The sequence below is a fragment of the Pseudoxanthomonas sp. UTMC 1351 genome, assembly GCF_040948865.1.
Taxonomy (GTDB): domain Bacteria; phylum Pseudomonadota; class Gammaproteobacteria; order Xanthomonadales; family Xanthomonadaceae; genus Pseudoxanthomonas_A.
In genome coordinates this window covers 1-57,671 of record NZ_JAVGJT010000025.1, presented here as the reverse complement: position 1 = coordinate 57,671, position 57,671 = coordinate 1, and the positions used below count along the sequence as shown (strand labels likewise).

General features: G+C 62.6%; 44 protein-coding genes, 1 tRNA gene and 1 pseudogene (1 of these 46 running past the window's edge). 20 read left to right on the top strand and 26 right to left on the bottom strand.

Annotated elements, in window-relative coordinates; all coding sequences use genetic code 11:
* A protein-coding gene (locus AB6O04_RS16625) for a S46 family peptidase (protein ID WP_368565297.1) crosses the window boundary here: on the top strand, nt 1–1,087 show its 3' portion. It extends 1,058 nt beyond the left edge of the window; the window shows 1,087 of its 2,145 coding nt (coding positions 1,059–2,145); the start codon falls outside the window, past its left edge; the stop codon is at nt 1,085–1,087.
* A 378-nt stretch (nt 1,088–1,465) separates the two neighbouring features.
* On the opposite strand, the gene mnmG is transcribed toward AB6O04_RS16625, so the two are convergent.
* Both mnmG and AB6O04_RS16615 read right to left on the bottom strand, forming a co-directional pair.
* A complete protein-coding gene (gene mnmG / locus AB6O04_RS16620) occupies nt 1,466–3,355 on the bottom strand; it encodes a tRNA uridine-5-carboxymethylaminomethyl(34) synthesis enzyme MnmG (protein ID WP_368565296.1) in 1,890 nt (629 codons plus the stop codon).
* Between the two features lie 679 nt (nt 3,356–4,034).
* Complete coding sequence (locus tag AB6O04_RS16615; RefSeq protein ID WP_368565295.1) at nt 4,035–4,637, bottom strand: hypothetical protein; 603 nt, start codon at nt 4,635–4,637, stop codon at nt 4,035–4,037.
* Between the two features lie 173 nt (nt 4,638–4,810).
* On the opposite strand from AB6O04_RS16615, the gene AB6O04_RS16610 reads away from it, so the two are divergent.
* The 3 genes from AB6O04_RS16610 to AB6O04_RS16600 are packed head-to-tail and all read left to right on the top strand — an operon-like array spanning nt 4,811 to nt 6,876.
* On the top strand, nt 4,811–5,770 hold the full coding sequence (locus AB6O04_RS16610; protein ID WP_368565294.1) for a pyridoxal-phosphate dependent enzyme: 960 nt from the start codon (nt 4,811–4,813) through the stop codon (nt 5,768–5,770).
* Complete coding sequence (locus AB6O04_RS16605; RefSeq protein WP_368565292.1) at nt 5,767–6,387, top strand: YdcF family protein; 621 nt, start codon at nt 5,767–5,769, stop codon at nt 6,385–6,387. Before AB6O04_RS16610 ends, AB6O04_RS16605 begins: the two co-directional genes overlap by 4 nt.
* Before the next feature lie 60 nt (nt 6,388–6,447).
* On the top strand, nt 6,448–6,876 hold the full coding sequence (locus AB6O04_RS16600) for a ketosteroid isomerase-related protein (RefSeq protein ID WP_368565291.1): 429 nt from the start codon (nt 6,448–6,450) through the stop codon (nt 6,874–6,876).
* Nucleotides 6,877–6,981: 105 nt separating this feature from the next.
* On the opposite strand, the gene bioC is transcribed toward AB6O04_RS16600, so the two are convergent.
* From bioC to bioB, 4 genes are all read right to left on the bottom strand, one after another.
* Nucleotides 6,982–7,884, bottom strand: coding sequence for a malonyl-ACP O-methyltransferase BioC (gene bioC, locus AB6O04_RS16595; protein ID WP_368565289.1), 903 nt, complete (start codon nt 7,882–7,884; stop codon nt 6,982–6,984).
* Nucleotides 7,885–8,050: 166 nt separating this feature from the next.
* Nucleotides 8,051–8,824, bottom strand: a complete 774-nt coding sequence (gene bioH, locus AB6O04_RS16590) for a pimeloyl-ACP methyl ester esterase BioH (RefSeq protein ID WP_368565288.1) — start codon at nt 8,822–8,824, stop codon at nt 8,051–8,053.
* Between the two features lie 57 nt (nt 8,825–8,881).
* A complete protein-coding gene (gene bioF, locus AB6O04_RS16585) occupies nt 8,882–10,087 on the bottom strand; it encodes an 8-amino-7-oxononanoate synthase (RefSeq protein ID WP_368565287.1) in 1,206 nt (401 codons plus the stop codon).
* Between the two features lie 200 nt (nt 10,088–10,287).
* Complete coding sequence (gene bioB, locus AB6O04_RS16580; RefSeq protein ID WP_368565285.1) at nt 10,288–11,376, bottom strand: biotin synthase BioB; 1,089 nt, start codon at nt 11,374–11,376, stop codon at nt 10,288–10,290.
* A gap of 109 nt (nt 11,377–11,485) precedes the next feature.
* On the opposite strand from bioB, the gene AB6O04_RS16575 reads away from it, so the two are divergent.
* Nucleotides 11,486–12,142: a double zinc ribbon domain-containing protein gene (locus AB6O04_RS16575; protein ID WP_368565324.1), complete on the top strand. Its 657-nt coding sequence runs from the start codon at nt 11,486–11,488 to the stop codon at nt 12,140–12,142.
* Nucleotides 12,143–12,175: 33 nt separating this feature from the next.
* On the top strand, nt 12,176–12,697 hold the full coding sequence (locus AB6O04_RS16570; protein WP_368565284.1) for a hypothetical protein: 522 nt from the start codon (nt 12,176–12,178) through the stop codon (nt 12,695–12,697).
* Nucleotides 12,698–12,876: 179 nt separating this feature from the next.
* Here AB6O04_RS16570 and ubiA read toward each other — a convergent pair whose 3' ends face one another.
* Together ubiA and AB6O04_RS16560 are read right to left on the bottom strand one after the other, a co-directional pair.
* Entirely contained in the window at nt 12,877–13,776 is a 900-nt protein-coding gene (gene ubiA, locus AB6O04_RS16565; RefSeq protein WP_368565283.1) for a 4-hydroxybenzoate octaprenyltransferase, read from the bottom strand.
* Nucleotides 13,777–14,104: 328 nt separating this feature from the next.
* The gene (locus AB6O04_RS16560) at nt 14,105–14,731 is read right to left on the bottom strand and encodes a class I SAM-dependent methyltransferase (protein ID WP_368565281.1); all 627 of its coding nucleotides are present in this window, start codon (nt 14,729–14,731) and stop codon (nt 14,105–14,107) included.
* A gap of 77 nt (nt 14,732–14,808) precedes the next feature.
* Between AB6O04_RS16560 and AB6O04_RS16555 the strand changes: the two genes are divergently transcribed.
* A tRNA-Arg gene (locus AB6O04_RS16555) sits at nt 14,809–14,885 on the top strand.
* A 529-nt stretch (nt 14,886–15,414) separates the two neighbouring features.
* Here the strand turns inward: AB6O04_RS16555 and AB6O04_RS16550 are convergent.
* On the bottom strand, nt 15,415–16,350 hold the full coding sequence (locus AB6O04_RS16550) for an alpha/beta fold hydrolase (RefSeq protein WP_368565279.1): 936 nt from the start codon (nt 16,348–16,350) through the stop codon (nt 15,415–15,417).
* A gap of 127 nt (nt 16,351–16,477) precedes the next feature.
* On the opposite strand from AB6O04_RS16550, the gene AB6O04_RS16545 reads away from it, so the two are divergent.
* Entirely contained in the window at nt 16,478–17,074 is a 597-nt protein-coding gene (locus AB6O04_RS16545) for an ABATE domain-containing protein (RefSeq protein ID WP_368565278.1), read from the top strand.
* A gap of 226 nt (nt 17,075–17,300) precedes the next feature.
* On the opposite strand, the gene AB6O04_RS16540 is transcribed toward AB6O04_RS16545, so the two are convergent.
* From AB6O04_RS16540 to arsH, 3 genes are all read right to left on the bottom strand, one after another.
* Nucleotides 17,301–19,277, bottom strand: a complete 1,977-nt coding sequence (locus AB6O04_RS16540; protein ID WP_368565277.1) for a PhoX family phosphatase — start codon at nt 19,275–19,277, stop codon at nt 17,301–17,303.
* 424 nt (nt 19,278–19,701) lie between these two features.
* Complete coding sequence (gene arsC / locus AB6O04_RS16535) at nt 19,702–20,121, bottom strand: arsenate reductase (glutaredoxin) (RefSeq protein ID WP_368565275.1); 420 nt, start codon at nt 20,119–20,121, stop codon at nt 19,702–19,704.
* Nucleotides 20,122–20,128: 7 nt separating this feature from the next.
* Nucleotides 20,129–20,926 carry an arsenical resistance protein ArsH gene (gene arsH, locus AB6O04_RS16530; protein ID WP_368565272.1) on the bottom strand — a complete coding sequence of 266 codons (798 nt, stop codon included), beginning with the start codon at nt 20,924–20,926 and terminating at the stop codon, nt 20,129–20,131.
* Nucleotides 20,927–20,967: 41 nt separating this feature from the next.
* Between arsH and AB6O04_RS16525 the strand changes: the two genes are divergently transcribed.
* The 5 genes from AB6O04_RS16525 to arsJ are packed head-to-tail and all read left to right on the top strand — an operon-like array spanning nt 20,968 to nt 25,197.
* Entirely contained in the window at nt 20,968–21,315 is a 348-nt protein-coding gene (locus tag AB6O04_RS16525; protein ID WP_368565323.1) for an ArsR/SmtB family transcription factor, read from the top strand.
* A gap of 44 nt (nt 21,316–21,359) precedes the next feature.
* Complete coding sequence (gene arsB, locus AB6O04_RS16520) at nt 21,360–22,385, top strand: ACR3 family arsenite efflux transporter (protein ID WP_368565321.1); 1,026 nt, start codon at nt 21,360–21,362, stop codon at nt 22,383–22,385.
* 27 nt (nt 22,386–22,412) lie between these two features.
* Nucleotides 22,413–22,907, top strand: a complete 495-nt coding sequence (locus tag AB6O04_RS16515; RefSeq protein ID WP_368565271.1) for an arsenate reductase ArsC — start codon at nt 22,413–22,415, stop codon at nt 22,905–22,907.
* Nucleotides 22,908–22,955: 48 nt separating this feature from the next.
* A complete protein-coding gene (locus AB6O04_RS16510; RefSeq protein ID WP_368565269.1) occupies nt 22,956–23,963 on the top strand; it encodes an ArsJ-associated glyceraldehyde-3-phosphate dehydrogenase in 1,008 nt (335 codons plus the stop codon).
* A gap of 4 nt (nt 23,964–23,967) precedes the next feature.
* Nucleotides 23,968–25,197, top strand: a complete 1,230-nt coding sequence (gene arsJ, locus AB6O04_RS16505; RefSeq protein ID WP_368565268.1) for an organoarsenical effux MFS transporter ArsJ — start codon at nt 23,968–23,970, stop codon at nt 25,195–25,197.
* Nucleotides 25,198–25,354: 157 nt separating this feature from the next.
* On the opposite strand, the gene AB6O04_RS16500 is transcribed toward arsJ, so the two are convergent.
* Complete coding sequence (locus AB6O04_RS16500) at nt 25,355–26,371, bottom strand: NAD(P)-dependent oxidoreductase (RefSeq protein WP_368565267.1); 1,017 nt, start codon at nt 26,369–26,371, stop codon at nt 25,355–25,357.
* Nucleotides 26,295–27,059: an SDR family oxidoreductase gene (locus AB6O04_RS16495; protein WP_368565266.1), complete on the bottom strand. Its 765-nt coding sequence runs from the start codon at nt 27,057–27,059 to the stop codon at nt 26,295–26,297. The genes AB6O04_RS16500 and AB6O04_RS16495 overlap by 77 nt, the downstream gene beginning before the upstream one ends.
* A 227-nt stretch (nt 27,060–27,286) precedes the next feature.
* On the opposite strand from AB6O04_RS16495, the gene AB6O04_RS16490 reads away from it, so the two are divergent.
* The gene (locus AB6O04_RS16490; RefSeq protein WP_368565265.1) at nt 27,287–27,661 is read left to right on the top strand and encodes a winged helix-turn-helix transcriptional regulator; all 375 of its coding nucleotides are present in this window, start codon (nt 27,287–27,289) and stop codon (nt 27,659–27,661) included.
* 68 nt (nt 27,662–27,729) lie between these two features.
* Here AB6O04_RS16490 and AB6O04_RS16485 read toward each other — a convergent pair whose 3' ends face one another.
* The 5 genes from AB6O04_RS16485 to AB6O04_RS16465 form a co-directional block, all read right to left on the bottom strand.
* A complete protein-coding gene (locus AB6O04_RS16485) occupies nt 27,730–28,122 on the bottom strand; it encodes a GFA family protein (protein ID WP_368565264.1) in 393 nt (130 codons plus the stop codon).
* Between the two features lie 202 nt (nt 28,123–28,324).
* Nucleotides 28,325–29,164: an aldose 1-epimerase gene (locus AB6O04_RS16480; RefSeq protein WP_368565263.1), complete on the bottom strand. Its 840-nt coding sequence runs from the start codon at nt 29,162–29,164 to the stop codon at nt 28,325–28,327.
* Nucleotides 29,154–30,185, bottom strand: a complete 1,032-nt coding sequence (locus AB6O04_RS16475) for a glycoside hydrolase family 43 protein (protein ID WP_368565261.1) — start codon at nt 30,183–30,185, stop codon at nt 29,154–29,156. Before AB6O04_RS16475 ends, AB6O04_RS16480 begins: the two co-directional genes overlap by 11 nt.
* 36 nt (nt 30,186–30,221) lie before the next feature.
* On the bottom strand, nt 30,222–31,706 hold the full coding sequence (locus tag AB6O04_RS16470; protein WP_368565259.1) for an MFS transporter: 1,485 nt from the start codon (nt 31,704–31,706) through the stop codon (nt 30,222–30,224).
* Between the two features lie 217 nt (nt 31,707–31,923).
* Nucleotides 31,924–34,935: a TonB-dependent receptor gene (locus AB6O04_RS16465; protein ID WP_368565257.1), complete on the bottom strand. Its 3,012-nt coding sequence runs from the start codon at nt 34,933–34,935 to the stop codon at nt 31,924–31,926.
* Between the two features lie 492 nt (nt 34,936–35,427).
* Between AB6O04_RS16465 and AB6O04_RS16460 the strand changes: the two genes are divergently transcribed.
* The 5 genes from AB6O04_RS16460 (at nt 35,428) to AB6O04_RS16440 (ending at nt 43,684) form a co-directional block, all read left to right on the top strand.
* Entirely contained in the window at nt 35,428–36,726 is a 1,299-nt protein-coding gene (locus tag AB6O04_RS16460; RefSeq protein WP_368565256.1) for an MFS transporter, read from the top strand.
* A 55-nt stretch (nt 36,727–36,781) separates the two neighbouring features.
* Nucleotides 36,782–37,798: an endo-1,4-beta-xylanase gene (locus tag AB6O04_RS16455; RefSeq protein ID WP_368565255.1), complete on the top strand. Its 1,017-nt coding sequence runs from the start codon at nt 36,782–36,784 to the stop codon at nt 37,796–37,798.
* 160 nt (nt 37,799–37,958) lie between these two features.
* On the top strand, nt 37,959–39,383 hold the full coding sequence (uxaC, locus tag AB6O04_RS16450) for a glucuronate isomerase (protein WP_368565254.1): 1,425 nt from the start codon (nt 37,959–37,961) through the stop codon (nt 39,381–39,383).
* Nucleotides 39,384–39,524: 141 nt separating this feature from the next.
* Entirely contained in the window at nt 39,525–42,248 is a 2,724-nt protein-coding gene (gene galB / locus AB6O04_RS16445; protein ID WP_368565253.1) for a beta-galactosidase GalB, read from the top strand.
* Between the two features lie 338 nt (nt 42,249–42,586).
* Entirely contained in the window at nt 42,587–43,684 is a 1,098-nt protein-coding gene (locus tag AB6O04_RS16440) for an endo-1,4-beta-xylanase (protein ID WP_368565319.1), read from the top strand.
* A 473-nt stretch (nt 43,685–44,157) separates the two neighbouring features.
* Here AB6O04_RS16440 and AB6O04_RS16435 read toward each other — a convergent pair whose 3' ends face one another.
* From AB6O04_RS16435 to AB6O04_RS16410, 6 genes are all read right to left on the bottom strand, one after another.
* Nucleotides 44,158–45,651, bottom strand: a complete 1,494-nt coding sequence (locus AB6O04_RS16435) for a mannitol dehydrogenase family protein (RefSeq protein WP_368565252.1) — start codon at nt 45,649–45,651, stop codon at nt 44,158–44,160.
* A 206-nt stretch (nt 45,652–45,857) separates the two neighbouring features.
* Nucleotides 45,858–48,578, bottom strand: a complete 2,721-nt coding sequence (locus AB6O04_RS16430) for a glycoside hydrolase family 3 C-terminal domain-containing protein (protein WP_368565251.1) — start codon at nt 48,576–48,578, stop codon at nt 45,858–45,860.
* A gap of 125 nt (nt 48,579–48,703) precedes the next feature.
* Nucleotides 48,704–50,359 carry a glycoside hydrolase family 43 protein gene (locus tag AB6O04_RS16425; protein WP_368565250.1) on the bottom strand — a complete coding sequence of 552 codons (1,656 nt, stop codon included), beginning with the start codon at nt 50,357–50,359 and terminating at the stop codon, nt 48,704–48,706.
* 173 nt (nt 50,360–50,532) lie between these two features.
* Nucleotides 50,533–51,792: a D-mannonate dehydratase ManD gene (gene manD, locus AB6O04_RS16420; protein ID WP_368565248.1), complete on the bottom strand. Its 1,260-nt coding sequence runs from the start codon at nt 51,790–51,792 to the stop codon at nt 50,533–50,535.
* Nucleotides 51,793–51,814: 22 nt separating this feature from the next.
* Nucleotides 51,815–53,800, bottom strand: a complete 1,986-nt coding sequence (locus AB6O04_RS16415) for a sialate O-acetylesterase (protein WP_368565247.1) — start codon at nt 53,798–53,800, stop codon at nt 51,815–51,817.
* Entirely contained in the window at nt 53,800–55,956 is a 2,157-nt protein-coding gene (locus tag AB6O04_RS16410) for an alpha-glucuronidase family glycosyl hydrolase (protein WP_368565246.1), read from the bottom strand. Before AB6O04_RS16410 ends, AB6O04_RS16415 begins: the two co-directional genes overlap by 1 nt.
* A gap of 166 nt (nt 55,957–56,122) precedes the next feature.
* Here AB6O04_RS16410 and AB6O04_RS16405 point away from each other — a divergent pair, with 166 nt between their 5' ends.
* A complete protein-coding gene (locus AB6O04_RS16405; RefSeq protein ID WP_368565244.1) occupies nt 56,123–57,184 on the top strand; it encodes a LacI family DNA-binding transcriptional regulator in 1,062 nt (353 codons plus the stop codon).
* A 307-nt stretch (nt 57,185–57,491) separates the two neighbouring features.
* Here AB6O04_RS16405 and AB6O04_RS16400 read toward each other — a convergent pair.
* Nucleotides 57,492–57,671, bottom strand: a pseudogene (locus tag AB6O04_RS16400) (xylose isomerase); the annotation flags it as partial.

Here is a 57,671-nt window from a genome sequence, read left to right as displayed (position 1 = left end):
CATGTTGGCCGCCACTGCGAGTAGCGAACGCCGGGACATCAACGCACTGCAAGCGTCACTCGCGGAAGCTTCGGCAGTGCGCGAACGAGAACTGTTGCTGGGCCTGTTCGGCAGCCAGACCCAGCTGATGCGTTCGGCCTTGACCTTGGAGCGGTTGCGCGTCGAGTCGGCCAAGCCTGATGCGCAGCGCGAAAGCAACTACCAGGCGCGCGATCACGCGATGCTGGAAGGCATGCTGAAACAGGTGCAGCGCCGCTACTCGCCGGAAGTCGAAAAGGCACTGCTCACCGCGCTGTTGACGCGCTACCAGCAGTTGCCGGAAGCGCAACGCATACCGGAATTCGATACGGCTTTCGGGCGCACTCCAGCCGAACTAGCGAAAGTGCTGGACTCGCTTTACGCCAAAACATCATTGGGTGAAGAGAGCCAGCGCCTTTCCCGGTTCCAGGCCGCACGCATAGGCAAGGCATTTGCCGCCGATCCATTGACCGACCTGGCCGCCAAGTTGATCCCGGCACAACTACGCATCGAGCACGAACGCAAGACACGCGAGGGCGAACAGCTGCGTTTGCGCCCGGCCTACATGCGCGCGCTGTTCGCCTGGCGCAAGCAACAGGGCCGCGCCCTGTATCCGGATGCCAACGGCACCTTGCGCATCAGCTACGGCAAAGTGGATGGCTTCTCGCCACGTGACGGCGTGGTCTACACACCGGTCACCACGGTCGCGGGCATCGTTGAGAAGAACACCGGCCAGATCCCCTTCGACGCACCCAAGCCGTTGCTGGATGCGATCGCCCAAGGCGATTTCACCGGCACCGCAGATCCGGCGCTGAAGACGCAAACGGTGAACTTCCTGACCAACCTGGACACCACCGGCGGCAACTCCGGATCACCGGTGCTCAACGCGCGCGCGGAGCTGATCGGCCTCAACTTCGACAGCAACTGGGAATCGGTGAGCGCCAGCTGGATGTTCGACCCGCGCTATAAACGCGCGGTGCACGTGGACACCCGCTACATCCGCTGGCTGATGGACAAGGTCTACCCGGCGCCGCATTTGTTGAAGGAGATGGGCGTGGGCGCGAAATAGGCATCGAGGTTTTTCCGTTTCTTGTAGGAGCGGCCTCCCGCCGCGAGCTCTTCTGTCAGATCGCGGGAGAAGCGAAGAGCTCGCGCCGGGACGGCGCTCCTACAAGAGCAAAGACCACTGCAGCCATTCTCGCCTTTGTAGGAGCGGCCTCCCGCCGCGAGCTCTTTCTGTCAGATCGCGGGAGAAACGAAGAGCTCGCGCCGAGACGGCGCTCCTACAAGAGCAAGAGCCACTGCAGCCATTCCCGCCTTTGTAGGAGCGGCGTCCCGCCGCGAGCTCTTCGCGTCAGATCGCGGGAGAAGCTTGGAGCTCGCGCCAGGACGGCGCTCCTACCAATCGGGCGCCGCTCCAGCATGTGGGTTTGCGTGCACGGAAGGCTTACGCCACCTTGCTACGCCGCGCTCTGGTCAGATGCACCAGCAGCAGCGAGATGGCGGCGGGTGTCATGCCGGGGATGCGCTGGGCTTGACCGACGGTTTGCGGCCGCACGCGTTCCAGTTTTTGCTGCACTTCCGCGGACAGGCCGCGCACGCCGGTGTAGTCGAAGTCCTGCGGGATCGTAGTGCTTTCGTGGCGCTGCTGGCGTTCGATTTCATCGCGCTGACGATCCAGGTAACCGGAGTACTTGACACTGATCTCGACTTGCTCGGCGACCTTGGCATCCTCGACACCGGGACCCAACGTGGGTACCTGCATCAATTTCTTGTAGTCCAGCTCCGGCCGCTTGATCAGGTCCAGCACGTTGGTTTCGCGGCTGACCGCGACACCAAGCGTCGCTTCCACTTCACGCCCCAGCGCGTTGCCGGGCGTCGCCCACAGCCCGCGCAGCCGTTCGCTCTCGCGTGCGATCGCCTCGCGCTTGCGTTCGAACTTGCTCCAGCGGTCATCAGCCACCAGACCCAAGTGGCGTCCTATTTCGGTCAGGCGCAGATCGGCATTGTCCTCGCGCAGCTGCAACCGATATTCGGCGCGACTGGTGAACATGCGGTAAGGCTCGTTGGTGCCGTGAGTGATCAGGTCATCAATCAGCACGCCGATATAGGCTTCATCGCGACGCGGCGACCATGCTTCCTTCTGTTGCGTATAGCGCGCGGCATTGAGGCCCGCGATAAGACCTTGTGCGGCGGCTTCCTCGTAACCGGTAGTGCCGTTGATCTGGCCGGCGAAGAACAGACCCGCCACAGCCTTGGTTTCCAGCGAAGACTTCAATCCGCGTGGATCGAAGAAGTCGTATTCGATGGCGTAGCCGGGGCGGGTGATATGCGCGTTCTCGAAACCGCGGATGCTGCGCACCAGTTCCAGCTGCACGTCGAACGGCAGCGAGGTGGAAATGCCGTTGGGATAGATTTCTACCACGTCCAACCCTTCGGGCTCGACGAAAATCTGATGGCTGGCTTTCTCCGCGAAGCGCACCACCTTGTCTTCGATGGAAGGGCAGTAACGCGGGCCAATGCCTTCGATCTGGCCGGTGTACAGCGGCGAACGATGCAACGCGCTGCGAATGACCTCGTGGGTGCGCTCGCTGGTGTGGGTGATCCAGCACGACACTTGGCGCGGATGGTCTGCCGCATCACCGATGAAGGACATCACCGGCGGCGGATTATCGCCCGGCTGCTCTTCCATCACCGAGTAGTCCAGCGAACGCCCGTCAATGCGCGGCGGCGTGCCCGTCTTCAAACGATCAACCGCGAACAGGCCCTCGCGCAGCTTCTGCGCCAACGCCGTGGCCGGCGGGTCGCCGGCGCGGCCCGCGGCGTACTGGGTTTCACCAACGTGGATCTTGCCAGCCAGGAACGTACCGGCAGTCAGCACGATGGCCGGCGCATCGAAGCGCAAACCAGTCTGGGTAACCACGCCGCGTGCCGTGTTGTTCTCGATGATCAGGTCATCCACCGCAGCCTGGAAGATCGTCAGGTTTTCTTCCGATTCCACCGCCCGGCGGATGGCGCTGCGATACAGCGCGCGATCGGCCTGGCAACGCGTGGCCCGCACTGCCGGCCCCTTCGAGGCGTTGAGTGTGCGCCACTGGATGCCGGCGCGATCAGCCGCCCACGCCATGACGCCGCCTAGCGCATCGATTTCCTTTACCAGATGACCTTTGCCAATGCCGCCGATCGCGGGGTTGCAGCTCATCGCTCCGACGGTTTCCACGTTATGCGTCAGCAGCAGCGTCCGTGCACCGGCGCGGGCGGAAGCCAACGCAGCCTCGGTGCCGGCATGGCCGCCGCCGATGATGATCACGTCGTGGTGATGGAAGCGGTCTTTCATGATGTTCATAAGGACAGTGAGGACCGGCCTGACGGGCTCGGGTTTCGTTCAAGAGATGTTGCGGGACATGCTGCCGGATCGGAAAACCGATAGGGCAAAGTTGGCACACTTTCTGCGTAATCTTCCGCGCACCCAACGTGGCAAGCGACACCAGGGGCGCCAGGCTGGAATTGGAACAGGGGCCAGCCATTGCGCACGTCGGGGATGCCGGGGCCGGTAGTCGGGGGACTGCCGGCCCTTTTTTATGCGCGTCAGGATAACTCAGAACCAAGAAAAGCCCGGCATGCCGGGCTTAGGGCGCGTCATCCATTGGGTAGCCGTTCGCGTTGAGTCAGTACGGCCGCCGGGCGGTGTTGCGTGGCGCAGCGCTTGACTGGCCGTCAAAGCCTGCCCCTGCGAAGGCAGGGGTCAAGCCGCGCGACGCCGGTTGGCGGCCGTACCGGCTCAACCCGGAGGGCCGAGCCGCCGCGGACGACTACCCAATGGATGACACGCCCTTGTATGGCGCCGACGTCCGGCAGGGCCGGAACAGGGGGGATCCAGATTTCCCCACCGGACGTCGACATGGAACCTTTATATTGCCTGTTACGTCAGAAAGCGACGCAACCGGTCAATCTAGTTCGCTAGCTTGCGACGATGTCCCACGCAACGCAAGCGGGACATTGTGGGCGACACCGGATCAAGGTTCCTGGGTTCTTGCGCGCGGCGCACTTCGCACTGCCGGACGGGATGGGCGTTCCATCGACCGCGGGCGGCTGACCTCGGTGCGCGGCTCCTGCCGGGGCGTGATCCGAGGCGGGTTGTTGTCGCCGCGGATCCGGGAGGAACTCGGCGCCGGCCTCGCTGGTTGCTGGTACTGAGGCTGTGACCGAGGCGGAATCAGCACCTGCCCGGTTTCCCGATATGCACCGTTGGTCGGATCGCGCCAGGGCGGCGGACGATTTCCGGGGCGGGAAGTCGGTGGCGGCTTGGGCGGACGGGGGTTGTGGCCGTAGTTCGGGGGGCGGGGATAGTAGTGCGGGCGGTAATACGGGTAATAAGAGCCGTAGTGGCCGTAGTACGGATAGCCGCCGTAATAGCCACCGCTGCCGTAGCCGCGGTAAATGCTTACCCCGCCTGAATACGGATAGCCGCCATAGCCGTAGGGGCCGTAGTACTCGGTGGTGGGACGGCCATGGTAGTAACCGCCGGGTGCGGCACCGCGACCCACGTGGTCGTAAGTGACGCAACCGCTCAGCGTGGCGGTGGCGAAAAGCGCGGCGATGACGAGACGTTTGTTCATGGCGGGAACCCCCGTAGAGCTGCCCCCTGTAGGGCTATTACCGCAGCATCGGGTCCGGGCATTGAATCCGTGCTTAACCCTGCCGATAGCCCGGCATTGCGCTCAGCTGCGCGCAGGTTAGCAGCACGGACAAGGCCGGGCGTCGCAAGCGAGGGATGCGTTAATCTTCCGCAATGCCGACCCCGCTGCCTACCTTCGACGACGTACTCGCCGCCGCCGCCCGTATCGCCCCATACGCCCACGTCACTCCCGTTCTGCGCTCCCGCACGCTGGATGAATTCGCCGGCTGCTCCTTGCTGTTCAAGGCCGAACCGCTGCAACGCGCCGGCGCGTTCAAATTCCGGGGCGCCTGCAATGCGGTGTGGGCCCTGGATGAGGCGGAAGCCAGGAAAGGCGTCGTCACCCACTCTTCCGGCAATCACGGCGCCGCGCTGGCGCTGGCCGCGAAAACTCGCGGCATTCCCTGCCATGTAGTGGTGCCGGAAGGCGCCGTGGCCGCCAAGCGGGACTCGATTGCCCGCTACGGTGCCACCCTGCACGCCTGCGCGCCGACCATCGCCGCACGCGAAGCTACATGCGCCCAAGTGCAGCGCGACACCGGCGCCACCCTGATCCATCCCTATACCGACCGGCAGGTGATCGCCGGCCAGGGTACCGCGGCACTGGAACTGCTGAATGCCGAAGCCGGCATCGACGCCTTGCTGACGCCGGTCGGCGGTGGCGGACTGGTGTCGGGTACAGCGATTGCGGCCGCGGCGATGGCACCGGGCTGCCGCGTCTATGCCGGCGAGCCGGAAGGCGCGGCTGACACCGCTCGCTCCCTCGCCGCGGGCGAGCACCTGATCGATTTTGTTCCCGACACTTTCTGCGATGGCCTGCGCGGCACCTTGGGCGAGCCGAACTTCCGTCTTCTGCAGCAACATGGCGTGGAAGTCTTCACCGTCAGCGACGCCGACACGCTTGAGGCCATGCGGCTGTTGTGGCGGTGTCTGAAGTTGCTGGTCGAACCTTCATCGGCGATCGCCTTCGCCGCGTTGCTGCAGCAACGTCAGCGCTTCGCCGGCCAGCGCGTCGGCATTGTCCTGTCCGGCGGCAACGTGGATATCGATGCACTGCCTTGGAGCGTGGCATGAGTGCACGCACCAGCCGCCGCAAACGCAAGCGTGGCTTTCTGGGCTGGATAGGACGGATATTGCTGCTGGTGCTGATATGGCTGATCGGCGTCGCCGCCTACATTATCTGGACAGGACAACGTGACGATGCAGGGCCGGCTGACGCGATCATCGTGCTGGGGGCGGCGGCCTACGACGCCAAACCCTCGCCTGTGTTCGAAGAGCGGATTCGCCACGGCATCGATCTGTTCCATCGCGGACTAGCGCCGAAGCTGATCTTCACCGGCGGCTATGGCGGCGCCGGCGCGCGCTTCTCCGAATCGCAGGTCGCGCGGCGTTATGCGTTGCGCCAAGGCGTCCCGGAAAACGCGATCCTGATCGAATCGATATCGCGCAATACCCACGAGAACCTGCGCCAGGCGTCGACGCTGATGCAGAACCACAACTTGCACAGCGCCATCATCGTCAGCGATCCACTGCACATGGCGCGGGCACTGCGCCTCAGCGGTGAACTGGGCATCCGGGCCGTGGGATCGCCCACGCCGACCACGCGTTTCCGCAGTTTCGCCACGCGCTGGCGCTTCCTGCTGGCGGAGGTTTACTTCTTCCACCGTGACAGGCTGTCGCGGGCGATGTGACATCCGATGTCATGAGCGCGCGTATTATGTGGCGTCGTTTCCACTGCCCGCGAGAACGCCATGAAGATCGACGGCAACCGTAAACAGGACCGCGCCACCGAACTGGTGCTGACCTACTACGCCGCTTTCAATCGCGGCGACTGGAACAGCATGCTGGCACTGTTGGCCGACGATGTCGTCCACGATTTGAACCAGGGCGCACGCGAAACCGGAAAGGATGCATTTGCCGCGTTCCTGGCGCGCATGAACGGCAGCTACCGCGAACAGTTGCGGGACGTCGTGGTGCTGGCCTCGCTGGATGGCCAGCGCGCCGCCGCCGAATATGTGGTCCACGGCGAATACGTGCGTACCGACGAGGGCCTACCGGCCGCCAAAGGGCAACGCTATGTGCTGCCGGGCGGCGCTTTTTTCGATATTCGCGATGACCGTATCGCCCGGGTCACCAACTACTACAACCTGCAGGATTGGATTGCGCAGGTGAGTGTGTAGTGGTGTTTCCTTGTGGGAGTCGTGCCGGCATGCTGGCACGGGTAAGTCGCGACCGGAAAAATCAACGTCGCGACTTACGTCGCTCCCACAAGGAAGCACACCGAGTTATTCGCGCCGGCGAATCGGAATCGACGATACCGGCACGGCGGCAATTTCCTCACCCTGTCCGCGGATCGGTGCGCCTGCTGGCGGCGCCCACGAATGCGCGTAGATCACTTCCCAGGTGCTGGGCAGTTTGCCGTCTTGTAGACGGAAGTTTTCGTAGACGGCGGACGCGGCGGCGAAGCGATGTCGCCCGGTCAACGTATGCCTGCGCGTGCGCAGCGCATTGGTTGCGCCCATGGCGCGCAACTCGCGCATCAACGCCGGCAAGTCGTTGTAGGTCAGGGTGAAGCGGTCGCGATCCAGCACCGGGTCGCGGAATCCCGCCATCATCAAGGCGTCGCCGAATTGCGCAATGGAAGCGAACGGGCTGACGTGAGGCACGGCATCGGCCTGCGAAAAAGCATCGCGGAGTTCCTGCAAGGTTTCTGGCCCGAACGTGGAGCACAACAGCAAGCCCCCGGGCTTGAGCACGCGACGAAATCCGGCGAACACGGCCGGCAGGTCTTCCACCCATTGCAAGCATAAGTTGGTGAACAGCACGTCGGCGCTGCCTTCGGCCATGGGCAGCGCGCGCGCGTCGGCGCAGACGCGCGCGAACGACTTCCACCAACCCGCTTGTTTCTTGGCCTGGCGCAGCATTGGCAGCGCCAGGTCGAGCGCTATTACCTGCGCACCCGGCCAGCGCTTTCGCATCGCGGCGGCGGCATGAGCCGGGCCGCTGCCGACATCCAACACCACCTTCGGTTCTTGCCGCTCGCCTTTGTTCTGCCGGATCTCCCAGTATTCCAGCGACTCCAGCAATCGCTTCTCCACCTCATGCTGCAACGCAGCCGCGGCGTCGTAGCTGCCGGCCGAGCGGGAGAAAGCACGCCGGATGTGGCGGTGGTCGAAGGTTTCGTTCATGGAGATAATTTGTTGACTGTTGTAGGACCGATGTCAGTCACGACGATCGGTATTAAAGCTCTTAGACACGGATTAACGCAGATAAACACGGATAGAAACATTCAATGCTTTATCCGCGTTTTCCGCATTAATCCGTGTCCAAAAGCTTTGGGATCCCGGTCGCGACTCACGTCGCTCCCACAAGTGACGCATCCATAAACCCACGAATCTCCAGCGCCACTTGATCCGCCTGGCCCAGGAATGGCGCGTGCCCACCGCCGGCAATATCCACGTAGCGGCTTTGTGACGCGTGTGTCGCCGCTTCGCGCATGCCGTCCGGCGGCACCAGGCGATCGCGTCGGCCTGAGATCCACAGATTCGGCACCGACAATGCCGATAGGTCCGCGCGCAGGTCGCTGTCTTCCAGCAGTTCCAATCCTTGCTGCAACGCCAACGGTGCAGGTTCGCCGCGGGCGTACAGAGTTTCCTTCAACGTACGGAGCTCGGCGCGCGCGTGTTCCGAGCCGATCGTATCCAGCGCCAGGAAACGCTCCAAAGTACCGCGGTAGTCCTGCTGCAATTCATTGCCGAACTGCAGGAACACCGAAGGCTCTACTGCATGCGGCCAATCCGCACCACGCACGAAGCGCGGCGTTGCCGCGATCATCACCAGTCCACGCACTTGGGAAGAACGCGCGGCCGCATGTAGAGCGACCAAGCCACCTAGCGACCAACCCAGCCACACCGCGGGCGGCGTCTGCGCCAGGATTTCCTGAGCGCATGCGTCCAATGTCAGTGGCGTGAGACTTTCGCGGCTGTGACCGTGGCCGGGCAGGTCGACCAGATGCAGTTGAAAGCTATCGGACAATCGCTCGACCAGCGGCGCAAATACGCCACCGTGCAATGCCCAGCCATGAATCAACACGAGCGGCGCGCCGCTGCCTACGACTTCAATATGCATGCCGGTATTGTCGCCGATATGCGGCGGTACCGGCGTCGACGATGCGGATGCCGATGGTTACGCCACCGCTGCCGCGCCGTGCACCCGCTGCACCGCTTCCCAGGAGCGCGCCATTGTTTCGACCATGCCATCGACGTCCTGCGGCGAGTGCAGCGCTGAAAGCGTCACTCGCAGCCGCGCCTTGCCTTCGGGCACCGTGGGTGGCCGAATTGCGGGTATCAGATAGCCAGCGCTTTCCAACGCGGCGGACAATGCCATCGCCGTGCTGTCGGCGCCACATAGCACCGGCTGGATAGGCGATTCCGATGCCATCAGCTGCAGGCCCTTGCGCTGGGCGGCGGTACGGAAACGATCGATCAAGCCCTGCAGTTTCTCTCGGCGCCAATGATCGCGGCGCGCGTACTTGACCGCCACGCGTGTTGCAGCGGCCTGGGCCGCGGGCAACGCGGTGGTGAAGATGTAGGGTCGCGCCGTTTCCGCCAGGTGCTGGATCAATGCATCGTCGCCCACCACCACCGCGCCGTAACCGCCCAGTGCCTTGCCCAGCGTGACCAGTTGCAACGGGACATCGGTGACGCCCATGCGCGCTTCGGCCACACTGCCGCGTCCGTCCGGTCCACGCAGACCAACACCGTGCGCGTCATCCACATAGAACAGCGCCTGCTGCATGCGCGCCACCAGGCTCAGTGCCCGTAACGGCGCCACATCGCCATCCATGCTGAAGACGCCGTCGGTTACCAGCATGGCCGCGCCCTCGGGCGCCTGCTTGAGCTGGCGCAACGCGCCTTCCGGATCCAGATGCGGATAGCGGCGCAGCTTGCAGCCCGCCAAGCGCGTGGCATCCAGCAGGCTGGCGTGGTTGAGCCGGTCCTGCACGCAAACGTCGCCGTCTTCCAGCAGCGCCTGCTGCACGGCCAAGTTGGCCATGTAGCCGCTACCGAACAGCAAACCTCGCGGGTACCCCAGCCATTCGGCGACCTCGCGCTCCAGCGCTTCATGCGCGGCGTGGTGCCCGGTGATCAGGTGGGAAGCGCCCGCGCCGACGCCTTCGCGTGCGGCGGTGTCCTGCAGGGCGCTGACCACTTCGAACTGCTGCGCCAAGCCAAGATAGTCGTTGCTGGCGAACTCGATCAGCCAGCGTCCCGCCACTTCCACCCGCACTCCATCGCGGCGCGTGATGACGCGGCGCACGCGTTGGCGCCCCTGGGCGATGCGCTGCTGGCGCTGGGCCTGGACACGTTCAAGCAGATCGAGGCGGGTCATGATGAATAAGCATCTAGCAAAGTAGGAAGGGTCGGCGCGCACGGTGACGGTAGTGCGACAGGCGACCAGACCGGCGACGGGATGTCGCCCCCATGAGTGCACGGAGGCGGCTACGTCAGCTGGTCTTTCCCCCTGAGCACAACCCGACTTCGAACTTGTTCACGGCCGACTGCCGAGCGCAGCAGATCGAGAACAGGTTCTTACGCCGCCCGCCCGCATTGCGGGGTGGGTTCGGTGATGTCCGCGTGCACCGTACCGCTGCCGGGCACATCGATTCTGTGATCGGCGTGCACATTTTGAGCCTGCAACGGCATCGGCCGCAGGCCCAGGCGCGCGAACAGCGCCTGATCGCGTTCGGTATCCGGGTTGCCGGTGGTCAGCAGCTTCTCGCCATAGAAAATGGAGTTGGCCCCCGCCGCGAAACATAGCGCCTGCAGCTCATCGCTCATGCTTTCGCGCCCAGCCGACAATCGCACCATGGATTGGGGCATGGTGATGCGAGCTACCGCAATCGTGCGGACGAATTCGAACGGGTCCAGCTCCGTGGTGCCGTGCAGCGGCGTGCCGGCTACCTGCACCAAGCGGTTGATCGGCACCGAATCCGGATGCGCCGGCAAGTTGGCCAGCGCCTGCAGCAGACCCGCGCGCTGCTCGCGCGATTCGCCCATGCCGACAATGCCGCCGCTGCAGGTCTTCATGCCGGCATCGCGGACGTTTTCCAGCGTATCCAGGCGGTCCTGGTACTCGCGGGTGTGGATGATCTCGCCGTAGAAATCCGGCGCCGTATCCAGGTTGTGGTTGTAGTAGTCCAGCCCGGCGCTCTTCAGCGCCTGCGCGTGGTCGGCATTCAACATGCCCAGCGTGGCGCAGGTTTCCAGCCCCAGCGCCTTCACTTCACGGATCATCTCGGCGACCTTGGGAATATCGCGGTCCTTGGGCGAGCGCCATGCCGCGCCCATGCAGAAGCGCGACGCCCCGGCAGCCTTGGCCTGCTTCGCCTTCTCCAGCACCTGTTCGGTATCCATCAGCTTCTGCGCCTGTACGCCGGTGTTGTAGCGCTGCGCCTGCGGGCAGTACGCGCAATCCTCGGGGCAGCCGCCGGTCTTCACCGACAGCAGTGTCGAGACCTGCACTTCGGCCGGATCGAAATGCTGGCGGTGCACGCTGGCGGCACGGTGCAGCAGTTCGGGGAACGGCAGATCGAACAGCTCCAGCAGTTCGGCGCGCTGCCAGTCGTGGCGCAAGACCGGCGTCGGGCCGGGTGAAAGAAGTGCGGCTGGGGCGGACATCGCGGCCTCGCGGAGGTAAAGTCGGGCAAGTCTGGAAACCGGAAGCAAGACTGTCAACCGCATGGAAGCTTTTAAAGTTGACAGGTGGCTGCGCGCCACCAGCCTTGCCATGCTGGCGCCGCGATGCCTGTTGTGTGGCGAACGTGGCGACAACAGCAACGATCTGTGTACTAACTGCCGCCGTGGACTGCCCTGGAACGCCACCGCCTGCAGCCAATGCGCTCTTCCGTTGCCGCACCCGGGCACCTGCGGTGCCTGCCTGCAATCACCTCCTCCGGTGACTGAAACCCGCGCGGCTTTGGTTTACGGCTTTCCGCTGGACCGTCTGGTGCCTCGTTTCAAGTTTCACCACGATCTGGCCGCTGGCCGGTTGCTGGCGGAGCTGATGGCAGAGGGCCTGGCGGCTGCCGATCGCCCGGAAGCGCTGGTACCTGTTCCGCTGCACGCCGCGCGACTGCGCCGGCGCGGCTATGACCAGGCGGTGGAATTGTCGAAGGCACTGGCACAGGCGTTGGACATCCCGCTGTTGACCAGCGCTTTGAGCCGCACCCGCGATACCGCGCCGCAATCGGAGCTGGATGCGCCCGCCCGCCGCCGCAATCTGAAGAACGCCTTCGCCGTGCCCGATCCCGCGGCCCTGCCCCGTCATATCGTGTTGATCGACGATGTCATGACCACCGGCGCTACCCTGCATGCGGCAGCCAAGACACTACGCAAGGCAGGTGTGGCCCGTGTCGACGCATGGGTTTGCGCACGGGTGCAGTGATCCGCCCTCTGAGCCCTCTACACAGGAACCCCAATGCCCACTTCAAATGCTTTTCGTGGATGGGTCGCCGGTCTGCGCATAGCTGGATTGACGAGCATCGTCTTGTTGGCCGGTTGCGCACCACAAACCCTGGTCGAACCGCCGGTACCGCCAAAGCCTGGACTCGAATTCCGCATCGCGTCCGTTGAGCCTTGTCTGGGCTGCGAGGAGTTTCGGCGCGCACCTCCGCAGACGACGCTATATCTGCAACGCCACCCGCTGATGACTTCTGCCGACATCGCAGGCATCACCCGGGCGTACGATCCAATTTCCGGTTCCCCGGCACTCCAGTTCGCGTTCCGCGCCGATGCGCAGCAACGGATCCAAACCGTCACCGGCCAAAACGTCGGCAAGATCGGCACCTGGGTCAAGGACGGCCGGATCATCTTCGAAGCGCACATTGCCGGTGCATTTTCCGAATCGATGCAGCTGACCAGCGTCGAGCGCGCCGAGCGCGACCGTCTTTACGGCCAGCTGACCGGCATCAAGGAACCCAAGATGTTGAAGCAACCGTAGGTCAGTTGCGCGGCTTGGGCGGCGGAATGTCCTTCATCTTCGTAGAACCAGGAAGAGATGCTGGGATTCGTCATCCCGGCGCAGGCCGGGACCTGGCGACTTTTCTTTTTAGCTGAGCGCAAGGCGCTGGGTCCCGGCCTGCGCCGGGATGACGAATCTGGCACCTGGCGTGGAAAAGCCTACGTCCCCAGCGCGAACTCCAGCACGATCCCCGCAAACACCGCAGCGCCTATCCAGTTGTTGTGCAGGAACGCGCGGAAGCACGCCTCCCGCCCACGGCCGCGTGCAATGACGAATTCATAGGCAGCCAACAGCGCAGCTATCGCTATCCCGGCCCAGTAGTACATGCCTAGCCCCGCCTGGCGGCCGACCAGATACAGCGCCAGGAACACCAGCGCGTACAGCACACCCAGGATGGGCAGATCCATGTCGCCGAACAGGATCGCGGTGGATTTGGAGCCAGCGCGGATGTCGTCCTCGCGGTCCACCATGGCGTACCAAGTGTCGTAAGCCGTCGCCCACAGGATATTGGCGCAGTACAGCACCCAGGCCAGTGTCGGCACTTCGCCCTGCACGGCGGCGAAGGCCATCGGAATCCCCCAGCCGAACGCCAGACCCAGATAGACCTGCGGCAGGTAGGTATAGCGTTTCAGATAGGGATAGCTGGCAGCCAGGAACAACCCCGCGAAACTCAAGTACACCGTCAGCCGGTTCAGCGTCAGCACCAACGCGAACGCCACGATCATCAGCACCGCGAACAGCAGCAGCGCTTCCCGGCCGGACACCGCGCCGGTCGCCAACGGCCGGCCCATGGTGCGCTCGACCTGCGGATCAAGCCAGCGGTCGGCGTAGTCGTTGATCACGCAGCCGGCCGAGCGGGTCAGCCACACGCCCGCAGTGAACACGAACAGCGTCCACATCGGCGGCACGCCGCCCGAGGCCAACCACAACGCCCACCAGGTCGGCCACAGCAGCAACAGCACGCCAATCGGCCGGTCGCCGCGCACCAGCTTCCAGTACAGACCCAATCGCTCCCGCCAGCGCGGCGCCTGCGGCGTTTCGTAACGTTCGTAGCTCATCCGGAAAGCCTGGTGTGGTATCTCGCGAATAGCTTACCCATCTGACTAGGTCTTGGCCCCCGATCCGGCGTTGCTCGTCGTTACATAGCCCCGCTATGCCTCCTCCTCGCGCCTTGGCTCGGAGGCCAATCCGCGGCGTCATATGCGTCATATGGGCAAGCTATCCGCGAGATACCACACAGCAGGCCGTCACTAACGCATGCACGCAGGTAGGTCCGGAACCGATTCAAAAACCGCAGCGAAACGGTAGCGCCTCAGTTTCGGCACTCGAACAGAACCGGAAGTTCGATCTTCTTCCGCTTGGTGCCACTTACGGCCCTGTTATGCGTCATGCCCGGCTAGCCCGAACGCTCAGCCACCGATCATCGGGTCTTCCGACGCACCGACGCACCTCGCTGACGATCCAACCGGCGTCTGTGAGTGCGGACCGCAGGGCAGGCTCGCGCCAGTACGTCTCGACGTAGCGCCGAGGCGCTGCAGCGCTGCCGTGCGTGGATACATCCTCGCCATCGCCCTCTCTAACTGAGGCGTGCAGTCGCCCACCGGTCCGGGTTGCCTCGGCAAGCCGCCCAAGCACCGTGCCGAAATCCGCGCGCGCGACGTGAATAAGACAGGCACATGCCCATATTCCGTCGTACGGCGTACCGGGACGCTGCGGGTCAGCCAGGTCGTCGGTCAGCGGGTCCAACAGGTCGGCCTCGAAACCACGCTCGCGAAGCAGTTCGACGAAACCCTTGGCAATGTCGGTGCGCCGGACGCTAATCCCCCGCTTCTCAAGCTCAAGCGCATCTCGCCCGCCACCGCTTCCGATCTCCAGCACCCTGCCCGAACGACCCAGCTCGGTCGCGAACGCATCGATCTCTGTCGCGACCCATTCAGGCATCGCCGCGGCCTCGGCAGCGTACTCCGCCGCGGCCGCATCATACGACTGCACGGTATCCCGGTCGGTACTCATCCTCGCGCTCCTCCTTACTACCAGCGAAACAGTAAATGAGCCAAGCAGCGCAATTCCCGTTAGAATGCGCCTCCCGTGCGCCCGTAGCTCAGCCGGATAGAGTAGTGGCTTCCGAAGCCATTGGTCGGGGGTTCGAATCCCTCCGGGCGCGCCATCTTCCGCTTTTTAGCGATCGCTATTGGCCCACTTTCAATTGGTGAGAGGAATTCTCACTTTTTAGCGGTCACACGCGTTGAATTGTCGCCTTTTACTAGTTTGCATCCCCTTCGAGGCGTGCTGCCCGCCACGACGGGAATTTAAGCAATTGAATGCGCCCAGGAATGGCGCCATCAGAACACAAGCTCATCCTTTAAGCCGCCAGGCGCGCCATTAACGTCCGCAATGGCAGAGCGCTGACGCGCAGCGCATTGATGCCCGTCAGGCAGGCGCACAGAAGCGCTCCCTGGTCTAAACCTGAGTGACGCAGGAGCCTCTCACGCGCTCGTATTCGGGCCTGACGCAACGTTCCAAGCTCGATGCAGTGGCAAGGCAGCTGAACGAGCGGCCCAGGAAGGCGGCAGGCTATGACACATCAGCGGTATCGACAAACCGTTGCATAGATCGGTTGAATCCAAGACCAAGGCGGACATCCTTGTCCTGGTGATCAGGTAGTACATCCCAACGTCCTTCCTTGCGAACCACGCTCACCGCTCAATGTTGCGATCCAGGAACTCGAGCATGCGCGTCGCGATCTCGCCGCCATGGGTTTCGATGGCGAAATGGCCTGTATCGAGGAAGCGCACTTCGGCCTTCGGGTTGTCGCGCTTATAGGCTTCGGCGCCGGCGGGGATGAAGAACGGGTCGTTCTTGCCCCAGATCGCGAGCGTCGGCGGCTGGTACTGGCGGAAGAATGCATGCAGCTGCGGGTACTGCCGGAGGTTGCTGCCGTAGTCCAGCAGCAGGTCCATCTGCGGTTCGACACCGATGCGCGCGATCGCCGCCGACGCCAGCTGGTAGCTCTCCGGCGCGATCAGCGAGGTGTCCCGGACACCTTCGGTGTACTGCCACTGGATCATGTCCGGCGCGTTGAAGCGGCGCAGCGCTTCGCGGTTCTCGGCCGTCGGGTCGTCCCAGGCCTTGCGCATGTCGGCCCAGCCTTCGCTCAGGCCTTCTTCGTAGGCGTTGCCGTTCTGGCTCACGATGGCGGTGATCTTCAGGGGATTCGCCACGGCCAGGCGCCAGCCGACGGGCGCGCCGTAATCGAACACGTAGATCGCATAGCGATCCAGGCCCTTTTCAACCGTGAAGGCGTCGATGACCGTGGCCACGTTGTCGAACGTGTAGTCGAACGCGACGCCCTGCTTGATCGTCGTCTGCCCGAAGCCCGGCAAGTCGGGGGCGATCACGCGGTAGCGCTGCGCCAGGACAGGGATCAGGTCCCGGAACATGTGGGAGGAGGCACCGAAGCCGTGGAGCAGAAGGACGGCAGGGGCGTCCGCCGGTCCGGCTTCGCGGTAGAAGACGTTGACGCCCTGGATGTCGGCGGTGCGGTAGTGGATTTGCGTGGCGGGCTCGGCCGCTGCGGCCGGCAGTGTGCTGCCCAACGTAGCGGCAGCAAGGAGAAGGCTTTTGAGGCTCATGACGGGTTCTCGCGACAGGTGAGAATGCTGGATTACGTAACCTTCTAAATACAACATTAAAGGTTACTTTGACGCAGTCTGCTCTGGCCGTGATAACCTGTCAATAGTTATTTTGAAGGTTACTTTCATGAGCGCCACGGCTCCGCAAGAAAGCGCTGGCATACCTGAAGCCCCCCAAGTAGGCGACCACTTGGCGTTGGACCTGCTCAACACCGAGGCCCGGAACCAGGGCCAAGCGGTGGACTACTGGGCGACAGCTGAGGATGTGCACCGATGGCTGGTGCGGCAGGGCGTCGCGGCCGAGAACGCAGGCAATGAGACCCCGACGAGTCTGCTAGTGCGTGGCCGCGAGCTGAGGGACGCAGTGCGGGAGGCGATCTCCGCACGCAAGGCGGGTGGGCCGGTGGCCGTCGATGCCCTCAATCACTACCTGCAGGCCTATCAGACGTCCCCGCTTCTGCAGCGCGATGACACTGGCGGGTTGGCGTTGACCCGCATCCGACGGGGCGACGGCTCCGCGTCGCTGCTCGGCCCTGTGGCCGAAGCGGCAGCCCAGCTGCTCGTGGAAGGTGACTTCGCCTTGGTGAGGCAGTGCGAGCACCCTGACTGCATCCTGTGGTTCTACGACCGCACCAAGTCGCACAAGCGGCGCTGGTGCAGCATGGCCCAATGCGGCAATCGGCATAAGGCGGCGCAGTTTCGGAAGCGCAGCCATGCGGAATGAAATGAGCTGAGTCGGATGCGTGCCAAGCGTGGCGGCCGGAGGGGTCACCACTTGAGCATCGGCTCACTTGGCCCGTGGTAACCCCACAATGTTTCACCGGCGATCAAAGAGAATGCGAGCAGGTTGAGTCGCAAGATCAGGTTGCGTCCTGTTTCGTCCCTTTTGTGCGGGAGCTCAACGGCTCCCGCAAATACTCATAGGGATTATCCAATGCGGATGTCGGCTTCTATGTTCCGATCACGCCGCCGTCTTTCCTGGTCACCACAATGGTCGCGGATCGGGCTTTCAAACCTCCGGCCGGCCACACGCCGCCATCTTCGCCTGGATGTTGAATGTTCACGAACATGGTGCGCTGGTCGGGCGTCGCGGTGACTCCGGTGACCTCACACCCTGCAGGGCCGACGAGAAAACGCTTGAGCTGGCCGGTCTTCGGGTTGGTCACCAGCATCTGGTTATTGCCGAATGGACCGCTGTTGAGTTGGCTGCCGCTCATGTCGGTTTGAATCCATAGCAGGCCGTTGGGATCAAACCACAGGCCGTCTGGGCTGGCGTGGATGCTGTCGGCGGTGAGCGCATGGCCGTTCGGATCCAGGCTGTCGCGTTCATGGCCGCTGAGCAGGAATAGATCCCACACGAAAGTACGTGTTTCAGCGCGGCCGCGCTGCTCAAGGAAACGGACGATATGGCCGTGCGGATTGGGCCCGCGCGGATTGACTTCATCGACCGGAAACGCCGTGCCGCGAGTGCTGTTGTTGGTGAGGGTGAAATACACCCAGCCGCTGTGCGGATCGATCGCACCCCATTCGGGCCGGTCCATGCGCGTGGCGCCGACGACATCGGCGGCCAAGCGTGTGTTGATCAGCACGTCACCTTGGTCGGCGAACTCGACGCCTTTGGCCGCCGCCGCTGCGCGGAAGGCCGGGTCCTCAATATCCAGCGCCAGCCATTCGCCTCTGCCATCGTCATGGAAGCGGGCGGCATAAAGAGTGCCGCTGTCCAGCAAGCGACCGTTGGCACGACCGGGGATGTAAGGATCTTTGCTGACGAATTTGTAGATGTATTCGTTCTGCGCGTCATCGCCCATGTAAGCCACCAACGGACGGCCCGGCCGAGCTTTGGCAAACACCACACCCTCGTGCGCCAAGCGGCCCAGGGCCGTGCGTTTGATGGGTGTGCTGCGCGGGTTGAACGGATCGATCTCGACGATCCAACCGAAATGGTTGGGCTCGTTGCGATAATCCTGCGTGGCGCTGCCGGCCTTGCTGGTGGCATCGAAGCGGTCCTCGACGCTTTCCCACCCATAGCGCCCCACGGTGGCCGAGACCCCATAGCGCGAATGTTCGCGCGGGCGCGTGCCGCGGTTGACGAAATAGCCCGCCCAGTTCTCCTCGCAGGTGAGGTAAGTGCCCCACGGCGTGACGCCATGGGCGCAATTATTGATCGTGCCGCGAGTATGCGTGCCGGCCGGACTGTAGGCGGTACGCAGGTTGCGATGGCCACGCGCGGGACCGGCGATTTCCATGCGGGTGGCGGCGGTGATGCGGCGATTGTAGCGGCCACGTACCGTGCGCCATTTGTCGCCAACGCGGACGATTTCGACGACGCTCACGCCGTGCGCGGCGATCTCTTTGCGAACCTGGTCGCGGTCACGCACGCCGTCAATCCAGGTGGCGCCGGTGGGATGGGCGGCGTCGGTGTCGATGTACTCGTGATTCATAGCCAACAGGCCGTGGCGGCTGCCCTGAATGGGGCCGCGCGACATCGGGTAGTAGTGCATCGCGTCGTGGTGCATACCCATTTGCTGTTCTTGGTCCGCGCCGCTGTTGAGGCCGCCGTCGAGGTAAGCCGGATAACGGCCGGTGATCGGCTCGCCCCACGGCAGAATGATGTCGAAGTTGTATTCCGGAGGTACCACGACCGTGTTGGCCCGGCTGACGGCAACGGCCGTGAAGCCTAGCGGCTTGCCTCGGCCAGGGCGAAGGTGATCAGGGCGTGGGTCGGGCCGCGCAACAGATGCCTCGCTCAACCCGGCATGTGAAAACAATCCGGCGGTCACGGCCAGGCCGAGCCCGCCTTTCAACAATTGGCGGCGATCCAGATGGTTGGCGAGCACGTCGCTGAAGTGCGGATTTTCAGACCGATTGCTGTCCTCGTGGTCGAAATCGTCTTCGCTATAGGGGACGAGCGGCTTCTGTTCACTCATGGGGATTACCTCGCGGGGGGCTGGGTAACGCCGGCACTGCCTGCCGACGCAGGGAGTGTGCGAGCCTAGGAGGCCCGTACGAAGATTCGATGGCGTTCGGATTACAACCAGATGACTTCGCTGTGACCAATCAGGCAGAAAGAAACAGCCTCGGAGCGGTGCGCTGCTCTCGTCTTGTTTGGAGCGCTTTCTGTCGCACGCTGGCCACGGGCCAGATACATGACGACTCGATCGCCTCGACAAGCACAGACATCCTTGCGTTCTGTCTGGCCGAGACGAACACCGGTGCGGAGGCGAATACGTGCGGGCAACGCTCTTTCAGCAGCTCACAGCGAGCTGGAGAGCCCATCGTGGAACAGAAAACTTGCTGAAAGGCCTCGGAGTCCCACGCAGAGGCACTCTGCGTTGAGACGCTCGCAGGGGATCAACGGACCCGGCGTCCGGTTTCGTCGATGACTACTTCGCCATCCTCCTTGACGAAAGGTCGGGTAACGGGCGGCAGCAGATCCAGTACCGCTTCCGACGGGCGACAGAGGCGGATCCCCTTGGGCGTCTGCACGAAGGGGCGGTTGATCAAGATGGGTTCGGCCAGCATGGCATCCAGCAACGCATCATCACCGAGCGATGAATCGTCCAGGCCGCGCTCCAGATAGGGCGTGCCCTTCTGGCGTATGGCTTCCCGCACCGTCATGTCGGCGCCGGCGATCAACTCAACCAAGCGCTCCCGCGACGGGGGATGTTTCAGGTATTCGATGATCGTCGGCTCGATGCCCGCATGGCGGATCAAGGCCAGCGTATTGCGGGACGTGCCGCAGGCGGGGTTGTGATAGATGACGGTGTCCATGAGGGCCTCAGCAACTGGCGCAGCAGCTGCGGTTCGCCGGAAGCACCGGCTCTATCGCCACGGAAGCCGCGACCACCGGTGTCGGCTTGGCTTCGACAGACCCGGAAGCTCCGGCCAGTGCCCGCGCCAAGAGATCACCCTTACGTTCGCTATAGCGGCTGGTCAGATAGCTACTGCGATCACGCACCAGCAAAGTGAACTTGACCAGTTCTTCCATCACGTCGACCACACGGTCGTAGTACGAAGAAGGCTTCATGCGCCCGTTGTCGTCGAACTCCTGCCAGGCCTTGGCCACCGAGGACTGGTTGGGGATGGTGACCATGCGCATCCAGCGCCCCAACACGCGTAGCGCGTTGACCACGTTGAACGACTGCGAGCCACCACACACCTGCATCACCGCCAATGTCCGCCCTTGGGTCGGGCGCATGCCGCCGTCCTCCAACGGCAGCCAATCGATCTGGTTCTTGAACGCCGCGGTCATCGTGCCGTGCCGCTCCGGGCTGACCCAGACCTGTCCCTCCGACCACTGCGACAAGGCACGCAGTTCCTGCACCTTGGGGTGGTCGGCACCCACGCTATCCAGCAGTGGCAGTTCATGCGGATCGAACACCCGCGTTTCGGCGCCAAAGTGTTGCAGCAGCCGCTCTGCTTCCAGGGCCAGCTTGCGGCTGTAGGACTGGGGACGCAGCGAGCCGTAGAGAATCAGGATGCGTGGCGGGTGGTCGGCACCGGTCAAACCCAGCTTGTATCGATCCGGGATGTCCAGCGCTTCAGAGGCGATGTGGGGCAGTCGTTCTGCTGTCATGTGGGCTTGCTAGCTTAGTTATGTTTGACTATTCTAGAAAAATGGAAATAAAGAACGCAACCCTTGCTTTGGCCGCCCTCGGCCACGCCACCCGGCTTTCGGTGTTCCGCCTACTTGTCGAGGCGGGCCCCAAAGGCCGCATGGCCGGTGATATCGCCGACGCGCTGACGCTGCCCGGCGCCACGCTGTCGTTCCACCTCAAAGAACTGAGCGCCGCCGGCCTGATCCAGGGCGAACAGTGTGGCCGCTACATCTGCTATCGCGCCGACTTCAGCGCGATGAACGAGCTGATCGCCTTCCTCACCCGCAACTGCTGCGGCGGCCAGCCCGAAGCGGCATGCATGCCCGCTGCGAAAAAAGTGGTTGGGTCGAAGGACGCCAACACATGAACCAAGCCGCCACCACGACAGACCAGGCCTCGCTGTCCCAGCGTATGGGCGGTTTCGAGCGCCACCTGACGCTGTGGGTAGCGCTGTGCATCGCCGTAGGCACCGGCTTGGGCTATCTGTTCCCGGCTGGCTTCGCCGCGTTGGGTGCGATGGAGGTGGCCAAGGTCAATCTGCCCGTGGCGATACTGATATGGCTGATGATCATTCCGATGCTGCTGAAGATCGACTTCGCCGCCATGGGCCAAGTGAAGCAGCACTGGAAAGGCATCGGCGTCACCCTGTTCGTCAATTGGGCCGTCAAGCCATTTTCGATGGCACTGCTGGGCTGGCTCTTCATCCGCCATGTGTTCGCGCCGTACCTGCCGGCCGCACAGCTCGACTCGTACGTGGCAGGCCTGATCCTGCTTGCTGCGGCGCCGTGTACGGCGATGGTGTTCGTCTGGAGCCACCTGTGCAACGGTGAGCCACGGTTTACGCTCAGCCAAGTGGCCTTGAACGACATGATCATGGTGGTGGCGTTTGCCCCCATCGTCGGCTTGTTGCTGGGCATCTCCTCGATCACCGTGCCCTGGTCGACGCTGTTGCTGTCGGTGGGCCTGTACATCATCGTGCCGGTGGTGCTCGCGGCCCTGCTGCGCCGCTGGGTGCTGCACCGCGGCGGCGAGGCCGCCCTGCAGGCACTACTGAAACGCCTGGGACCGGTTTCGCTGGGCGCCTTGCTGGTCACGCTGGTGCTGCTGTTCGGCTTCCAGGGCCAGCAGATCGTGGATCAGCCGTTGATCATCGCGATGCTGGCGGTGCCGATCCTGATCCAGGTCTATTTCAACGCCGGTGTGTCGTACTGGCTCAACCGCCGCTTCGGCGTGGCTCACTGCGTGGCCGGCCCCTCGGCACTGATCGGCGCCAGCAACTTCTTCGAACTGGCCGTGGCCACGGCGGTCAGCGTGTTCGGTGTTCACTCCGGCGCCGCGCTGGCCACCGTAGTCGGCGTGCTGGTCGAGGTCCCCGTCATGTTGTCCGTAGTACGCATCGTCAACGCCTCCAAGGGCTGGTACGAAGCCCGCGCCTGAACTCCCTTCTGTCTAAAGGAATCGCTTATGGCTAGCCGCTACAACCTGTTGTTCCTGTGTACGGGCAACTCGGCCCGCAGCATCATGGCCGAGGCGCTCACCAACCAGCTGGGCAAGGAGCGCTTCCAGGCCTACAGCGCCGGCAGCCAGCCCCGCGGTGAAGTGCACCCGATGACCTTGCAGATCCTGCAAGAAGCCGGTTTGCCGACGGACGCGCTGCGCAGCAAGCCCTGGGACGAGTTCGCGGCACCGGAAGCACCGGAGATGGATCTGGTCATCACGGTGTGCGACAAGGCCGCGGGCGAAACCTGCCCGGTCTGGCCCGGTCATCCGATCACTGCGCACTGGGGCATCGAAGATCCGGCGGCGACGTCCGGTTCACCCGAACACGTCCACCACGCTTTCACCACTGCTCTGCGTCTGCTGCAACACCGGATCTCACTGTTGCTGGCCTTGAAGGTGGAAGCCATCGACCGTCTCGTACTTGAAACCCACGTCCGTGACATAGGCCGCGCCTCCTGAGCATCGGTGCTATCGCACGTTCCTTCTTTCTCCCACTAGAACTTTTCCATGACCATTCGAGTTGGCATCAACGGCTTCGGCCGCATGGGGCGCCTGACGCTGCGCGCCGCCTGGGGTAACCCCGACCTTCAGTTCGTGCAGATCAACGACCCGGCCGGCGATGCCGTGACACTGGCGCACCTGTTGACCTTCGATTCCGTGCATGGACGCTGGAATCACGAGGCCATAGCCGATGGCGACGCCATCGTGATCGACGGCGTCCACATTCCGGTGACCCACAACAAGGACATCGCCGCCACCGACTGGTCGGGCTGCGACGTGGTTATCGAAAGCTCCGGCAAGTTCCGCAAGCCGGACGTACTGCAGCCATACCTGGACCAAGGAGTGAAGCGCGTGGTGGTGACCGCACCCATCAAATCCGCTGGTGCGCTGGACATCGTGATGGGCGTGAATCACGAGCGTTTTGATCCGAAGCAGCATCGCATTGTCTCGGCGGCCTCCTGCACGACCAATTGCTTCGCGCCGGTGGTCAAAGTGGTTCACGAAAAGATCGGCATTCGCCACGGTAGCTTGACCACGATCCACAGCCTGACCAACACCCAGGTGATCGTGGATGCGCCGCACAAGGACTTGCGTCGCGCCCGTTCCTGCGGCAGCAGCCTGATTCCGACCTCAACCGGCTCGGCCACCGCCATCGCCGAGATCTTTCCAGAGCTGAAAGGACGTTTGAACGGACACGCGGTGCGCGTGCCGCTCACCAATGCCTCGCTGACCGACTGCGTGTTCGAGGTTGAACGCCCCACCACGGTCGAAGAGGTCAACCAGCTCCTGCGCGACGCAGCGGAAGGCGAACTCCAGGGGATCCTGGGTTACGAGACACGCCCATTGGTGTCTATCGACTATCAGACCGATCCGCGTTCGAGCATCGTCGATGCGCTGTCCACGATGGTGATCAACGGTACCCAGGTGAAGATCTACGCCTGGTACGACAATGAGTGGGGCTATGTGAATCGCACCGCGGAACTGGTGCAATTCGTGGGCAAGGCGGATCACTGATCCAATGCTCGCCCGCCTCTCGCCCGATGTCCGCCAGTACTTGCTGATCACAGGCAACTATTGGGCATTCACGCTGACCGATGGTGCGTTGCGCATGCTCGTGGTGCTGCATTTCCACGAGCTGGGCTACAGCCCGTTGCAAGTAGCGCTGCTATTCCTGTTCTACGAAATCTTCGGCGTCATCACCAACCTGGTAGGTGGCTGGCTGGGCGCGCGTATCGGCCTGAACCGCACGATGAACATCGGCTTGGCACTGCAGGTGGTTGCTCTGTCAATGCTGTTGGTGCCTGCCGCCTGGCTGACGGTGGTCTGGGTGATGGCCGCGCAGGCGTTGTCGGGCATCGCCAAGGATCTGAACAAGATGAGCGCCAAGAGCAGCATCAAGCTGCTGGTACCGGGCGATCAGCAGGGCATGCTGTTCCGCTGGGTGGCGGCGCTGACGGGCTCGAAGAATGCGCTCAAGGGCATCGGGTTCTTCCTTGGAGGCGCCTTGCTCACGTGGGTGGGGTTTGCCCCCGCGGTAGCGATCATGGCGGGTGCCCTGCTGGTGGTGTGGCTGCTCAGCCTTGCGCTGCTCAAACGCGATCTGGGCAAGGCCAAGAGCAAACCGAAGTTTCGCGACATCTTGTCCAAGAGCCGCGCCATCAACCTCCTGTCAGCGGCCCGCTTGTTCCTGTTCGGTGCGCGCGACGTCTGGTTCGTGGTCGCGCTGCCGGTGTTCCTGGCCACCCAGCTTGGATGGGACTTCTGGAAGATCGGCGGGTTCCTGGCGGTGTGGGTGATCGGCTACGGCATCGTCCAGTCGTTCGCGCCGTATTTCACCGGCAAGCGGAGCGGCAGGCTACCCGACGGCCGTGCCGCATTCGGGTGGGCGGCGATCCTGGCCGTGGTGCCTGCCGTGATGGCGCTGCTGATGGCGCAAGGACAGTCGGCGCAAGTTGTCCTGATCACCGGGTTGCTGATCTTCGGCGTGCTGTTCGCCATCAACTCGTCGCTGCACAGCTACTTGATCGTGAGTTATGCAACGGAAGATGGAGTCTCACTCGACGTCGGCTTCTACTACATGGCCAATGCGCTGGGGCGACTGACCGGGACTGTGTTGTCCGGCTGGGTTTTCCAGGTAGCGGGGATAGGCGCTTGCCTGGTGATTTCAGCGCTGATGGTTACCGCCGCCGCGCTGATTTCGATAGCACTCCCTCGTCATAAGAAAGAGGTATTTGAGTCTGCCAAGTGACTGCTTTTTTGGAAGGGAACCCGATTTCCTGCGCGGCCTGGAATCAGTGCCGGGCGGCTGGCACCAGGCGAGTACGCCGTGGTCCGGGGCGATGGATTTCACGACCTCTGGAATCGCGCCAATCAGGTCCACCTGAAGTTGGCGCTGGGTCGCATCTTCAGCCCGCCACCTGCGGCCTGGTCCTGATCATCTCGACCAGGCTCGCCTGGTCGGCATCGCCATAGCCCGATGCGACGGCTCTTTTCAGAAGCTGGAACATCGGCGCGATCAGTTCGGGGCTGACTCCCTGGCCCTCGCTGGCCACGATGAAGTTGTCGAAGGCCGCCGCCTGCATCTCGAGGTTGGAGACGACATCTTTGCGGTAGTCGCCACTGTCGATACGCCGTGCCATGTCGGGCAGCCATGTCATGACCGCGCCGAGCCAATCAGTCAGCATCGGCAGGAATTTTTCCGCCGGCACTTTTTCCGACCCGGTCAATGCAAAGGCGTGCGTGACGCCCGAGAACAGGCCGTACATGGCGGTGAGCAAGGCGATGTCGTGCAACGGTGCCAGCCCGGCGTCGCCGCCGAGATATCGGGCCGTTCCCAACGCACCGAGCGCTTTCTCGTGCGCCTCGAACGCTGCGTGCGCACCGCTGTAAAGAATCAGCGCCTCGGCTTGGCCGATCATCGGCGGAACCGCCATGATGCCGCCGTCGAGATAGTCGGCGCTCTGCGCGGCTGCCCATTGCGCCATCTCACGGGCTTGCGCCGGCGTGCCATTGGTGAGGTTGACGAGTGTGCGGCCGGCAAGCGCATCCTTCGCCGGCTCGAACGCCTCATACACAGTGTCGTAAACCAGCAGGCAGGCGATCACCAGCTTGCTCGCTTCGACGGCCTCCTTGACGCTCGCGGCGGCGACGGCGCCTTTGGCTACCAGCGCCTCGGCCTTGGCCGGCGAACGGTTCCACACAGTGACGCTGAGGCCGTTTTTCAAGAGCGCCTCGGCCAGGGCCGAGCCCATGGCGCCAAGACCTATGACGGATACGTCGGACATTTGTTTTCCTTGTTTGATTTGATCGTGAAGTTGCGCGGCGAGAGCTGTGCGGCGTTCTTGTTCACCCCATGGCCGGCGACAGATCCTGGCCCAAGCCGCCGTCGACCTTGATCCGCTCGCCGGTGGTGAAGGTGGCATCGAAGCCGAGGAACAACACAGCGCGCGCCACTTCTTCTGGCGTACCGTGGCGCTTCATCGGTGTCACCTCGTCGCCGATCTTCATGAAGGCGGCACGCTCTTCCGCCGAGGCGCCGGCCACGCCCATGGTCGGCGTGTCGATGAAGCCGGGGCTCACCACGTTGACGCGGATTTTTAGCGGAAGGAGTTCCGATGCCAGCACCTTGCCGAAGGCGCGCAACGCCGCCTTGCTGGCGGAATACACGGCCATGCCGGCGATGCCGGAATCCTCGGCGATCGACGAGGTGAAGACGATCGCACCGCCCTCCTTGATCAGCGGAACCAGGCGCTGGGTGGTGAAAAATGCGCCCCGGGTGTTGATGTTGAACTGGCGGTCGTAAGACGCTTCAGTGACCTGGTCGAACGGTTCCAGCTCCGACACGCCGGCGTTCACGTGCAGGAAATCGATCTTGCCGAGCTTCCGCTGCACTTCCGCGCTGAGCGAGGCGACTTCGTCCATGCTGGCGATATCGGACCGCACCGCATGCACGCTGCCGCCAAGTGCCTGGCGAGCATCCGCGATGTTCTTTTCATTGCGCCCGGTGATCAGCACTTCGGCGCCTCCGTCGATGAGCGCCTGCGCTACCGCCAATCCCATGCCATGGGTGCCGCCGATGACGACCGCCTTCTTGCCGTGAAATCTGCTCATGAATTTTCCTTTGTCCCGGCGCGAAGGGCGCCGCGGTGTGTCTGTTTGAAGTTGTTGGAAGCGGCCGCTTTTTTCCGCGCGAGAAACGGAGCCAGTGAAGGCTTTGCCGCTGCCTTCTGCCCGCATGCTCCAGCGTCCTGGAGCGCACCTTAGGCAGGCACTTTCGATTGCGCAAGTACAGACAAAAAAGTAAGGTACCCACCAATTCCTCAGAATTGGAGCGTTCCGTGGCCAAGAAGCAAAAAGAATTGCCGGAAAGCTGCGGATTGGGTCCCGCGCTCGCAGTGATCGGTGGCAAATGGAAGGCACTTTTGCTCTGGCAAATCCACCAAGCGCAGCCCTGCCGCTTCGGCGAACTGAAAAGACTGCAGCCGGAGATCAGCGAGAAGATGCTGATCCAACACCTGCGCGAAATGGAGGCCGACGGCATCATCCACCGCGAGGTGTTTCACCAGGTACCGCCGCGCGTCGAATATTCGGTCACGCCTGAAGGCGCCGAGCTCGACCAGGCACTCGCCCCGCTGGGCGAGTGGGGCAAGAAGCACCAGCAGCGGACGGAGAAGACGAAGGTGAAAGCGGCGGAAGAAGCCTCACCAGACTAGCGCCCGCGAAGCGGATGCTCGCGGTCCGACGTAGGATGGGTCGAGCGCAGCTCGACCCATCCTACGACCTATTCCTCAACCCGCCCCGCAGCCTCACGATCACGCTCATATCGCCTCTTAAGCGGAAACGCCGGCAACCAAGACTCGCGACGAATGGTCCAGCTCTCGTAAGTCGGCATCAATTGATCAGGCGCATCCAGCGTTCCCAGGTGCACTTCAATCTCGTCTCCGCTTCGCGCGAAAACCGATGAACCACAGCGCGGACAGAAATGCCGCCCGGCGTAATCGCGTGTTTCGCCCTCGATCGTCACCGCGTCTTGAGAGAAGATCGCCGCAGCATAAAAAAGCGCGCCATGATGTTTTCGGCAGTCGAGACAATGGCAAATCCCAACCCGGTATGGGAGCCCCGACGCCACGATTCGAACATCGCCGCACAGGCAACCGCCGGTGAATCGCTCCATGTTGCGTCTCCTCTAGGAAGGCCTGAACAACTCAACTTTTATCGTCACTCCCGCGAAGGCGGGAGGCTAGTGTCTTTCGTTTTTCAATGCGTTTAAGTCGCCGAATGACCCGCCATGCGGCGGTTTGAAAACGCTTCCCGCCTACGCGGGAGTTGATTTTCAACAGCCGAATGGCGGGTCATGACGAGCAAGAGTAAGTTGTTCAAACCCACTCCAACAAAAACCAAGCCTCCAACATCTCACCGGGCAGCAGCACCCTCGGCTCAAGATTGAACGCATCCGGTGGGCCGGTTTGGGGTTCTATGCAAGTGGCGTGTTGGGTCTCGTCGTAAACAACCCAGTGGACGCAGTTTGAAGTCAGGCGCAGTTTCTGGTCGGCGCGGTGGGTGATGACTTCGGTTTCGTTGATGAAGCAGTCGTCCCACGGTGCTGGCGGTGGTGGCGCGAGTGGAAGGGTGGCGATGCCTTCGTGGTCGCGTGGGTAGTAGGCGGTGGGAGTAAACTCGATACAGTCGGGTTTGCGGAACCAGGGATGCCAGCCGATGACGGCGGGCATGGCTTGTGTTCCGGCTTGGAGAGACAGCTTCATCTCCAGCCGCTGTTGCTTCACTTCAATCGTCTGCCTTGCTGTGCCGCCAAAGGGCCAGCGCGCATCTTGTGGAAGTGGTAGCGAGAGTTCGGCGCGGTGGTCGGTGTGCGCGTCGATCTGCCACGGCAGGCCGAACGCCACACCGTGGATCGCGTGTTCTTGCAGGTTTAGCGGAAGCTGGTAGTCGCGTCCGTCGAAACGAAAGCGGCCGTGCCGGATGCGACCTGCCCACGGCACCATGGGATAGCCGCCCCACGCGATCATGGCCGGCGCGCCGTCGTCGGGGCCAATCAGTTGTTCGACCCCACGATAGGTGATCTGCGCGATGCGACCGCCGGCTTGCGCCGCGATGTCGACCGTAAGGTGCTCGTTTGCAATGGTGATCAATGGACCCGGCACGATGGGCGCCGTGGCATCTGCCGGTGGCGCGTCGCGCGAGGCGTCACGCGCCATACGGATCGATGGTCTGGATTCTGCCTTGCTCGTCGTGATGCAGCTCGGTGCACTTGACCGAACGCAGGTGGGTCACGCCGCCGGATAGCAGGGAGTCGTGATAGAAGAGATACCACTTGCCTTCGAATTCGCAGATCGAATGGTGCGTGGTCCAGCCGACCACGGGCTTGAGAATCTCGCCCTGGTAGATGAAGGGACCGTAGGGGTTGTCGCCCACGGCGTAGCACAACAGGTGGGTGTCGCCGGTGGAGTACGAGAAGTAGTACTTGCCGAGGTGCTTGTGAATCCACGGGCCTTCGAAATAGCGCCGCGCGTGGTCGCCTGCTTTCAGCGGCTGACCGTTTTCGTCCAGCACGATTATTTCCCGCGGCTCTTCGGCGAACTCTTTCATGTCCGGCCGCAGCTTGCCCATACGCGGACCTAGCGCCGGTTCGTCGCCAGCGGGTTCTTCATGGTTGGCGTCGAAACGGTTGTCGCGGTACTTCTGCAGCTGTCCACCCCAGATGCCGCCGAAGTACAGGTAGTACTCGCCGTCATCGTCGGCGAAGACCGCCGGGTCGATCGAGTAGCTGCCCTGGATGGCTTCTGGTTCCGCCACGAACGGACCAGCCGGATGATCGCCAATCGCCACGCCAATCTGGAAGATGCCGTCGGCACGTTTGGCGGGAAAGTACAGGTAATAGCGGCCGTCCTTGCAGGCGGCATCCGGCGCCCACAGCTGCCTTTTGGCCCACGGCACGTCCTTGACATGCAACGCCACGCCGCAATCCACGGCTTCGCCATCGGGCGAGTCCATGCGCAGTACGTGGTAGTCCTCCATGCCGAAGTGATCGCCGTTGTCATTGAACGGGATCCCAGCATCGATGTCGTGCGAGGGATAGACGTAGATGTGTCCGTTGAACACGTGCGCCGACGGATCGGCGGTGTAGATGTGCGTCACCAACGGTTGCGAGATGGCCTTGGCAGCCAGCGCTTCCAGGTCGACGGTTTCCGGTTCAACGGTGGCCGGTTCAGCGGTCATGGGGGTTCTATCCGTTTCAAACATTGATTAAAGGAATCAGGACGCGGCGCCAGCCTGCAACCTACGTTCGCCCAGTTCGCGCTCGATGCGCGTTTCCATGGGTTTGTTGATCTCGTACAGGAACAGCAAGGCCACCGCCAACAAGAAGGGCGTCGAGCAGTACACACTGACAGCCAGGCGGATGCCGTCCACCACTTGCGGCGACTGCGCTGGTGCGCCTGCGTCGTAGCTGTAGTACGCCAGGATGCCCGCCACCAGCGCACTGCCGACGCTAAGGCCGATCTTCAAACCGCAGAGCATCGCGGAGAAGATGATCGCAGTGGCGCGGCGGTTGTTCTTCCATTCCGAATAGTCCGCCACGTCGGCGATCATCGCCCAGAGCAGCGGAATGGTGATGCCGTAGAAGAAGCCGTGCAGGATCTGCGAGACAAACACCAGCCAGATGGACTCGGGCGAGTAGATATAGAACGCCAGCAGGAACAGGGTGGACAGGAACAGCGCCCCACCAAATACATCGCGCTTGCCGAAGCGGTCGGCCAATGGCTTGGAAAAGCCGATGCCGATGATCATGCAGATGATGCCCCCCGCGTTGAACAGACTGAAGGCAGACGTGGCGGGATCGTCCGGCCACTGGAACTCGGTCAGTCCCGCGCTGGTGAGCACCGCATTCAATCCGGCAATGAAACTATTGAAGCCAACGCTCTGCAGGAACTTCGCCAGTTCCGCCTCGCTGAGGTAGTACTGGAAGTAGTAGACGTACATGCCACCCTTGAGCGCCAGGGTGATGAACACCAGGATGGTGATCGCCAGCACGATCCGCCAAGGGCGATTGCGCACCAAATCGGCCAGGTCCTGCATCACGCCGGCCGACTGCTCCGCCGTGGGGACAATACGCTCGCGCGTGGTGAAGAAAGTGATCAGGAAAAACACGGTGCCGATGACCGCGAACAGCGTCATGGCGTTCTCGAACCCTTTCACCTTGTCGCCGCCGCCCAGGATCAGCACCAGCGGCAGCAGCAGCGCCTGGATGATGAACTGCGCGATCATTACCGCGACAAACCGGTACGCGGACAGGCTATTGCGCTGTTCCATGCTGCCGGTCAGCACGCCACTCAGCGCGGAATAAGGCAGGTTGTTGGCGGCGTACACCAGCACCAGCAATGTGTAGGTACTCGCCGCATAGATGACCTTGCCGCGCTCACCCAGGTCCGGCGTGCTGAAGGCCATCAGTGCCAGCACACCGAATGGAATGGACGTCCAGAGTATCCACGGCCGGAACTTGCCCCAGCGCGAGCGGGTGCGATCGGCCAGGACGCCGACCACCGGCGTGAACACGAAAGCGCCGAGCAAACCGACGATGAAGATGACCGTCGCCGCTGTTCCGGCGGGAATCCGGTACACGTCGGTGTAGAAGAACGCCAGGAACGTCACCAGCGTCTGGAAGATCAGGTTGGCGGCCAGGTCGCCCAGGCTGTAGCCGACCTTTTCCGTGATGGAAAGCTTTTCCGCGGTGCTATGCATGTAGGTCGGTTTCGTAGGGCGGGCGGGATATCGGAAAAGTATTCTGAGCTAAATCGCGAAAACTAAGTACCACCAGCCCTCCACGATCCCGGTTTATTGATAAGCCCTGGCATCTGGCCACCGCACGTCACTAATGAGCACGCACCGAAAAAGACGGTCCACCCGACGCCGAAGCGCCGGAGTGGACCGAGGAGGGAGACACAAGATGCAGCTGTGCTCAAAACTTGCCCCGGACCCCCAGCATGACGGTGGTACCCGGGTCGTAGTACTCGTATGTAGCGTTGTCCCAATGGAACGCCTGGCGCATCGATTCACCCGTGATGTTGATGACGTTCAGCGTGATCTGCGGTTCCGTGGGTAGTGAGGTGAAGGTGTAGCTGGCGGAAAGGTCGAGCTGGCCGCGTGCGTCGATCGTGCGCCGTGCATACGGGATGCCGTTCTCGTTGGTCTGGGAGGCGATCATGTCGTCGGTCCAGGTATAGGACAGGCGAACCGAAGCGACGTCGTTTTCCCAATAGGCGGTGGCATTCCACAGATCCGGCGCCACGCCGACGGCCACCGCCGGGGCATCGCCTTCGGCCGACTGCTTGATCTTGGTGTAGTTGGCCATGAAGCCCAGGCCATTCACCCACTTGTCGAGTGGCTGCACCCAAATGGCTTCCCAGCCGCGGATGTTGAGCGTTCCGTCAGCGTTGACCTGCTGCTGCACAGTCACCGTCGCAGCATCCGGACCGCCGCGCGCGTTGATCGCACCACGCTGGCCATCGTTCAGATCCTCGAACGCGATACCCAGCTCGCGGAACGGAATGGTTTGCGTGCCCAGCACGGTGAAGCCATCGATGCGCTTGTCGAACAAGGTCAGACCGATGAAACCTTCATCGCCGGTATACCACTCGCCACCGATATCGAAGTTGGTGGACAGGTACGGGGTCAGATCGGGATTGCCTCGGGTCGCCTGCTGCGCCACCGGATCGCTGAAGTTGGTATTCGGCAGCATGGAGCTGGGATTCGGACGGGTCATCGTGCGCGAGCCCGACATGCGCAGCACCACGTCATCGGCCACGTCCCACGCGGCACTGAACGAGGGCAGTACTTCCTTGTAGTCCGACTTCAGCGTGACGTAGTTGCGTGTCGCGCCTGATTGCACCGGGCCACGCGTCTCTTGATCGGTGGTGACATAACGTACGCCGGCATTGAAGCGCAACGGACGGTCCAGGATGTCCGCCTCACCGTTGAGTTCGACATAGAAGCCCATGTTCTTCTCATGGACGCCACCGGTGGACGCTGCTGTATTAGCGGCGCCGGACTCGGGCGCATTGTCACGCAACTCGTAGTAGTTCGTGTCGCGCTTGAAACGGTCGAAATCCACCGTGACGAAACCGTGCGGACCGGGTTTCAGATAGGACGCCAAGTTTGCGTTCGGCACGGCTGCCAGCGGGCCGCCAGCACAGGGAAGTCGCGGATTGGGTACGCTGCCATCAGGATTCAGGCCACGACAGGCGACGTCTTCCCACGCCGCGCTGTTGTCGAAACCCTGGATGCGGCGTTCGGCCTCATCGTAGGCGAAGCCCACCGTAATGTTGTTCTTGTCTTCGCCGAACTGCAGGTCGGCGCGTGCGCCCTGGGTTTCAGTGACTCGCTTTTCGTTCTGAATGTTGACGCGCCCGCCCTCCCAGGTCCATCCGAGATTCGGGTCGTTTAGATTCAGGTCGGTTTGCCAGGTGGGGAAGTCGCCGCCCTGGTTGAGATACTGGATGGTGGTGAACGGAGTGTTGACGAGGACGGTGGGGGATTCGCGAAACATCCAGCTGCGACCCAGGTTGGCCTGCACATCCAGCTTGATGTTGTCGTTTTCGCCGAAGAATATCTGTGCGCCAGGATTGACGTTCCAGAACTGGACGTCCTCAAAGTAGGGCCGCGCTTCCAGGAAGAACTGCGCGTTGGCGAACGTTGCCTCGGTGATCACACCATTGCCGTCGAGCTGCATGCCGATCGGAATGGCGCCATTGGCGGCGAAGTTGCGCATGACCAGATTGATGGCAAGGCGTTCGTTGGTGCGGCGCGCCTTCGAGTACATCGTGTCCAGGTAGAAGCTCATATCCTCGTTGGGCTTCCATTCGAACGAAGCCACCACGCTGTCGCGGTCGCGGTCGCCGGACATGTGCACCGGCCGGCCCAGACGCGGAACCAACGCTTCGCCGATTTGTTCGATGGTCAAACCGGGATTCAGCGCGAGCAACATGTCCCGGGTGATGGGAGCACCAGGCGTCAGCCCGGCGCCAATGGCGGAAGCGTTGTTCGGCACATGGGATGGAATCAGCCAGTTGCCGCCGCCACCGGTATTGCACGATGCGGGGCGGTTGTTGTACGGAGCTTGATCATCATTCGGCCCCGGCGGCGGCGTAATGCCGCACTGGACTTCGTTCAAACCCGGGTTCGTCCAGCCGATGGTTTCGTAGCCTTCGACACCGATCTTTCCGCGCACGGAAGAAACCCCGACCAGCGCGCCGAACGTGCCGGCTTCATTCGTCCAGCTGCCCATGAATGAACCACGGGGGCTGGTCTTTTCGCTGATGTCGTTGTACTCGGCCTGCAACTGGTACGTGAAATGCGTGCCCGGGTTGTCGAACGGCCGGGCGCTGCGCATGTCCACAACGCCCGACACGCCGCCTTCCAGCAGGCCTGCCGTCGGCGTCTTGTGAACGGTCAGCTGGGTGAAGAACTCGGTCGGCAGCAGATTCAGATCGACTTCGCGATTCTGGTTCTGGGCGTTGAGGCCGATGGAAGCGGTGGCAATCGAGCTTCCGTTGAGCGTCGTCTTGGTGAAGCTGGTACCCAGGCCGCGGATGGCAACGTTCACGCCTTCGCCGTTGACGTCACGCGAAAGTTGGATGCCGGGAACGCGGCTCAAGGATTCGGCGATGTTCTGGTCCGGAAACTTGCCGATGTCTTCAGCGAAGATCGAGTCGGTGAAACCCGTCGATTCGCGCTTGGCATCGGTTGAAAACTGCAGGCTTCGGCGATAGCCGGTAACGGATACGGCGTCCAGCTGGGTGACATCCGGCGATTCGCTGGCGACGGCCGGTTGCGCCGGTGCCGGCTCCTGCGCAGGTGTTGTTTGTGTTTGCGGCTCGGCTTGCGCCTGCGCGAAAGCGGAACCGCTGGCGATGCCAAGCAGGACCACACTCAACGCACGCGACAATGTTGTTCTTGCGATATGGATTTGCACCGTACTCCCCTCTCGTTTCTGGTGGACCGGCTGCCCGCAACACAAACGCAACGCATGCCGAATTCAATGGATTTGTGGCTCGATCCGCTGTAGCTGACTACTGCCTCGTTTCGGTCGGCCGGATGGTAGCGCTACCATTTTGGCTCCGCACGCTGCATAGCAACATTCCTTGTTTTTGTCCCCAAAATGTCCTCGATGCACTGCAACATAAGGCTTTCAGCGACTCTCTCGTTTCACTAATTGATAACAAAAGTGACAGGTGGCACCGCACGCCGCGCTTGTGTTACTGATAGCGCTACCACTTATGCGGGCCCTGCGGCTTTGCGCGGGGAAAACAGCGATGAAGCGAAACGGAACATGCGCACTCGATGCGCTGCAACGCAGCAACTTTCTTCGACACAGGCACGCCGTGGGAGGTTTGAGGCTTGTCGACGATGCATTTGTCAACAATGCTCTGGCGGGGAAATTGCCAACTCCCGCGGCGGATCAGGCATGAACGGGATCCCCTCCTCCGCGGACACTTCGGCTGCGAAAGTCGGCATGTACCGCTGGCGCATCTGCGCCATGCTGCTGGCGGCCACGACAATCAACTACATCGACCGCCAGGTACTGGGCGTACTCGCGCCGTTCCTGCAGAAAGAGATCGGCTGGAACGAGATTCAATACGGCTACATCGTCACCGCGTTCCAAGCCGCGTATGCGATCGGCTTGCTCTGCACCGGCGCGATCATCGACAAGCTCGGCACGCGGATTGGCTATGCCATTGCGATCGCCATCTGGAGCATCGCGGCGATGAGCCACGCACTTGCGGCCAGCGTCGTCGGCTTCATGCTCGCGCGTTTCATGCTGGGCCTTGGGGAAGCGGGCAATTTTCCCGCCGCAATCAAGACCGTTGCCGAATGGTTTCCGCGACGTGAGCGCGCGCTTGCCACCGGCATCTTCAATTCCGGTTCCAACATCGGCGCCATTGTCGCGCCGCTGATGGTCCCGATCGTCGCGGTGACCTGGGGCTGGCAGGCGGCGTTCCTGTTCACCGGCGTGTTGAGCCTCACCTGGCTGGCCGTGTGGCTGTCGACCTATCGCCCACCAGAGAACCAGCCCAACCTCACCGCTGCGGAATTGGCGCACATCCGCAGCGATCCGCCGGAGCCGACCGTGCGCGTGCCGTGGGCGCGCATCCTGCGGCACCGCCAGGCTTGGGCGTTCGTCGCTGCGAAGTTCATCACCGATCCGGTCTGGTGGTTCTTCCTGTTCTGGCTGCCGAAATTCCTGCACGCCGAGTACGGCCTGACGTTGTTGGGACTGGGCCTGCCGCTGATCGTGATCTTCCTGCTGGCCGACGTGGGCAGCATCGGCGGCGGCTGGATTGCCGGGCGCTTCATCAAACGCGGCTGGAGCGTCAATCGCGCACGCAAGAGCGCGATGCTGATCTGCGCGCTGTGCGTGGTACCGATCATATTCGCGGTACAGGCGGACAACCTGTGGCTGGCGGTCGGGTTGATTGGGCTGGCGACGGCGGGACATCAAGGCTGGTCGGCCAATGTGTTCACCCTGACTTCCGATATGTTTCCGCGCCACGCCGTTGCCTCCGTCGTCGGCATGGGCGGCTTTGCCGGTGCTGTCGGCGGCATGTTGATCGCCACATTCACCGGCTTTCTGCTGGAAGCCACCGGCAGCTATGTGCCGCTGTTCCTGATGGCCGGGTCGGCGTATCTGATCGCGCTTACCATCGTCCATGTGCTTGTACCGAGGCTGGAGCCGGCACAGCTGGAAAACAAACCGGTAGCGTAATCACGGCTGCGCCACGCTCGATTGCTCACACTCAACCGTCGAAAGGGGACGGCCAATGAAGAAAACTCGCATCATCCTGCTCGCGGCGCTGGCTGTGTTTCCATTTGCGCTGAACGCGCAAGACTCGCCCAAGCAAGGCACGCCCATCGCGGCCGGACAACCGAAGTTTCTTGGCGGCGCGTACAGTCGACTGCAGGCCAAGGATTTCGCCGTCTATTGGAACAAGGTCACCCCGGAAAACGTGGGCAAATGGGGCGTCGTGGAACCTGAGCGCGACAGGATGGATTGGAGCGGGTTGGATGAAGCGTACCGGTTCGCCAAAGCGCATGGATTTCCATTCCAGATGCATGTGATGGTCTGGGGCAACCAGCAGCCAGAGTGGATGGAGACGCTTCCACGCGACGAACAGCGTGCAGAGATCGAAGAATGGTTCGCCGCTGTTGCGGAACGCTATCCGGATCTGGACTTCGTAGAGGTCGTCAACGAACCGCTGAACGATCCACCGAGCAAGGCCGACGAAGGCGGCGGCAACTATATCGAAGCGCTCGGAGGCGCCGGCGCCAGTGGCTGGGATTGGATCCTCGAATCCTTCCGGCTCGCACGCAAGCACTTCCCTCGTTCCACCTTGATGATCAACGACTACAGCATCACCAACAATGTGGAAGCCACCCGCCGCTATCGCGAGATAGTCGAGCTGCTGCAGAAGGAGAAGCTGGTTGATGCCATCGGCGTGCAAGGGCATGCATTCGCGACCACGACCGAAACGCCGATGCAGGTGCATCGCGCCAACCTGGACAGTCTGGCGGCTACGGGCCTACCGATCTATGTCACCGAAATGGATATCGATGGGCCAACCGACGAACAACAGTTGCGCGATTACCAACGAATTTTCCCGGTGTTCTGGGAGCATCCTGGCGTGCATGGCATCACGTTGTGGGGTTTTCGACGTGGGCTTTGGCGGGACAAGGAAGGTGCGTATCTCGTTCGTAGAGATGGGAGTGAGCGTCCTGCATTGAAATGGTTGCGGGGCTATGTTCGTGGTGACGTTGCACCGATCGCTCCGTCAGAGTGACCGGAGGAGGGTAGAGCCGAGCTTGCTCGGCTGCCTTTCGCGAAGTGGTAGTAACAACCAGAGCAGCCGAGCAAGCTCGGCTCTACAACGGCGGCACGGCCGACTCATTCTCAGCTTCACAAAGTTCATATCGACGTATACCTAAGGCACATCCGCAATCATGACTGTCGAAGCAAAAACCCTGGCATTGCACGAGGACCGACTATTTCCATCGGATCCCGTACAGCGCGCCATCGCCAGGCGCCTGTACACCCTCGTCGCGCATCTACCGATCGTCAGCCCGCACGGCCACACGGACCCGGCATGGTTCGCCAGCAACGCACCGTTCGCCAACGCGACGGAGCTGCTGCTGATCCCTGACCACTACGTATTCCGCATGCTCTACAGCCAGGGCATCTCGCTCGATGCGCTGGGCATTCCGCGGAGCGATGGCTCGCGTGCCGCGGTCGACCCGCGTGCGGCGTGGCGGCTGTTCGCGGAGAACTTCCATCTGTTCCGCGGTACGCCGTCATCGATGTGGCTGAACCATGTATTCCACGACATATTCGGATTGCGGGTGCGGCTGGACGCCAACAGCGCCGATCAGTATTACGACCGCATCACGGAGGCCTTGCAGACGCCTGAGTTCCACCCACGTGCACTGTTCGAGCGCTTCAACATCGAGGTGATCGCGACGACGGAATCGCCGCTGGACCCTTTGCAGCATCACGCCACCATCCGCGACAGCGGTTGGGGCGGACGCGTCATCACCGCTTATCGCCCCGACCCGGTAGTCGATCCAGAACACGAACAGTTCCCCAGTGCTCTGAAGCAGTTCGGCGAGCTTACCGGCGAGGACGTCTACAGCTGGGACGGCTATCTGCGCGCGCACCGCCAGCGCCGCGCGTTCTTCGCATCGATGGGTGCGACCTCGACCGACCATGGCCACCCGAGTGCGGCGACCGCGAATCTTTCCGAAGCAGAATCGCGCAAGCTGTTCGACAAGGTCGTGCGCGGCACGGCGACAGCAGCGGATGCAGAACTGTTCCGCGCGCAGGTCCTGACCGAGATGGCGGCGATGAGCCTGGACGACGGGTTGGTGATGCAGATCCATCCGGGCTGCTTCCGCAACCATAACCATGGCCTGTTCGAGCACTATGGCCGCGACAAGGGCGCCGACATTCCGCTGCGCACCGACTACGTACACGCATTGAAGCCGCTGCTCGACCGCTTCGGTAACGAGCCACGCCTGACCCTGATCCTGTTCACGCTGGACGAAAGCACTTACTCGCGCGAGCTGGCGCCGCTGGCGGGTCACTACCCTTCGCTGTTCCTCGGCCCTGCCTGGTGGTTCCACGATGCACCGGAAGGCATGTGGCGCTTCCGCGAGCAGACACTCGCCAGTGGTGGCTTCTACAACACCGTCGGCTTCAACGACGACACCCGCGCGTTCCTATCGATTCCGGCGCGCCATGATGTCGCACGCCGGATCGATTGCGCGTTCCTGGCCAAGCTGGTCGCCGAGCATCGCATCGATGAAGACGAAGCCGCGGAGGTCGTGGTCGATCTGGCTTATCGGTTGCCGAAGCGGGCATACAAGCTTTGATATGGATTCCAACCCCTTGCAACCCCCTGTAGGAGCGGCGTCCCGCCGCGAGCTCTTCTTGTCAGATCGCGATAGAAGCGAAGAGCTCGCGCCGGGACGGCGCTCCTACATGTTCTGCATGTACATGGACCTTTTCTACGAATGAGCTTTAACCGTCGCGCCGTCGCCCTATTGCTCCTGCTGCTCACGCCGCTCAGCCTCGATGCGGCGCAGGACGCACCCCGTGAGCGCTTGTCGATCAATGCGGGTTGGCGCTTTCACGCAGGCGATCCGGTCGGCATAACGACCGTGCTCGACTACGACGTGCGGCCCAAGGTGGTCCGCAGCGAGGATGGCAAGGACGCGGATGCGCGACCCGAAGAAGCCGAGAAGATAGCGGCGCGCTCGGAAGCGGTGCTGAAGCCGTGGATTCTTCCCACCGGCAACGCCTTCATCAAGGATCCGGCGCGCCGGCACACGCGACCGGCCGGCGATCCTGGCAGTGACGTCGCGTTCGTGAAAGCCAGCTTCGATGACAGCGGCTGGCAAGCGATCACGCTGCCGCACGACTGGGCCATCGCAGGACCGTTCCTGACCGATGGCCCGCATGGCGGCATGGGCCGGCTGCCGAGCTGGGGCATTGGCTGGTATCGCAAGCAGCTCGATATTCCAGCCAGTGACCGCGGCCGGTCGATCTTTCTGGATATCGATGGTGCGATGTCCTACGCGACGGTCTGGCTCAACGGCAGGCTGGTTGGAGGCTGGCCGTACGGCTACAACTCTTGGCGATTGGACCTGACGCCGTATGTGGTGCCGGGTGGCGTCAACCAGCTCGCCATTCGTCTCGACAACCCGCCAGATTCCGCACGCTGGTATCCGGGCGGCGGTCTCTATCGCAATGTCTGGCTGACCAAGACCGATCCGGTGCACATCGCGCAGTGGGGCACGTACGTGGCCACACCGCAGGTGTCGAAGGAGCAAGCCACCATTAAGTTGGAAGTCACCATCGACAACGATGGCGAGGGGCCGGCCGAGGTCGAGGTGGCCACCGCTATCCATGCAATGGATGCGGACGGCGCGGAGATCGGGGAGGCCGTCGCGCGCATGGCGCCAGCGCGTGTCACCGTGGCACCGCGCAACAACACGCGAGTTGTCGGATCCACCACCCTCGCCCGTCCACGTCTGTGGGGCCCGCCACCGACGCAACAGCCGAATCGCTATGTCGCGGTCACCACGGTCTCGCGCGGCGGCAAGGTGATTGATCTCTATGAAACACGGTTCGGCATCCGCTCGCTGCGGTTCGATCCGGATAAAGGCCTTCACGTGAACGGCGAACGCGTCGTCATCCAGGGCGTCAACAACCATCACGACCTTGGCGCTTTGGGTGCGGCGTTCAATGTACGTGCAGCGGAGCGCCAGCTGGGGATGCTGAAGGAGATGGGCGCCAATGCGATCCGCATGGCGCACAACCCGCCGGATCCGCAGCTGCTGGAACTGACCGATCGCATGGGCTTCCTGGTGGTCGATGAGATCTTCGACGTGTGGGAGCGAAAGAAGACGCCGCTCGATTTCCATCTGATCTTTCCCGATTGGCACGAGCCGGATCTGCGCGCGATGCTTCGGCGGGATCGCAATCATCCTTCCATCGTCATGTGGAGTGTCGGCAACGAAGTAGGCGAGCAGTACACCGGCCAGGAAGGTGCAACCATCGGGCGGCGCCTGCACAACATCGTCCGTGAAGAAGACCCGACCCGGCCCACCACCGCGTCGATGAACTGGGCCAAGCCTGACATGCCGTTCGCCACTGCCTTCGATGTCATCAACCTCAACTATCAGGGCGAAGGCATCCGCCAGTCAGCGGAGTTCGAAGGCACCGACCGCATCCGCACGCCGCCGCAGTACCCGGGTTTCCATCGCGTCTTTCCGGACAAAGCGATCATCAGCAGCGAAACGGCATCGGCGCTCAGCAGCCGAGGCGTGTATCTTTTCCCGGTGTCGAAGGACGTCAGCGCGCCCGTGCGCGACGGCAGTGGCGGTGATTCGACGATTCGCCAGGTGAGTGCGTACGAGCTGCATGCGGTCGACTTCGGTTCCACCGCCGACAAGGTATTCGCGTCGCTTGACCAACATCCCTATGTGGCCGGCGAGTTTGTGTGGACCGGCTGGGATTACCTGGGCGAGCCCACGCCGTATTACACGTCCCGAAGTTCCTATTCCGGCATCATCGATCTGGCCGGATTCAAGAAGGATCGCTTCTATCTGTATCAAGCGCGGTGGCGTCCCGATCTGGCGATGGCGCACATCCTTCCACACTGGACCTGGCCGGGGCGCGAAGGACAGGTGACGCCGGTGCACGTCTTCACCTCCGGCGATGAGGCCGAACTGTTCGTCAACGAAAAATCGCAGGGACGCAAGAAGAAGAGCCCGTTCGAGTATCGCCTGCGCTGGGATGACGTGATCTACCAACCAGGCGCACTGCGGGTGGAGGCGTACAAGAATGGAAAGCCCTGGGCCAGCGATACGATCTATACAGCGGACACACCCGCAAAGTTGGAAGCCATTGCGGATCGTCGCGATATCCACGGCGATGGTCTGGACCTGTCGTTCGTGACGGTGCGTATCGTCGATGCAGAGGGACGGCCCGCGCCGACCGCGAATAATCGCATCCGTTTCCGCGTGGAAGGCCCTGGTGAGATCGCCGCTACCGACAACGGCGACCCGACGGACATGGCCTCGTTCGCATCGCACGAACGCAATGCGTTCAATGGGGTTGCGCTAGCCATCGTGCGCAGCCTGCCCGGCAAGTCCGGCACCATCACGCTGCACGCGGAATCGGACACCTTGCAAGGCACCAGCACCACGTTGCGTGTTGTCGACGGCCGCTAGAGCATTTTCGAGCCAGATGTTCACAGCCCACGACTATTTCGTCACCCCCGCGAAGGCGGGGCCCAGCGACTTGGTCGCGATCTGGACGGCCTTCAACAGCCGAATGGTTGGTCAAGTCGCTGGGTCCCCGCCTGCGCGGGGGATGACGGTCCTGTAAACATTTCGCCAACAATGCTCTAGTCCACCGCAATGGAGATCACCAATTGGAGAACCAGCAAGTGACTGCACCCTATCGCAAGACAATTTTCCTGGCTTTGGTGCTGTTGAACGGTGTGCTGTTGAGCGGTGTCGCGCTCGCCGGCGGCAACAAGCCCACTTCGAACACAGGGCCTACCACGATGCAATCACGCGCCCCGGCCACTCTCAAAGATGCCTATGCCGATGCGTTCCTGCTAGGCGTCGCTGTCAACGACGACATCGTATCCGGCAAGGACGCAGCCTCCCAGGCGCTGGTACCGGTCCACTTCAACGCCATCACGGCTGAGAACGTGATGAAGAACGAGGTCATCAACCCGAAGCCGGGCGTGTACGAATTTGGGCCGGCCGATGCGTTCGTCGAGTTCGGCGAACGACACGACATGTTCATCATTGGCCACACGCTGGTCTGGCATAACCAGACGCCGGAGTGGTTCTTCCAGGATGAGCGCGGCAAGCCGAACACTCGCGAAGCCCAGATCGAGCGTATGCGCCGCCACATCGAAGTCGTGGCCGGACGCTACGCCGGCCGGGTGGACGCCTGGGACGTGGTGAATGAAGTGATCGACGATGATGGTTCCTACCGCCCCACGACCTGGGTCAAGAGCATCGGCGACGGCGACGAACTGGTGCGGCTCGCTTTCACGTTCGCCCGCCGGTACGCGCCCAACACCGAGCTCTACTACAACGACTTCAACGCCTGGCGGCCCGAGAAGCGCGACGGCATCGTGCGCATGGTGAAGATGCTGCAGAAAGCCGGTATCCGCATCGACGGCATCGGTATCCAGGGCCATTGGGGGTTGAACTATCCACGCACCGAGTACATCGAAGCGGCCATCGATGCCTACGCGGCGTTGGGCTTGAAGGTGATGATCACCGAGCTGGACGTGGATGTACTTCCGCTGACGAAGGAAGGACAGATCATCGGCACCGGCATGGCGCACCCGCAGTTCCAGCTGGAAGAGTTCAAGCAGTTCCTCGATCCTTATCCGAACGGCCTGCCAGTGGATGTCGAACGGCGGTTGAGTGAGCGTTACGCCGAACTGTTCCGCATCTTCCATCGCAAGCGCGATGCGATCTCGCGCGTCAGCCTGTGGGGCGTGCACGACGACATGTCATGGAAGAACGACTACCCGATTCCCCACCGGACCAACTACCCGCTACTGTTCGACCGTGCACGCAAGCCCAAGCCGGCGCTGGAGGCGGTGTTGAAGGTGCCTGCGGAATTCGCCAAATCGTAGGGTGGGCCCCGGCCCACCGCTTGCGAGATTTCTGTTTCTCTCGCGGCGGGCCTGGGCCCGCCCTATGGATTGCTCTTGTGGGAGTGGTGCCGGCATGCCCGGCACGGGTCAGTCGCGATGAAGCTTTAACGGGAAAGCTTCATCGCGACTGACGTCGCTCCTACAAGGATTTATGAGCGTCATTTACGGCGCCGAACCTACCATCCGCCGTTCGTCCGCCCACCTTCGCGCAAAAAATCAACCGTGTCTCCGCCCCATCATTGGTTCCGCTGCGCTGCATCCGGTCTGCATCACTGGGAGCCACCCCTTTGGGATCGACGTGAGTCGCAACGTTGATGTTTCCGGTCGCGACTCACAGGTGCCGGCATGCCGACACCACTCCCACAAGAGCTGCAATGCGAAGGCGCCCAGATGCCGGCGCCATCGGCATCCCGTCTGTCCTCCAACTGGTATCCGAATCCCATCTCGCCGTTTCACGTCCGTGGCTTCGCGGATTGGCTGAGTGCATTCGCTACCGCCGCGGGCGTGCCATCACCCAGCGCCGCATAGGCGTCGCTCAGCGCCTCGATGAAGCGCGGGTTGGCGGATACCGACGCAAACACGGCGTCGAGTTTGAGGAACGCCACGACATCGTCCAGTGCATTGCCGGTCGTGGCGCGTCCGATTTCCCGCAGTGCTTCGTCCAGCGGATCGACCAGCGCGATGCCGTTGCGCGCCTGCCGGCGCACGAAATGCAGCCACGCCGCCACGGGCAGGCATAAACGATCGATCAAGCGGCCAGCGGCGAGCGCGTCGGCAATGGTGCCGAGTATGCGGACGGGCAGTTTCTGCGAGCCGTCCCAGGCGATCTGCGAGAGCAGGTGGCGGATATTGGGATTGCGGAAACGCTCGAGAATGGCATCGATATAGGCGTTGGGATCGAAGCCGCGAAGAACATCAAGCGTGGGAGCGATGTCTTCGCGCATCAGGCGCTCGACGAAACCCGCCAGTGCCGGCTGACGCATGGCGTCGGCGACCGTTTCTATGCCCAACAACGAGCCGAGATAGGCCAACGTGGAATGCGGAGCATTGAGCAGGCGCAGCTTGGCGCGGTCGTAGCCGGCAATGTCGTCGCTCATCGTCACGCCGGCACGCTCGAAGGCAGGCCGGCCGTTGCGGAAGCGGTCTTCGACCACCCATTGCGTATACGGCTCGCGCTGGATCGGCCAGGCGTCGGTGAAGCCGAGTTGTGCTGCGACGCGGTCACGCAGTGCCTCGTCGGTAGCGGGCGTAATGCTGTCGACCATTGACCGCGGGAAAGCCACTTCAGCGTCGATCCACGCCGCCAATCCGGCATCGACTCGCTTGGCGTACTGCAACACCGCGCGGCGAAGCTTGCCGCCGTTATCAGCCAGGTTATCGCAGCTGAGTACGGTGTATGGCGCAAGACCGCGCTGCCTGCGTAAGTTCAATCCCGCCACGATGTAGCCGATGGCGCCCTTCGGGGTGTCAGGCGTTGCCAGGTCATGGACAATTTCCGGATGCGCGAAGTCGAGCTCACCGTTGCTGAGGCAGTAGCCTTTTTCGGTGATGGTCAGCGTGACCAGGCGCACCGCCGGATCGGCTAGCCGCGCCAGTACTGCCGCCTGTTCGTCTCGTGCGCATAGCAGTTCGCGGATCGAGCCGATGACGCGCAGGCTGGATTGTTCGCCGAGCAGGGCCAACGTGTACAGGCCGTCCTGCGGTCGCAGCATGTCGCGCACTTCGCTGCTGTGCAGAGATACGCCGCTGATCGCCCAGTCCGGTTCATCGGTGAGGAGATCATCGATGTACACCGCTTGATGTGCGCGGTGGAATGCACCGGCGCCGATGTGGACGATGCCTATGCGGGTGTTGTCGCGGTTGTAGGTGGGTCGGGCGACTTCTGGCGGCAGCCAGGTGAGCTCAGCGTCGTTCAGGCGTGGGGTGGCAGAGGTGGGATAGGTCATTGTTGTTCAAGCCTGTTCGATCTTCCCTTCTCCCTTCGGGAGAAGGTGCCCAAAGGGCGGATGAGGGTACGGCGAAGTGGTATCGGCGAACGGCTAAGAGCAATCATCAGCTCTTCGTCAGTTTTGCGATCGGCACCATACCTCTTCGCCGTACCCTCACCCCAACCCCTCTCCCGGAGGGAGAGGGGCTTCATTGCTGCTTAGACTTATTTCTCTTTAATGCTAACCCGCTTCTTCAACCGAATATCCGCACTCGACGCACCCAACTGCACCTCATACGCGCCGGCATCAACCGCATACGCTTTGCGCCCTTCATCGTAGTGACGCAGATCAGTTTCCGGCGTAAACGTGAACGACACCTCGCGTTCCTCGCCCGGCTGCAGATGCACGCGCTGGAATCCGCGTAGCTCCCTGCGTGCCCGCTCGCGTTGCGGTTCGAGTGGATGCAGATAGAGCTGCACGACCTCATCGCCAGCACGCTGTCCGGTGTTCTTCACTTTCAATGCGACCCGCACCTGCTCCTTCGACCCGATCTTGTCGCGATCCACACGCAAGCCCGAATAGCCGAAGCGTGTGTACGACAAACCATGGCCGAACGCATACAACGGCTCGCCATCGAAGTACCGGTAGGTGCGCCCTTTCATGTTGTAGTCGTCGAACGCGGGCAGCTTCTCATCCGCCTTGTAGAACGTCACCGGCAGGCGCCCGGCTGGATTGGTATCGCCGAACAACACGTCGGCCACCGCATTGCCGCCGCGCTGGCCCGGATACCAGGCGACCAGGATCGCCGGCAGGTTTTCCTTCGCCCAGTCCACCGCCAGTGCAGAGCCCGTCGTCAGCACAAGCGCCACTGGCTTGCCGGTCCCATGCAGCGCTTCGAGGAGTTTGCGCTGGGTTTCCGGCAGACGAATGTCCGTGCGGTCGCCACCGGCGAAGCCCGGATAATTCACCTCCATTTCCTCGCCTTCGACATCGCCCGTCAGGCCACCGACGAACACCACCACTTCGGCCGCGCGTGCGGCATCCAGCGCTTCGTCGAACAGCGATTTCGCGCCGGGCATGCGCCAGGCCAGGCGCACACCGGCATCCTGCTCCAGCTCGTAGTATTCAAGCTTGAGGTCGTAGGCGCGGCCGGCTTCCAGATCGACCGCGACAGACTTGCTGCGCAGGCGAGAAGCATCGCTCCACTCTTCCAGCAAAGGTTTGCCGTCCAACCAAAGACGCAGGCCATCGTTGGCGGCGACTTCGATCTCGTACTTGCCCGATACCGGCGGCACCAGTTGTCCGGTCCAACGGACGCTGAAATCGTCGCCGCCGAGGCTCTTGGCAGCCGACATCTCGCCGCGCGCCACCATGTCGTCGGTCGGTCCGCCACGGTCCCAGCGGAAACCGACTTCCGGATCGACGCGGGTCAACACGGGTTTGCCCTTGAACTCGCGGCCGCGGAAGTACTCGCCCTTGAGCCCGCGCTGCGATGCATCGGCGGATGGCCGCAGATAGCGTCCTTCAATCAGCGGTGCGGCTGCCGGATCATTACGGCCTTCGACCAAGTCGGCACCGCGCGCATAGATCACTTCGGCATTGGGCAACGCTTCGCGAATCCCCTGCAGCACCGTTACCGGGGCGGCCGGCGTGCCGTAGTAGTTGCCGAGCAGCGACATCGTGTCGTCGGCGGTCGGGCCGATCACCGCAATGCGCTTGAGGTCTTTCGACAACGGCAGCAGGCCGTCGTTCTTCAACAACACCATGGATTCCTGGGCGGCGCGCCGTGCCAGCGCGTCATGCGCCGGTGCCTGATTCACCGAATAGGGAATCTGCGCCCAGCGCACCATCTCCGGCGGATCGAACATGCCCAGCCGCATCCGCGTGGTCACCAAGCGGTTGAGCGATACGTCAAGTTCCGCCTCGGTGATCAGGCCCTTCTTCACCGCCACCGGTAGCGCCTTGGCGTAGCTGTGGCCGCAGTTGAGATCGTCGCCGTTCTTGACCGCAAGCGCGGAAGCTTCCTCGACCGTGGCGACGATCTTGTGGTTCTTCCAGATGTCCTCGATCGCCCAGCAGTCGGAAAGCACGTAGCCCTTGAAGCCCCAGTCGCGGCGCAGGATGTCCTGCAACAAGTATTTGCTGCCGCTGGCCGATTCGCCGTAGACGCGGTTGTAGGCGCCCATTACCGCGGCGACGTCGGCTTCTTTCACCAGCGCTTCGAATGCCGGCAGATAGGTTTCGTAGAGATCGCGCTTGCTCGGATGCACGTCGAAATGATGGCGGTCGGCCTCCGGGCCGCTATGCACGGCGAAGTGCTTGGCGGTGGCGTCGAGCTTGTGGTACTTGGGGTCGTCGCCTTGCAAGCCGCGGACGAAGCTGATCCCCAGACGCGAGGTCAGGTATGGATCCTCGCCGTAGGTTTCCTGCCCGCGGCCCCAGCGCGGATCGCGGAAGATATTGATGTTCGGCGACCAGTACGTGAGGCCCTTGTAGCGGTCGCGCTCGCCGCGTGCGGCGAAGTCGTGGTGCTTGGCACGGGCTTCATCGCTGATGGTTTTGGAGACTTCGTCCATCAGCGGAACGTCGAACGTGGCCGCCAGGCCGATGGCTTGCGGAAAAACGGTTGCCGCGCCAGCACGCGCTACGCCGTGCAGGGCTTCGTTCCACCAGTCGTAGGCGGGCAGGTCCAGACGCGGGATCGCCGGATTATCGTGCTGCATCAGCGCGGCTTTTTCCTCCAGCGTCAGTCGCGATACCAAGTCAGCCGCACGCTCCTCGAAGCTGCGAGTGGTGTCGAGATAGCCGGGTTTTTCGGCATCGGGTTTCTTTTCGGCCGCCCAGGCTGGAAGCGTCGTAGACACAAGCAGCACGGAAATTGCGATGCCGCTGGTGAGCCGCTTCGTGAGAAGACTGCGTACGTTGTCGCTTGTTGTCGATTGCATTCCTGATCTTCTCCTCACCACATGATCCCTACTTGTGGGAGCGACGGCTTTCAACAGCCGAATGGCTGGTCAAGTCGCGACGCTCCCCGCCGAAAACCATCGCGACTCACGTCGCTCCTACACGGTTACCGAACCATCTGCACCGTTTGTACCGCATACGGCCCCACCACCGCGCCAACAAAACCGCCGGCGGTCTCGGTGCTGAGGATGGTCCCGTCATCGTTCTGCTTCAGCCACTTCCAGCCTTTGCCGTCCGCGTCAAAGGCGAACGAGTAGGCGCGGCCGTCTCCGGTTATTTTCAGTTTCAGATCTTTCGTCGGCGCGACGACTGTGCTGGTAATCGTCGCGGTTTCTCCGCCGCCTTTCTTGCGCAGGAATAGTTCCATGCCCTTGTCCGTGCGACGCACGCCGAAGAAGTACCAGTGCTTCTCGTTCTGGAATGCCGCTAGTCCTGCCTCGGTGTCTCTGTTTGTCGGTACGGTAAGCGCGGTGCTCGCTTCGAAGGCGATGTGCTGCTGACGGCGCCCAAGAAACGATGGATTTCGCAGTGTGTCCAAGCCCTCGGCGAGTGGCTGGATGGCTAGGCGCCCCGGCTGCACGTCCAGTTTCGCCCACTTCTGCTTGGGCACGCGCACGAACATCCATGCGCGGTCCAACGCAGTGGCATCGAACTCGTCGCGCCAGGTGAAGTTGCCCGTCGACGGCGTATGCGTGGCGGTACCCGACATGAAACTCGGGCCCGGAGCGACATAGGGAATCTCGCGCCCGGCTTCGAGGATCACCGGCCAGCCGTCCTTCCATTCCACCGGCAATAGAAAGGTCTCGCGCCCGGTGTTGTAGTGCACGCCGTCGTAGTTGCGACTGGCCAGGAAGGTGGCCCACCAGCTGCCGTCCGGTCCTTCCACCAGATCGGCGTGACCGGCATTGGTGATCGGATGCTTACGGTCGGCGGGCAGGTCGCGCTGGGTCAGGATGGGATTTTTCTCGTAGGGTTTGTAAGGCCCCCACACATCACGACTGCGCAGCACTACCTGCGAATGCTGCGGGCCGGTGCCGCCTTCGGCCGCGCTAAGGTAGTACCAGCCGTCGCGCTTGTAGATGTGTGGACCTTCGATCCAGATCGGATTGGTCGACGGATCGACGCCACCATCGATCAGCACCTTGCGCGGGCCGAATGGCTGCAGCTTGGCGACATCGAATTCCTGCAACCAGATCGCGCGGTGGCCGTCGTATCGCGGTTTACCGACGGGCGCGTCGTTGTTGAGAATGTAGGTGCGGCCGTCATCATCGAAGAACAACGAGGGGTCGATGCCGCCAATGGTCGGTAACCAGGTGAGGTCGGACCAGGGGCCGGCGGGATTCTTCGTGGTGGCGATGAAGTTGCCACCGCTGTCCACTGCGGTGTTGACCACATAGAACGTGCCGTCGTGGTATTCGATAGCCGGCGCGAACACGCCGCGCGACATGCCCAATCCATCGAAGTCCAACTGCGACGGGCGGTCGATGACATTGCCGATCTGTCGCCAGTGCACCAGGTCCGTGCTCTCGAACACGGGAATGCCGGGAAAGAACGCGAAGCTCGAGTTCACCAGGTAGAAGCGATCGCCAGCGCGCGTGATGCTGGGGTCGGGGTGGAAGCCGGCTAGCACTGGATTGCGATAGCTGCCCGCGGGAACTGGCGCTTTAAATGCTGCGTCTTGGCCGCGGTATTCGAACCAGTCGAAGAGCACTGGTTTTGGTTCGGCGGCTTGAGCCGCTGCGGATAGTCCGATGATGATCAACAGTCCAGCAACGCAGTCGCGGAGAATCGAAGAGCAAATCCCTCTCAGTCCCCCTCTATTAAAGGAGGAGGAAAAGCGGCTTTGCCTTTGCCTCCTTTGCAAGGGCTTCTCAACAGCCGAACGGCTGGTCAAGGAGGAGGAAGAGCACAATCGACGAAGAATATTCATGGCGCTCACCAATCCCACATCGAGCCATCTTCCAATCGCGCGATCGGAAGCTGCTTGGGCACGTACGGATATTTTGCGGCGAGCTGTTCGTCGATATCCACACCATGGCCCGGCGTGTCGCCGACGTGCAGGCGACCGGCGCGGAATACATAGTCGTGCGGGAACACTTCGTTGGCCTCGTCGGTATGGAACATGTATTCCTGGATGCCGAAGTTCGGTACCCAGGTATCGAAATGCAACGCTGCGCCCATGCATACCGGCGACAGGTCGGTAGCGCCGTGGAAACCGGTGCGCACCTGATGCAACGCGGCGAAGTCGGCCAGGCGGCGGACATGGGTGATGCCGCCGGTGTGCACAATGGTCGCGCGGATATAGTCGATCAGCTGGTTCTCGATCAGGTGTTTGCAGTCCCAGATCGAATTGAATACCTCGCCAACAGCCAACGGCGTGACCGAATGCTTGCGGATCAGTTCGAACGATTTCTGGTTTTCTGCCGGCGTGGCGTCTTCCAGCCAGAACAATCGATAAGGCTCCACGTCGCGCGCCAGGCGCGCGGCCTCTATCGGCGATAGGCGGTGGTGCACATCGTGCAGCAGTTCGATGTCATTGCCGTGATCCTTGCGCAGCTGCTCGAACAACTTCGGTGCGGCCTCCAGATAGCGCGATGTGTTCCAGACCGTCTCGGCGGGCAGTTCGCTCTCGGCTGGTTCGTAAGGCTTGGTGCCGGTGGAGATACCGTAGGCCTTCTTCACGCCCGGTACGCCGCATTGTGCGCGAATGGCCAGGAAACCTTTCTCCCGGTACATGCCGACCTGATCGCTGGCCTCGGCGATATCGCGGCCGTTGGCATGGGCATAGACCAGCGCGCCGTCGCGCGAACGCCCGCCCAACAGTTGGTAGACGGGCAAGCCCGCCATCTTGCCAAGGATGTCCCATAGCGCGACGTCGACGGCGGCGATCGCGCTCATCGTGACCGGGCCGCGGCGCCAGTACGCACCGCGATACAGAAATTGCCAGAGGTCCTCGATGCGGCCGGCGTCGCGACCGATGAGGTTCGGTACGACATGCTCCTGAAGATAAGCAGCGACAGCGAGTTCGCGGCCATTGAGCGTCGCATCGCCCAGGCCGTACACGCCCGAACGCGTCTGGATTTTCAAAGTGACGAAATTGCGTCCGGGACAGGTGACGATGACTTTCGCGCTGACGATCTCGCGGTCACGCGAGGAACCGTGCGTCGTAGTTTCAGTATCAGGTGCGGTGCTCATCGGCATCTCGTCGTGAATGGAATTATGGAATGGGAACTTCGAACGGCCCGGCAGGTAGCCCAGCGCCGTCAAACAGGGTGACCACCGGGCTATCCGCCCAGCCGTAGCGCACGCGAGTGGCGGGCGCTGCCAACGATGCACGCAGGACCACTTCTTTGCCGCGTATCTGCGCATTGGCATATCGGCAGGTACCTTGGCCCGCACCGCACAGCTCGAAGCCGATCGGATGCTCGGCACCGTAGGCCACCAGACGGTCGCTGACATCGCCGAAACTCACCACGACCGCATTGCCTTCGCGCTTTGCCGACAGCGGCACCGGCCCGGATGGCGGCGTTTTTTCGCCGTAGACCACATGCCGCGCCGCACGCGCGAGACGACGGCCGAGCTCCTGCTTGTTGGGTGGATGCAGGTCGTAACGGTCGCCTATATCGATCGTGACGGCCAGTCCTCTGCGCGGGTCTTCGGCGGCAACGTGCCGTTGTGATTCTCGCAGCGCCGCCCAGTCGCTTTCGCCCGGTTGCGTCAGCGCTTTACCGTAGCCGGCCAGCTGCACGATCAGCATCGGCAGGTCGGCGCCAAAACGCGCGCGCCAACCGCTATGAAGACCGCGCAGCAGATCGCGATAACGTTCCGGCTCGGTGGTGTTCGATTCGCCCTGGTACCAGAGGAATCCACGCAGACCATACTGGCCCAGCGGCGCGATCATGCCGTTGTACAGCGTCGACAGCCCGGTGGCCCCTTGCCACGGCGCATGCGGTGGCTCGTCCGGCCCCGGCATCACCCGGTACTTCCATGTGCCGTCGAGCGGGACACTGGTGCCATCCTTGAGACGCAATGCGTTCGCGGACGCTGGCCCGGTGAGGCCGCCGTCGCGGTAAGTGTCGAGCACGTTGATCGCGATGACATTTTCGCCTTCGCGCAACAATCCGCTCGGCAATCGGTAGTCGCGGCCTGACCAGCCGTAGGTGCTGCCAACGGCGCGGCCGTTGACCCAGGTCATGTCCATTTCATCGACCGGGCCCAGCGCCAGCACTGCGTCCTGCGCTGCTTGCTGTGCCGTCAGCTTCACTGTCGTGCGGAGCCAGACCGTGCCGTTGAAGTCGCTCAGTTCCGGCACGCCCCAACGTTCCCATGGCCCGAGATCGCGTGGTGCATTCTTCCAATCGGAACCGGGTTTATAGATGGGGCTCCACGGCTCATCATCCGCTGCTACATCGGAACGTCCGTGCCACCACTTCGACCAGATTCCGTCCCAGCGCTCGACCGCGGCAACGGGATCGCTGGTGTACAACTTCAGCACGTCCAACTCGTCGTTGTAGTGGCCGGTCGCACTTAGTGCTTCACCGCTCATCCATGCCTGTATGGCGGCACCGCCCCAAGCCGCGCTGATCAGGCCCATCGGCACGTCGACGGTCTTCTGAAGTTCGCGGGCGAAGTAGAAACACGTCGCGGAGAAATCGCGCAAGGTATCCGGCGTGATGGTCCTCCATTGCACAGGAGCGGAGAATTTCTCCTGCGGAACCACGCTGCCGCTCTGCGGCACCGTCAGCAGTCGGATCGTCTTGTTGTCCGCCCCGGCAATCTCGGAGCGCGCGTCCAGCGAACGCCAAACTGGCAGTTCCATGTTCGACTGCCCCGAACATAGCCACACATCGCCCACCAGCACGTCGTTCACCGTTTGGGTGGCGCCGCCTGAAGAACTCGCCGTCAGCGTATGAGGGCCGCCTGCCTTCAGTGCCGGCAGTTCCACTTTCCAACGTCCCGCATCATCGGCGCGTCCGCGCGCGCGTTTGCCGGCGAAGGTGATGCTCACCGTTTCACCAGGCTGTGTACGCCCCCAGATCCGTAGAGGTTGGTCGCGCTGCAATACGGCGTGATCTTGGAACAAGGTGTGCAGCAGCGATGCGTGGCCCTTCTCCTGCGCTCGCGCGGGGACCGCCGTGGACGCGAAGAGCGCCAACAACGCGATACCGGCCGTACGCAACAGCAACGACATCGTCGGGCTCATCATCCGTTCCCCGGCGCGTAGGGGAATTCCAGCGATTCGTAGTACTCAAGCGATTGCGCGGGTGGCGCATAGCCTTCGGGCAGCGGATGCTTGGAGAAGGTCTGGAAGTACGCGATGCTGGCGTCGCGCCACCACTTCGCTTCTTTTTCCTGGATCGCGAGGAAGTCGGCTACTTGAGCATGGCGTTCCGGATCGATACGGCCTTCCAGGCCGTCCCAGGTCTTGCGCATGCCGCGAACGTAGTCAACGCCACGTGTGTAGCGATGCACCAGTTCGTCCCACAGCGGGCGGCCAGAGCGCGTCTGGTAGTCCCACGGCACATGATGAAACCAGAGCAGGAATTCTTCCGATACCCGGTGCAGGTCACCGAACTCGCGCGCCACGGCCGGTGCGTACTGCGCCACCGCATTGCTGCCGCTGGCGGTGCGGTCGAAACCGATGCCATCTGCGCTTGCGCGATGGTAGTAGACCGATGTCCAATCCGCGCGCGGTCCGCCCGATATCCAAGGGCCCGGGCCGTAGTGATGGCCACGCCCCATCAGGTGATGCAGGCCCAACGGCGTCATATAGTCGACCGCCGCTTCGCGCGAGCCCATCATCATGGCGACGATAGGCGCGACCACCGCAGCGTCGTTGGAAAACGTCATTCGCGCCCACTCTTCAGCGATCGCCTGCGAGGACAGGTTCGGGTTCCACGCCAAACGGCCGTACACGTACCAGTTGGCCTGGTCGAAATGCGAACCGCTCCAGTTGCGGTCGGCGCCGATGTTGGCCACGCCCGCCATGCCAGTTATTGCATACCCGTGCAGCGAGCCATCGATCACCTTCGCCACGGTCGAGCTTTTGCCGTGCTGGCGCGTGTCCGCCTTCAGTGTTTCTTCGAACAGCGGGCCCAGGTAGACAAGATGCGTGGCGAATCCCAGATATTCCTTGGTGATCTGGAATTCCATCATCAACGGTGTCTTCGGCATGGCGCCGAATAGCGGATGGAACGGCTCGCGCGGCTGGAAATCGATGGCGCCGTTCTTGACCTGCACCATCACGTTGTCGCGGAACTTGCCGTCCAGCGGTACGAATTCGCTATAAGCCTGCTTCGCGCGATCATCCGGTTGTTCGTGCGAATAGACGAACGCGCGCCACATGACGGTGCCGCCATGCGGCGCGAGCGCATCGGCCAGCATGTTCGCGCCGTCGGCGTGCGAGCGGCCGTAGTCCTGCGGCCCAGGCTGGCCTTCGGAATTGGCCTTGACCAGGAAGCCGCCGAAGTCGGGAATGGTTTTGTAGATCTCGTCGGCCTTCTCGCGCCACCAACGTTGCACTGCCGGGTCGAGCGGGTCGGCGGTCTTCAATCCGCCGATCTCGATGGGCGCACTGAAGCGCGCGCTGAGATAGACACGAATTCCGTACGGACGTAGCACGCCCGCCAGCGCGGCGGTCTTCTCCAGGTACATCGGCGTCAGGCTCAGCGCGTTGGAGTTGACGTTGTTGAGAACGGTGCCGTTGATGCCGAGCGACGCATTGGCGCGTGCATAGTCGGTGTAGCGCGGATCCAGATAGTCCGGCAGTTTGTGCCAATCCCAGATCGAAGCGCCCGCGTAACCGCGCTCCACATGGCCATCCAGGTTGTCCCAATGATTCAACACGCGCAGCTTGACGCGCGGTGTTTCGCGAATGTCCAAGTGCTCCAGCGGCTGCCCGGTTTGCAACAGGCGCAGAAAGTGGAACGCGCCGTACAGCGCGCCGATGTCCTGGTTGGCGGCAATCACGGTGACCGCCTGTCCATCCACGGTTGCGCTACGGATCAGATAGCCGTCCGGCCCAAGCCCGCGCGTATCCAGCGCCAGGCGAGCGATCAATGGCGAGGACGCGGCCGTCCCGACAATCACCGCGCCGTCCTGGGTGATGCTGTCCGTCGTGGCGGGCGCGGTACCGAGCAGACCTTCCAGGCCCCGCATCAGCTCCGCACGGGTGGCTGCTTGCGTGGGCGTCGCCGTTCCGGCCACCAGCTGGGTGACGTGCGGCCGGTAGGCTTGCACGCGGTCCGCTTCCACCGTCCGGTAGCCCAGCCACAGGTCGTAGCCGTCCTCGGCCAACGCGGCAGGCACGCACGCCATGCTTGCCCAACCTAGAAAGAACAGGCCGAAGAGCCGGCCCATAAGCGTTGTGCGGCGGCTATCGCCTGTCTGAGGGGTTAGCGGTAACATTCCGGGCATCTGGATTACGGGCCTCCGATCGAGTTTTTCATGGGCATTCCCGTGGCGTATAAAGCCGGGGGCCTCGACGGCGAGCCCTGTGTCCACCAGCCGAGTGAAGGAATGAGTGTTGGAGAAGCCTAAGAAATCCGAACGGCGCAAGAGCCGCGGCGTCACCATCGATGAGGTGGCAGCGCTGGCGGGGGTGTCGCCGATGACGGTATCGCGCGTCATGAACGGACAGGGAAAGGTCCGCGACGCCACCCGCGAACGAGTCATGCAGGCCGTACGCGAGTTGGACTACACGCCCAACCTGGCCGCCAGTTCGCTGGCCGCTGCCCAGCACACACGCATCGCGCTGATCTACACCAATCCCAGTGGCGCTTATCTGCGCGAGCTGCTGGTCGGTCTGTTGCGCGTGGCGTCGCGCACCGCCATTCAACTGGTCATCGATTACTGGGATGACCTGGATGCCGAATCGGAACGCAAGGCCGCGCGCGCACTGACCAAGAAAGTCGACGGCGTGATTCTGCCGCCGCCCTTGTGCGAATCGCGCGCGGCGGTAACCGAACTCGTCCGCGCGCATATTCCGGTGGTCGCGATCGCTTCGGGCCGTTTCAGTGAAGATATTTCCTGCGTGCGCATCGACGATTTCCGCGCGGGCAAGGAGATCGCCGAGTACCTGATCGAACAAGGCCACACGCGCATCGGCTGCATCAAGGGCCGGACCGACCTGAGCGCCAGTGCGCGCCGTTTCCAAGGTTTTCAGGCGGCGCTCGAAGAAGCCGGCATCGCGTTCGACGCCACGCTGGTCCAGCAAGGCGACTACACCTACCGGTCCGGCCTGAAAGCGGCTGAAAAAATGCTGGCGCACCGTCGCCCGCCGAGTGCGATCTTCGCCAGCAACGACGACATGGCCGCCGCTGCGATATCGGTCGCGCACCGGCGTGGATTGGATGTCCCGCGTGATTTGTCGGTGGTGGGCTTCGACGATACCTCCGCCGCCACCACGGTATGGCCGGAATTGACCACCATTCACCAGCCCATCGCTTCGATGGCCAATACCGCCATCGACGTGCTGCTGCGCAGCATCCGCCGGAAGGATCGCACCACACGGGTGTTGGTGGACCACGTGGTGCCGCATCGGTTGATCGTGCGCGACTCCGTGGCTCCGCCGCCCAAGCGGAAGTGAGAACCGCGCCCCGCGGCATATCCGTGGCGATAGCAACAAGGCCGTCGCAACGGCGCTTCTCGTAGAGCGGAGCTTGCTCCGCTGCTCTTGGCTCTCCGTGCACCAATCGAAGAGCAGCCGAGCAAGCTCGGCTCTACGTGAAGCGCGCCGGATAGCACGCGGATCAGGAGCGCATTGCAAGGTGCTGCTCATTTCGCTTCCGCTCCCTCCAGCTTCAGACTAATCGATGCGCTTCGATGCTCTGCCCACTTCGGTGTACTGCGATGCATTCCTCCGCCCCAGGTGAGCGGAGGAATGCGGCTACGACTCAACGCAGCAAATATTGATTCAACAGATTCTCGTACGCTTCCTGGCGACCGCTGCGCTGGGTGGGTTCGCCGGTCTTGACGGCGTACTCGCGCAGATCCGCCAGGCTGCTCTTGCCGGCTTCGAAGTCGCGGCCGGCGCCGGCATCGAAGCTGGCGTAGCGATCCTTGCGCCAGGTTTC

Excerpts from the sequence above, each read along its gene's own strand:
- AB6O04_RS16515 (WP_368565271.1), top strand. The coding sequence starts at position 22,413 with ATGGCTAGCCGCTACAACCTGTTGTTCCTGTGTACGGGCAACTCGGCC.
- AB6O04_RS16410 (WP_368565246.1), bottom strand. The coding sequence starts at position 55,956 with ATGGGCCGGCTCTTCGGCCTGTTCTTTCTAGGTTGGGCAAGCATGGCG.
- AB6O04_RS16610 (WP_368565294.1), top strand. The coding sequence starts at position 4,811 with ATGCCGACCCCGCTGCCTACCTTCGACGACGTACTCGCCGCCGCCGCC.
- AB6O04_RS16415 (WP_368565247.1), bottom strand. The coding sequence starts at position 53,800 with ATGAGCCCGACGATGTCGTTGCTGTTGCGTACGGCCGGTATCGCGTTG.
- uxaC (WP_368565254.1), top strand. The coding sequence starts at position 37,959 with ATGACTGTCGAAGCAAAAACCCTGGCATTGCACGAGGACCGACTATTT.
- arsC (WP_368565275.1), bottom strand. The coding sequence starts at position 20,121 with ATGGACACCGTCATCTATCACAACCCCGCCTGCGGCACGTCCCGCAAT.
- AB6O04_RS16440 (WP_368565319.1), top strand. The coding sequence starts at position 42,587 with ATGCAATCACGCGCCCCGGCCACTCTCAAAGATGCCTATGCCGATGCG.
- manD (WP_368565248.1), bottom strand. The coding sequence starts at position 51,792 with ATGAGCACCGCACCTGATACTGAAACTACGACGCACGGTTCCTCGCGT.
- AB6O04_RS16570 (WP_368565284.1), top strand. The coding sequence starts at position 12,176 with ATGCCCACTTCAAATGCTTTTCGTGGATGGGTCGCCGGTCTGCGCATA.
- arsJ (WP_368565268.1), top strand. The coding sequence starts at position 23,968 with ATGCTCGCCCGCCTCTCGCCCGATGTCCGCCAGTACTTGCTGATCACA.
- AB6O04_RS16615 (WP_368565295.1), bottom strand. The coding sequence starts at position 4,637 with ATGAACAAACGTCTCGTCATCGCCGCGCTTTTCGCCACCGCCACGCTG.
- AB6O04_RS16540 (WP_368565277.1), bottom strand. The coding sequence starts at position 19,277 with ATGAGTGAACAGAAGCCGCTCGTCCCCTATAGCGAAGACGATTTCGAC.
- galB (WP_368565253.1), top strand. The coding sequence starts at position 39,525 with ATGAGCTTTAACCGTCGCGCCGTCGCCCTATTGCTCCTGCTGCTCACG.
- AB6O04_RS16430 (WP_368565251.1), bottom strand. The coding sequence starts at position 48,578 with ATGCAATCGACAACAAGCGACAACGTACGCAGTCTTCTCACGAAGCGG.
- AB6O04_RS16455 (WP_368565255.1), top strand. The coding sequence starts at position 36,782 with ATGAAGAAAACTCGCATCATCCTGCTCGCGGCGCTGGCTGTGTTTCCA.
- bioB (WP_368565285.1), bottom strand. The coding sequence starts at position 11,376 with ATGTCCGCCCCAGCCGCACTTCTTTCACCCGGCCCGACGCCGGTCTTG.
- AB6O04_RS16495 (WP_368565266.1), bottom strand. The coding sequence starts at position 27,059 with ATGAGCAGATTTCACGGCAAGAAGGCGGTCGTCATCGGCGGCACCCAT.
- AB6O04_RS16605 (WP_368565292.1), top strand. The coding sequence starts at position 5,767 with ATGAGTGCACGCACCAGCCGCCGCAAACGCAAGCGTGGCTTTCTGGGC.
- AB6O04_RS16485 (WP_368565264.1), bottom strand. The coding sequence starts at position 28,122 with ATGGAGCGATTCACCGGCGGTTGCCTGTGCGGCGATGTTCGAATCGTG.
- bioF (WP_368565287.1), bottom strand. The coding sequence starts at position 10,087 with ATGACCCGCCTCGATCTGCTTGAACGTGTCCAGGCCCAGCGCCAGCAG.
- AB6O04_RS16460 (WP_368565256.1), top strand. The coding sequence starts at position 35,428 with ATGAACGGGATCCCCTCCTCCGCGGACACTTCGGCTGCGAAAGTCGGC.
- bioH (WP_368565288.1), bottom strand. The coding sequence starts at position 8,824 with ATGCATATTGAAGTCGTAGGCAGCGGCGCGCCGCTCGTGTTGATTCAT.
- AB6O04_RS16435 (WP_368565252.1), bottom strand. The coding sequence starts at position 45,651 with ATGACCTATCCCACCTCTGCCACCCCACGCCTGAACGACGCTGAGCTC.
- AB6O04_RS16510 (WP_368565269.1), top strand. The coding sequence starts at position 22,956 with ATGACCATTCGAGTTGGCATCAACGGCTTCGGCCGCATGGGGCGCCTG.
- AB6O04_RS16575 (WP_368565324.1), top strand. The coding sequence starts at position 11,486 with ATGCTGGCGCCGCGATGCCTGTTGTGTGGCGAACGTGGCGACAACAGC.
- AB6O04_RS16525 (WP_368565323.1), top strand. The coding sequence starts at position 20,968 with ATGGAAATAAAGAACGCAACCCTTGCTTTGGCCGCCCTCGGCCACGCC.
- ubiA (WP_368565283.1), bottom strand. The coding sequence starts at position 13,776 with ATGAGCTACGAACGTTACGAAACGCCGCAGGCGCCGCGCTGGCGGGAG.
- AB6O04_RS16560 (WP_368565281.1), bottom strand. The coding sequence starts at position 14,731 with ATGAGTACCGACCGGGATACCGTGCAGTCGTATGATGCGGCCGCGGCG.
- bioC (WP_368565289.1), bottom strand. The coding sequence starts at position 7,884 with ATGAACGAAACCTTCGACCACCGCCACATCCGGCGTGCTTTCTCCCGC.
- arsB (WP_368565321.1), top strand. The coding sequence starts at position 21,360 with ATGGGCGGTTTCGAGCGCCACCTGACGCTGTGGGTAGCGCTGTGCATC.
- AB6O04_RS16545 (WP_368565278.1), top strand. The coding sequence starts at position 16,478 with ATGAGCGCCACGGCTCCGCAAGAAAGCGCTGGCATACCTGAAGCCCCC.
- AB6O04_RS16480 (WP_368565263.1), bottom strand. The coding sequence starts at position 29,164 with ATGGCGCGTGACGCCTCGCGCGACGCGCCACCGGCAGATGCCACGGCG.
- arsH (WP_368565272.1), bottom strand. The coding sequence starts at position 20,926 with ATGACAGCAGAACGACTGCCCCACATCGCCTCTGAAGCGCTGGACATC.
- AB6O04_RS16500 (WP_368565267.1), bottom strand. The coding sequence starts at position 26,371 with ATGCCACCTTCACCACCGGCGAGCGGATCAAGGTCGACGGCGGCTTGG.
- mnmG (WP_368565296.1), bottom strand. The coding sequence starts at position 3,355 with ATGAAAGACCGCTTCCATCACCACGACGTGATCATCATCGGCGGCGGC.
- AB6O04_RS16470 (WP_368565259.1), bottom strand. The coding sequence starts at position 31,706 with ATGCATAGCACCGCGGAAAAGCTTTCCATCACGGAAAAGGTCGGCTAC.
- AB6O04_RS16550 (WP_368565279.1), bottom strand. The coding sequence starts at position 16,350 with ATGAGCCTCAAAAGCCTTCTCCTTGCTGCCGCTACGTTGGGCAGCACA.
- AB6O04_RS16600 (WP_368565291.1), top strand. The coding sequence starts at position 6,448 with ATGAAGATCGACGGCAACCGTAAACAGGACCGCGCCACCGAACTGGTG.
- AB6O04_RS16475 (WP_368565261.1), bottom strand. The coding sequence starts at position 30,185 with ATGACCGCTGAACCGGCCACCGTTGAACCGGAAACCGTCGACCTGGAA.